The organism is Labilibaculum filiforme (genome assembly GCF_002843315.1).
GTDB classification, from domain to species: Bacteria; Bacteroidota; Bacteroidia; order Bacteroidales; family Marinifilaceae; genus Labilibaculum; species Labilibaculum filiforme.
The window spans coordinates 1-57,671 of the sequence record NZ_MVDD01000013.1 but is presented as its reverse complement, the minus strand read 5'-3'; the positions used below and the strand labels follow the sequence as shown (position 1 = coordinate 57,671).

39 protein-coding genes (1 of these 39 running past the window's edge) are annotated in these 57,671 nt (G+C 36.5%); 12 read left to right on the top strand and 27 right to left on the bottom strand.

What is annotated here, in order from left to right; translation table 11 throughout:
• The 4 genes from BZG02_RS15395 to BZG02_RS15380 all read right to left on the bottom strand — a co-directional run.
• On the bottom strand, positions 1-558 hold the 5' end (the start) of the coding sequence (locus BZG02_RS15395) for a thiolase C-terminal domain-containing protein (RefSeq protein ID WP_101262336.1). The gene continues 687 nt to the left of window position 1, outside the view; only the first 558 of its 1,245 coding nucleotides appear in the window; the start codon lies at positions 556-558; its stop codon lies off the left edge, out of view.
• 173 nt (positions 559-731) lie between these two features.
• Positions 732-2,060, bottom strand: coding sequence for a 3-hydroxyacyl-CoA dehydrogenase family protein (locus BZG02_RS15390; RefSeq protein WP_101262335.1), 1,329 nt, complete (start codon positions 2,058-2,060; stop codon positions 732-734).
• A 138-nt stretch (positions 2,061-2,198) separates the two neighbouring features.
• Positions 2,199-2,975: an enoyl-CoA hydratase/isomerase family protein gene (locus tag BZG02_RS15385; RefSeq protein ID WP_101262334.1), complete on the bottom strand. Its 777-nt coding sequence runs from the start codon at positions 2,973-2,975 to the stop codon at positions 2,199-2,201.
• Between the two features lie 352 nt (positions 2,976-3,327).
• Positions 3,328-4,035: a YebC/PmpR family DNA-binding transcriptional regulator gene (locus tag BZG02_RS15380; RefSeq protein ID WP_101262333.1), complete on the bottom strand. Its 708-nt coding sequence runs from the start codon at positions 4,033-4,035 to the stop codon at positions 3,328-3,330.
• A gap of 270 nt (positions 4,036-4,305) precedes the next feature.
• On the opposite strand from BZG02_RS15380, the gene BZG02_RS15375 reads away from it, so the two are divergent.
• From BZG02_RS15375 to BZG02_RS15365, 3 genes are all read left to right on the top strand, one after another.
• A complete protein-coding gene (locus tag BZG02_RS15375) occupies positions 4,306-6,354 on the top strand; it encodes a membrane lipoprotein lipid attachment site-containing protein (protein WP_101262332.1) in 2,049 nt (682 codons plus the stop codon).
• 217 nt (positions 6,355-6,571) lie between these two features.
• On the top strand, positions 6,572-6,946 hold the full coding sequence (locus BZG02_RS15370; RefSeq protein WP_143470491.1) for a hypothetical protein: 375 nt from the start codon (positions 6,572-6,574) through the stop codon (positions 6,944-6,946).
• A gap of 422 nt (positions 6,947-7,368) precedes the next feature.
• A complete protein-coding gene (locus BZG02_RS15365) occupies positions 7,369-8,310 on the top strand; it encodes a mechanosensitive ion channel family protein (protein WP_101262330.1) in 942 nt (313 codons plus the stop codon).
• A gap of 76 nt (positions 8,311-8,386) precedes the next feature.
• Here BZG02_RS15365 and BZG02_RS15360 read toward each other — a convergent pair whose 3' ends face one another.
• Entirely contained in the window at positions 8,387-8,758 is a 372-nt protein-coding gene (locus tag BZG02_RS15360; protein ID WP_101262329.1) for a DUF1801 domain-containing protein, read from the bottom strand.
• Between the two features lie 297 nt (positions 8,759-9,055).
• Between BZG02_RS15360 and BZG02_RS15355 the strand changes: the two genes are divergently transcribed.
• Positions 9,056-10,852: an ABC transporter ATP-binding protein gene (locus tag BZG02_RS15355; protein WP_101262328.1), complete on the top strand. Its 1,797-nt coding sequence runs from the start codon at positions 9,056-9,058 to the stop codon at positions 10,850-10,852.
• A 225-nt stretch (positions 10,853-11,077) separates the two neighbouring features.
• The gene (locus tag BZG02_RS15350) at positions 11,078-12,628 is read left to right on the top strand and encodes a phospholipase D family protein (protein WP_101262327.1); all 1,551 of its coding nucleotides are present in this window, start codon (positions 11,078-11,080) and stop codon (positions 12,626-12,628) included.
• Positions 12,629-13,026: 398 nt separating this feature from the next.
• On the opposite strand, the gene BZG02_RS15345 is transcribed toward BZG02_RS15350, so the two are convergent.
• Positions 13,027-13,680, bottom strand: coding sequence for a PQLLE family protein (locus BZG02_RS15345; RefSeq protein WP_101262326.1), 654 nt, complete (start codon positions 13,678-13,680; stop codon positions 13,027-13,029).
• A 1,016-nt stretch (positions 13,681-14,696) separates the two neighbouring features.
• Here BZG02_RS15345 and BZG02_RS15335 point away from each other — a divergent pair.
• The 3 genes from BZG02_RS15335 (at position 14,697) to BZG02_RS15325 (ending at position 20,441) form a co-directional block, all read left to right on the top strand.
• The gene (locus BZG02_RS15335; protein WP_101262324.1) at positions 14,697-17,915 is read left to right on the top strand and encodes a protein NO VEIN domain-containing protein; all 3,219 of its coding nucleotides are present in this window, start codon (positions 14,697-14,699) and stop codon (positions 17,913-17,915) included.
• A 153-nt stretch (positions 17,916-18,068) separates the two neighbouring features.
• A complete protein-coding gene (locus tag BZG02_RS15330; RefSeq protein WP_101262323.1) occupies positions 18,069-18,551 on the top strand; it encodes a hypothetical protein in 483 nt (160 codons plus the stop codon).
• A 990-nt stretch (positions 18,552-19,541) separates the two neighbouring features.
• Complete coding sequence (locus BZG02_RS15325) at positions 19,542-20,441, top strand: YkgJ family cysteine cluster protein (RefSeq protein WP_218972258.1); 900 nt, start codon at positions 19,542-19,544, stop codon at positions 20,439-20,441.
• Positions 20,442-20,651: 210 nt separating this feature from the next.
• Here the strand turns inward: BZG02_RS15325 and BZG02_RS15320 are convergent, their stop codons facing one another.
• Positions 20,652-21,953 (bottom strand): M18 family aminopeptidase, encoded by a 1,302-nt coding sequence (locus BZG02_RS15320; protein ID WP_101262322.1) that lies wholly within the window; start codon positions 21,951-21,953, stop codon positions 20,652-20,654.
• A gap of 310 nt (positions 21,954-22,263) precedes the next feature.
• On the opposite strand from BZG02_RS15320, the gene BZG02_RS15315 reads away from it, so the two are divergent.
• Complete coding sequence (locus tag BZG02_RS15315) at positions 22,264-23,574, top strand: exonuclease domain-containing protein (protein WP_101262321.1); 1,311 nt, start codon at positions 22,264-22,266, stop codon at positions 23,572-23,574.
• 530 nt (positions 23,575-24,104) lie between these two features.
• Here BZG02_RS15315 and BZG02_RS15305 read toward each other — a convergent pair.
• From BZG02_RS15305 to BZG02_RS15215, 19 genes are all read right to left on the bottom strand, one after another.
• A complete protein-coding gene (locus tag BZG02_RS15305) occupies positions 24,105-25,904 on the bottom strand; it encodes a prenyltransferase/squalene oxidase repeat-containing protein (RefSeq protein WP_101262319.1) in 1,800 nt (599 codons plus the stop codon).
• Positions 25,905-26,132: 228 nt separating this feature from the next.
• Positions 26,133-27,116, bottom strand: a complete 984-nt coding sequence (locus BZG02_RS15300; protein WP_101262318.1) for a prenyltransferase/squalene oxidase repeat-containing protein — start codon at positions 27,114-27,116, stop codon at positions 26,133-26,135.
• A gap of 1,444 nt (positions 27,117-28,560) precedes the next feature.
• On the bottom strand, positions 28,561-30,171 hold the full coding sequence (locus tag BZG02_RS15295) for a polyprenyl synthetase family protein (protein WP_101262317.1): 1,611 nt from the start codon (positions 30,169-30,171) through the stop codon (positions 28,561-28,563).
• Positions 30,172-30,310: 139 nt separating this feature from the next.
• Positions 30,311-31,504: a radical SAM protein gene (locus tag BZG02_RS15290; protein WP_101262316.1), complete on the bottom strand. Its 1,194-nt coding sequence runs from the start codon at positions 31,502-31,504 to the stop codon at positions 30,311-30,313.
• A gap of 468 nt (positions 31,505-31,972) precedes the next feature.
• Positions 31,973-32,797: an ATP-binding protein gene (locus tag BZG02_RS15285; RefSeq protein ID WP_101262315.1), complete on the bottom strand. Its 825-nt coding sequence runs from the start codon at positions 32,795-32,797 to the stop codon at positions 31,973-31,975.
• Between the two features lie 112 nt (positions 32,798-32,909).
• Positions 32,910-34,130: a PQQ-binding-like beta-propeller repeat protein gene (locus BZG02_RS15280; protein ID WP_101262314.1), complete on the bottom strand. Its 1,221-nt coding sequence runs from the start codon at positions 34,128-34,130 to the stop codon at positions 32,910-32,912.
• Positions 34,131-34,153: 23 nt separating this feature from the next.
• Positions 34,154-37,438, bottom strand: a complete 3,285-nt coding sequence (locus BZG02_RS15275; RefSeq protein WP_101262313.1) for an ABC transporter permease — start codon at positions 37,436-37,438, stop codon at positions 34,154-34,156.
• Between the two features lie 67 nt (positions 37,439-37,505).
• Positions 37,506-38,204: an ABC transporter ATP-binding protein gene (locus BZG02_RS15270; RefSeq protein ID WP_101262312.1), complete on the bottom strand. Its 699-nt coding sequence runs from the start codon at positions 38,202-38,204 to the stop codon at positions 37,506-37,508.
• Positions 38,205-38,418: 214 nt separating this feature from the next.
• The gene (locus tag BZG02_RS15265) at positions 38,419-39,513 is read right to left on the bottom strand and encodes an outer membrane protein assembly factor BamB family protein (protein ID WP_180335748.1); all 1,095 of its coding nucleotides are present in this window, start codon (positions 39,511-39,513) and stop codon (positions 38,419-38,421) included.
• Positions 39,514-39,853: 340 nt separating this feature from the next.
• Positions 39,854-41,401 carry a 2Fe-2S iron-sulfur cluster-binding protein gene (locus BZG02_RS15260; RefSeq protein ID WP_101262310.1) on the bottom strand — a complete coding sequence of 516 codons (1,548 nt, stop codon included), beginning with the start codon at positions 41,399-41,401 and terminating at the stop codon, positions 39,854-39,856.
• Positions 41,402-41,476: 75 nt separating this feature from the next.
• On the bottom strand, positions 41,477-43,819 hold the full coding sequence (locus BZG02_RS15255; RefSeq protein WP_218972257.1) for an NAD(P)H-dependent oxidoreductase subunit E: 2,343 nt from the start codon (positions 43,817-43,819) through the stop codon (positions 41,477-41,479).
• Positions 43,820-43,821: 2 nt separating this feature from the next.
• Entirely contained in the window at positions 43,822-45,711 is a 1,890-nt protein-coding gene (locus BZG02_RS15250; RefSeq protein ID WP_101262309.1) for an outer membrane protein assembly factor BamB, read from the bottom strand.
• 194 nt (positions 45,712-45,905) lie between these two features.
• The gene (locus BZG02_RS15245) at positions 45,906-47,171 is read right to left on the bottom strand and encodes a 4Fe-4S binding protein (protein ID WP_101262308.1); all 1,266 of its coding nucleotides are present in this window, start codon (positions 47,169-47,171) and stop codon (positions 45,906-45,908) included.
• Positions 47,172-47,180: 9 nt separating this feature from the next.
• On the bottom strand, positions 47,181-47,741 hold the full coding sequence (locus tag BZG02_RS15240; protein WP_101262307.1) for a 4Fe-4S binding protein: 561 nt from the start codon (positions 47,739-47,741) through the stop codon (positions 47,181-47,183).
• Between the two features lie 81 nt (positions 47,742-47,822).
• Positions 47,823-48,017 (bottom strand): hypothetical protein, encoded by a 195-nt coding sequence (locus BZG02_RS15235; protein ID WP_101262306.1) that lies wholly within the window; start codon positions 48,015-48,017, stop codon positions 47,823-47,825.
• Between the two features lies 1 nt (position 48,018).
• The gene (locus BZG02_RS15230) at positions 48,019-48,981 is read right to left on the bottom strand and encodes an NHL repeat-containing protein (protein ID WP_101262305.1); all 963 of its coding nucleotides are present in this window, start codon (positions 48,979-48,981) and stop codon (positions 48,019-48,021) included.
• A 12-nt stretch (positions 48,982-48,993) separates the two neighbouring features.
• Entirely contained in the window at positions 48,994-50,418 is a 1,425-nt protein-coding gene (locus tag BZG02_RS15225; RefSeq protein WP_101262304.1) for an outer membrane protein assembly factor BamB family protein, read from the bottom strand.
• Positions 50,419-50,493: 75 nt separating this feature from the next.
• A complete protein-coding gene (locus tag BZG02_RS15220; RefSeq protein ID WP_101262303.1) occupies positions 50,494-51,744 on the bottom strand; it encodes an outer membrane protein assembly factor BamB family protein in 1,251 nt (416 codons plus the stop codon).
• A 24-nt stretch (positions 51,745-51,768) separates the two neighbouring features.
• Positions 51,769-52,983 carry an outer membrane protein assembly factor BamB family protein gene (locus BZG02_RS15215; protein ID WP_101262302.1) on the bottom strand — a complete coding sequence of 405 codons (1,215 nt, stop codon included), beginning with the start codon at positions 52,981-52,983 and terminating at the stop codon, positions 51,769-51,771.
• 491 nt (positions 52,984-53,474) lie between these two features.
• On the opposite strand from BZG02_RS15215, the gene BZG02_RS15210 reads away from it, so the two are divergent.
• Entirely contained in the window at positions 53,475-54,179 is a 705-nt protein-coding gene (locus BZG02_RS15210) for a hypothetical protein (protein ID WP_101262301.1), read from the top strand.
• A 186-nt stretch (positions 54,180-54,365) separates the two neighbouring features.
• Here BZG02_RS15210 and BZG02_RS20870 read toward each other — a convergent pair whose 3' ends face one another.
• On the bottom strand, positions 54,366-54,530 hold the full coding sequence (locus BZG02_RS20870; RefSeq protein WP_180335747.1) for a hypothetical protein: 165 nt from the start codon (positions 54,528-54,530) through the stop codon (positions 54,366-54,368).
• Here BZG02_RS20870 and BZG02_RS15205 point away from each other — a divergent pair.
• The gene (locus BZG02_RS15205) at positions 54,511-56,736 is read left to right on the top strand and encodes an alpha-L-rhamnosidase-related protein (RefSeq protein WP_101262300.1); all 2,226 of its coding nucleotides are present in this window, start codon (positions 54,511-54,513) and stop codon (positions 56,734-56,736) included. The genes BZG02_RS20870 and BZG02_RS15205 overlap by 20 nt on opposite strands.
• Before the next feature lie 350 nt (positions 56,737-57,086).
• On the top strand, positions 57,087-57,557 hold the full coding sequence (locus BZG02_RS15200) for a tetratricopeptide repeat protein (RefSeq protein WP_101262299.1): 471 nt from the start codon (positions 57,087-57,089) through the stop codon (positions 57,555-57,557).
• Positions 57,558-57,671 lie beyond the last annotated feature (114 nt).

Sequence of the window (57,671 nt, the reverse complement as noted above, 5' to 3'; positions counted from 1 at the left end):
GCAATACCATTTCGCCATGGCTTTCCGAGTAATTTCGCGACCAAATTTTTCATAGTAAACACCAGCCCGATCGCTAAATACTCCTGGAAAAAAATACGCATGCCCCTCTTTACGAGTTTTTTGCCATCCGGCACCAGACAAAACATCCGCTCCGTAAACTGCTTTCATGGTATTCTGAACTTCAAAACCAAGCACAAGCACCACATCAGCTGTTTCGGCAAGAATAGATTTCATCCCTGTAGTAAGTGCTAAACCTCCTGATGCACAAGCCCCTTCGACTCTAACTGCAGGCTTATATTTTAAATCTGCATCTATTAAAGGAAAAAAAGCAGGCAAATTGGCTTGTCTATTAAAACGCGAAGCCATAAAATTCCCAATTACCCCTTCGTCAACATTTTTCGCCCCGCCAATCATCTTTAAAGTGGCTCGACCAGCTTCCTGAATGTAATGCTCCATATCGGGACGAGGCTTTTTAGGATGAAATTCATTTCTACCGGTTCCCATCGAAATGGTATTATAACCAGCTAACATGTATATTTTTTTACGTAGAGCGTTCATTGTTTTAGATATGAGATAATAGATGTGAGCAATGAGAATAATTTCAGAACATCAAACAATCACCTAGTATCGGTTATAAATAAAATATCTACAAATCAGTATCCTAATCAATGATTTAGAGCCAAAAGCAAGATATACTTTAATAATCTTGCTTTCAGCGCCTAAAACCTATTTTAGAAATACTCGTTAATGGGTCCGTATGCATGGAAAAAACCTGTTTCCATAACGGTATTCACATCTTCTTTTGAGGCTGCAACTTTCGTGCTTACCAACATTTGACCTATTGCTTTGGAGTTTTTACCGTAAGCAATTGCCAAATTGGCTCCCACACTATCCATTTGATGCAATTCATTAAAAAATTTCTTTAAATGATCGGCTTTCTTTACGTCGCGAACTATGGATTTCCAATAAAGTTTAAGTGTTGGAAGTTCTCCTAATAAAGCCGCACAATCCATCTCAATGCTTTCGGTTACCATATATTTTGCCTGCTTTAAATCGTAAACTTCTGTAATTCGGCCTTTTTGATATTTAAAAATACCGTTCTTTTGAGAACCATCCGCAAATTGACCACCTTTCACTTCATTATCAAACAATTCATTTAAAGTAGTATGCGATAATTTTTCATTGGGAAATGAAGGTTGCATGCTCTCTAAAATAAATCGGGCAACGTCGATTCCCACATAATCTAACAATTGGAAAATTCCCATTGGTCGCACTAACAAATCTCTACTTATGGTATCGATCAAGAAAAAGGCTTTTGCCCAGCCTTCGGTTTTTGCCAATTCTTCCGCCAAATTAAGAGCATATAGTGCGTCACGCATAAAGTGACCGTTACCTATAAATCCTGCAATGTCTCTCGACTGAACAATAATTTTCCGCATCGATTTGGCTAAATCTATCGAAAAAGCAGCTAAATCGTCGTTCGTATTATCCGTTTTAATAATCTCCAATAATTTTTGAATTACTGGAGGGTTGTAAAAATGATAACCAATAATATCCCCATTTAATCCAGCTTCTTTTTCGATTCCACCAATTGGAATAGACGAAGTATTGGTTAAAAACCAAGCATCTGGATTATTCTGTTTAATTTGAGAGAATAATTTCACTTTTAACGCCTTATCCTCTTTAATAGCTTCGAATATTAATTGAGAGCTATAAGCAGTCTCGATACGAGTGGATGTTTGTATCATTTCCATCACATCATACACAAACTGACTAATGATCTCTTCATTATCAATTAAATCTTCACGATCCTCGTACCAATTGCGTAATTCGACAATATTCTTTTCGCCGTGCTTTACCAATTGCGATTTTACGTAACCCGATAAACTATTTAAAGCCGATTGAGATACATCAATAGCGTTTAAAACAAATTCTTTATCTTCTTTTTTGCCAATTTTCAGTTTGGCCATTTCTAATGATAACAGAACCAGAATGCCACTTCCCATTTTTCCTGCGGCACCTAAAACACTTACATTTTCCATTTTTCGGATCAAATCCATATTACTTATTGTTTAAATTTTGATTTTTATACTATATTAATTGATACAATTTTCCCATTTGAGTCAAAAAACAACACCCATCTTCACTTCCTACTTACTGATACAAGTTACAATAAGTCTCCCTACATTTTTTGATTATTACCAGTTTGGTTTGCGTTTTTCTAAAAAAGCATCTATCCCTTCTTTTCGCTCTTTCTGATCTTCTTTAAATAAGCGTCCAAACTCTTTAGATTCCATTTTGCCGGCATCTTCACTCGATAATTCCAGTCCCTCTCGAACCATAAGTTTTATTAAGCGCAAAGCATTAGGACTTTTAGAAGCCATTTTTTCGGCCAGCTCCAGACTTATCTCGAGAACCGATTCTGGTGGCGCCAATTTCTGAACCACTCCTAATTGATATGCTTCGGCAGCAGTTACTCCCTCGCCAAGCATCATTAAATACATTGCGTTTCCAGCTCCAACCAAACGTGGTAATCTTTGCGTACCATTAAATCCTGGGATCAAACCTAAGTTTACTTCGGGTAAGCCCAACCTGGCTTTTTCACTGGCCACACGTATATCGCATGACAATGCCAATTCCAGACCTCCACCAAGAGCAAAACCATTAATGGCTGCAATCACAGGTATTTCCAGATTCGCAATTTGATCGAATACCACTTTCCCTATTTCAGAAAAATCGTAAGCCATTTGAGGAGAATACTCCTGCATCGCTTTTATATCAGCGCCAGCGACAAAAGCTTTTCCTTCTCCGGTAACTACTAATACTCGAATACTTTGAATGGTTTCCCTGTCCTCTAAGAAACAGGATAGCTCCTTAAAAACATCCTTATTCAAGGCATTTAAGGCTTCAGGACGGTTAAGAGTCAAAATTCCAATTTTGCCTCTTTTTTCAAATTTTAAATAATTAAAGTGCATGTGTATATAAATCAATTATAATTGCCACATGGAACTTATCATACTTTGAATACTCTAATTTTAGAATAAAATTCCTTACGATTCAAAGATGAAGGTTTCATAGGTGTGTTAGGAGATGCTTTTTCATCTACATATCTAAATATAATAAAAACTCTTAACTTACAAAAGCTAAGTTTTCTGACTCACACACCTTTAGAACCCACCTCCAACATTTACAATGCTTTAAGAAATTGAAAAAAGCAAAAAAAAAGACCTTGCGTTCTTTTTTTAAGACATTGCATAATAAAAAAGCCTGATCCGTTAAACGAATCAGGCTCTGTATCATCAAAATATAAATTAAGCAATGCTGTTCTTATGCCATGTTGTGATAAACATTTTGAACATCATCGTTATCTTCTAGTTTCTCTAACAGTTTCTCAACGTCTGCGACTTGTTCCTCTGTTAATTCTTTTGTATCCATTGGTATTCTTTCGAATCCAGATGAAATAACCTCGATTTGGTTTTCTTCCAAATAAGCTTGGATTTTACCGAAATCAGGAAAATTACCATAAAGCATGATTCCTTCGTCTTCAGCAAATACTTCTTCAACGCCAAGATCGATTAATTCGAATTCTAATTCTTCAATATCCTGACCTTTGTTTTCGATTTGAAAATGACATTTATGCTCGAACATAAACTCAACACTACCAGCAGTACCTAAACTACCTTTGCATTTTGAAAAATAAGAGCGAACATCAGCAACTGTTCTAGTATGGTTATCGGTTGCAGTTTCAACTAATACGGCAATACCATGTGGAGCATATCCCTCATAAATAATTTCCTTATAGTCTTTCTGATCTTTGGAAGTTGCTTTTTTAATTGCTCTTTCCACATTATCCTTAGGCATATTTACTGCCTTTGCATTTTGAATAACTGCGCGTAAACGAGAATTAGTAGCGGGATCGGGACCACTTTCTTTAATTGCCATTACGATATCTTTACCAATTCTCGTAAAAGCTTTAGCCATCTTGTCCCAACGCTTCATTTTTCGCGCTTTTCTAAATTCAAATGCTCTTCCCATAATTTATGTATATATTTTGCGCAAAAATAGTACATGTAATCCAATCCATAAAGAGAAAACACAATTTTTTTACTATAATAAACGAGCTTTTACTTTGTACAAGCCTTATAACTATTGTTTTTCAATGCTTTATTTTGAATTCGAAATGCCTTTCATTTTTTATTCTCAACTAGTAATGCAACCCAAAAGCATGAAAAAGCTCATTGTTTAAAAGCACTCAAATTTGTATTTTTAGCGACACTTAGTCAAACAAATAACAACTCTAATTAAATGAAAAAGATTATCATTCTATTTGTTGCAGTGCTACTTTTAGCCTCCTGCGAAAATCAAGAAAAAGTGAATAAAAAAGCAGATATCTCTACGATTACCGCCGAAAGTATAACTCAGGTAATTAATGAGCTGAACGCTTCCAATTCAGGCATAGACAAATTTCTTATGGAAAAAGGCGTAAAACATGTGGCAAACCTATGGCGCGATAGTGATGGTTCGGAAGAAGAATTTAAAGCTTTCTGTAAAAAAAACTATATCGCTGATGTAACAGAAAGAGAACTTGTTTTTCAAAAAATCTCTAGAAACATCGAAATAATTACTGGTAATTTTAACAAAATTACTCTTGAATTGTTGGAACCAGTGCACTTGAATACCTTCGAGCAACATGCTATCGACAATGAATTTGGCGCTTACAGTGTAGATTCTCATTGGATGAATGATTTCTACCAAAATAAAATTGCTTTTATTATTGCCTTAAACTTCCCTCCCTTTAGTTTAGAAGAAAAAGAAGCAAACGCAAAAGAATGGACACGTAAGCAATGGGCTTATGCTCGTTTAGGAGATTATTTTACAGCCAGAGTTCCTGCAGAGCTTTTACAGGAAGCGGGTAAAGCTGCTGCAAATTCGGATGTGTATATTATGGACTACAACATTCATGTTGGTCATTTAACCGATGCTGCAGGAAATCGTTTCTTTCCGGAAGATAAAGTTCTTTTATCGCACTGGAACTTACGCGATGAGATTAAAGCCAACTATGCCAACACAAATGATGGTTTAGAAAAGCAAAAGATGATTTACCAAGTGATGCAACGCATTATTTCTCAGGAAATCCCTGAAAAGGTAATTAACAATGGAAAATTGGAATGGGATCCTTACACCAATATGGTTTATGAGAATGGAAAAACGATTGAAGCCACTCCGGAACCAAACGAAAGATACCAGCAAATTCTAAATAATTTCCATGCCAACAAGGCAATCGATGCCTACTATCCAGATCAAAACACCTTCATTAAAAGACAATATGACGGAGCAAAAGAAATATCTGCGGAAGCAACTGAAAAGATCTTTACCGATTTCTTACGTTCTGATGAAACCAAAAAAGTTGGAGCTTTAATTAAACAACGATTAGGTCGCGATTTAGAACCATTTGATATTTGGTACGATGGCTTTAAAGCCCGAAGTGGCATGGATGAATCGAAACTAGATGCTCAGACTCGTAAATTGTATCCAAATGCAGTTGCTTTAGAGGCTGATTTACCAAATTTATTGGTAAAACTGGGTTACGATAAGGAAAGAGCTCAATGGTTAGGCGATCATATTGCTGTAGATCCAGCAAGAGGTTCGGGACATGCTTGGGGTGGTGCTGCAAAAGGACAAAAAGCACATTTGCGTACCCGAATTAGTGAAAAGGGAATGGATTACAAAGGATACAATATTGCGGTTCATGAATTCGGACACAATGTTGAGCAAACCATATCGCTTTATGATGTGGACAACTTTGTTATGAATGGAGTTCCAAACACTGCATTTACCGAAGCTTTGGCTTTTATTTTCCAGAAAAGAGATATGCTTTTATTAGGTATTACTGACGATTCTCCGCAAAAAGAAGCCTTAAAAAAATTAGATTTATTCTGGAGTGCCTACGAAATTATGGGAGTATCGGTATTGGACATTCGCATGTGGAAATGGTTGTATGAAAATCCTGAAGCGGATGCGACACAGTTACGCGATGCCACGATGCAAATTGCCAAAGAAGTTTGGAATGAATTCTACGCTCCTGTTTATGGTGTGAAAGATCAGACCATTTTGGCAGTTTACTCGCACATGTTGAACAGTCCTTTGTATTTATCCAACTATGCTTTTGGAAATGTAATTGAATTTCAATTGGAGCAACAATTAAAGGGAAAGAGTTTCCCAACAGAAGTTGATCGTATTTTTAAACAAGGACGATTAACTCCAAATCAATGGATGGTAGAAGCAACTGGTAATGATTTATCGGCGACTCCTTTATTGAATGCGGCAAAAGAGGCTTTGGAAGAATTGAAGTAGAAAAATTAGATTTTAAATATTTTAAGACCAACGATTTGTTACATCTTCGTTGGTTTTTTTTAATTTATATTTCCAATTATCAATAGCAATTAACAAAGACTGTCTTTAAAAAGATGGTCTTTTTTAGCTTTTAAATAGGACTTATCATAAAAAACCTATAAATTCGTGAGTGCAATTAATTATTGTACGGGCAACTGCAAAAACTAAGAATATAAATATGAATATAATTATTAACGGCTTTCAGATTGACAAAGCTTATTTACTCCAATTGTTAGCGGATGATCAAAAATTGCTTGCAATAAAAATTTTAAAAGAAACTACCGACTTAAGCTTACAAGATAGTAAAGCTGTAATTGACCAATTACAAGACGACCCAAATTATTACGACGGAGAAGAACATATCATAGGATATTCCGCTGATGAGTCCTGGGAAGAAGCAGAGGAAACAGAAAAACCAATTGCTTCATCCCCTACCACATCTGCAAGAAAAAGTCACTACCTAAAAGATGACAACAAATCAAGCAACGTATACATTATTTTATTTATACTGATTTGTATAGCAGGTTCTATCTACTTTTATTTGAACAAATAATTAGAAGTATTCTAATTGCAGAATAAGTTGAGCTACTATTTTCTCTGCAATAGTTCGTTAGTATTTAAAAGTAAAATTTCACTCCTACTTGTCCTACTTGTCAAGCATGAAACCGCAGTTATTACACAAGGAAAGTTTCTTCGTCCCGATACATCAAGATCAATAATGACAAGGAGAATAGGCTTTTTGGACACATTTTTCATTTTCACTATCGATCGATAAAACAAGAAGAGACAGCCATTTTTATTTGATGAGTGCTCCCCCCTATTTTTCCATTGGAAACATCGTAAAAATTGCATAAATTCACTGCTTATTCTTGGCAAAACAGATAAAGCTCCTTATTTCCCAATGCCGAAATGATTCGCATTCTTTTCCATTCACAATTCGTGCAAAAAGGAAAAATAAATCAATAACTTTAAGAAATGAAAAAGTATTACAAACTCATTATAAGCACTTTAATTATATTGGTATTACTAGCAATAGAACCCATATTACGTTCTATTTCGAGTATTTCCGGATTGGAAGAATCGCTGTTAATTACGCAAAAACACAACCTATTAATTGTTGCCTTTTCCTGGCTAATAATAGAGGTAATTAGAAGAATTAAAAGTGTATTTTTAGGAAGATTTGACATCTCGCAAGAGGATAATCTTAAATCTCGAAAATTACATACACAATTTAATATTCTGGAAAAGGTACTCCAATTCATTATTGTACTTTCTGCCATTGGATTGATACTCCTTTCGTTTGAGAATATCCGAAAAATTGGAATTGGAATTTTTGCATCGGCAGGATTAGCCGGTATTATAATAGGGATATCGGCACAAAAAGCTGTTGGTACTTTACTAGCAGGAATACAGATTGCAATTACCCAACCATTCCGGATCGACGATGCTGTTCTTGTTGAAAATGAATGGGGATGGATAGAAGAAATCAACTTAACCTATGTAGTAGTTAAAATATGGGATCAAAGGCGTTTGGTATTGCCATCCACCTATTTTTTAGAGAAACCGTTCCAGAATTGGACTAGAAATAATGCTGATATTATTGGCACTGTATTTTTGTATACCGACTATTCTATTTCGTTTGATGAGCTAAGAAAAGAACTAACTCGTCTGCTAAATAAAAGCGAACTATGGGATAAAAAAGTAAATGTACTTCAGGTAACCGACTCGAAAGAAACAAATGTTGAAATCAGGATACTTGTTAGTGCCAAAAACTCGCCAACCGCATGGGATTTAAGAGTTTATATTCGCGAAAAAATGATCGAATTTATTCAAAATAACTATCCTGATAGTTTACCAAAAACAAGAATAACGATTAATGACAACACTCAAAAGCAGGAGCGGAATAGCAATTATTAATAGCATCGAAAACTTTAGGAATTAAAGAAGCGCTTCGTTTTTTATTTGTTATTTAAAGAACAGATTAAAAAAACGCCTACTGCTTATTTGTTTTAATTATTCCCTTTCGGTACAATTCCAAAGCTTTATTCAAGAGCAATTCAATGGTTTGTAGTTGTAAATCAAAATTCGGATTCACCTTAAAAATCTTCATCCTCACTCTATCGCCCTGCTCCAGCATTGGATGATTTAAACGATTCCCCTCCACAAACAGAATATATGGCTGCTTGCTTTGTTTCTCTACATTTAAAAAACAGAACATTTTCGCTTGATAACAAAAACAGGGCAAATTCCACTTTATTGTTTCGCAAATATTATCATCTTGTTTGGTAATAATATCTCGCAAAGCAAGAAAACAAGACCTATTTGGTTCATCGTGCTGTAAATAAAAGTTATGAAGCTGCTCCATCCTGTATGCCGGTTTATTTTAATATTCGAAAAAAGAATTACAATTAATAATACTCCAAATTAAAATAAAAAGCTGTAAGAATAGATAGATAATTCGCCCAACCCACCGTACTCTTCAAATAAAAAAGCTTAGAATAGAAATAAAACATTCTTAAACCGACAGCTTGATTGATAGGATGTAAGTAAAACTTGCATGCTTACCTTTATAGTAAAACACAGTAAAAACAAGTTACAGAGAAGCAATATCTCGACTAATTTGTCTATTATTAGGAATTAAACTAAATAGTGATCGTACAAAATGGCAAGAACACATAGCGCAGACACCTCCGATGTTCCGAAAGGAAAAATTAATAAAAGTGGCTTTATTAGTGCCATTCGCCTCTACAAATACATTAAGCCTTACCGAGGACAATACTTTTTAGGCATTTTTTTCTTATTGGGTTCCAGTTTAGCCAGTTTGGCTTTTCCGAAACTCCTTGGCGACCTAGTAAACTCTGGGCATAACACAAGCCTTGGTCAAAGTTTGAATCAAACGGCCATTTTAATTGCTTGCGTTTTAGTTCTTCAGGCGAGCTTTTCGTATTTCCGAATTGTTTTATTTGTGAACGTAACGGAACGATCGCTTGCTGCACTCCGACAGGCTACCTATCGTCATTTAATAAAACTTCCCTTGCATTTTTTCGAACGAAGAAGAGTTGGAGAACTAAACAGCAGAATATCAGCAGATGTGATTTTGCTTCAGGAAACCATGACCAGTACACTTGCCGAATTCATCCGACAAATTATTGTAATTACTGGTGGAATTACTCTTTTGGCTATTATCAGCATAAAACTTACCGCCTTTATGCTAATTACTCTACCTCCAACCATGATTGCAGCAAGATTTTTTGGTCGATTTATTCGAAAATTCTCTAAGGATGTACAAACCGAGCTAGCAGATTCGAATACAATTATAGAAGAAACCCTGCAAGGCATACAAAGTGTGAAAGCATTCACCAACGAATTTATTGAAATTGCCCGTTACAAAAAGAAAACTATTGAAATTGCCAATTTAGGAATGACAAGAGGCAAATACCGAGGTGCATTTTCCTCTTTTATTATTCTCGGTCTTTTTGGTGCCATTGCTGCAATGGTGTGGCAAGGTGCACGTTTATTGCAAGCCGGAGAAATGCTGGCCGGAGACTTATTTTCTTTTGTTATTTATTCTGTTTTTGTAGGCGGTACCATTAGCGGATTGGCAAATGTTTATACCAATATTCAGAAATTTATTGGTGCTACCGAAGACTTGTTCAAAATTTACGATGAAGAACCAGAGGACATTCAGGATTTAAAAGAAATAGCTCCGAAATATAAAATGCATGGAGAAATCAGCCTAAAGAATTTGAATTTTGCTTATCCATCACGAAAAGAGCAAATGGTGCTGAACGATATTAATTTAGAAATTGGACACAATAAAATGATCGCATTGGTAGGACACAGTGGTGCGGGAAAAAGTACCATGGCCTCCCTCCTGCTAATGCTGCATCAAGCCCCCAAAAACACTTTATTTTTTGATCAAGTAGATAGTCACGATTTTCCCTTATCAGCCATTAGAAATCAGATATCTTTGGTACCGCAAGATATTTTTCTATTTGGAGGAAGTATCAGTGAAAATATTGCCTACGGAAACACGAATGCCAGCACCCAAGAAATTTACGAAGCTGCACAAAAAGCCAATGCCTTGGAATTTATTGAGCGCTTTCCCGAAAAATTCGACACCATTGTTGGCGAACGTGGCACACAACTTTCCGGTGGTCAGCGGCAGAGAATAGCCATTGCCCGGGCTATTTTAAAAAATCCAAAAATTTTAATTTTAGATGAAGCCACCTCTTCATTAGATTCCGAATCGGAAATGTTGGTTCAGGAAGCCCTTGAAACACTCATGAAAGGAAGAACCTCCATTGTTATTGCTCACCGCCTGTCGACCATTCGAAATGCCGATGAAATTCTTGTTATGGAGGCAGGTAAGATTGTAGAACAGGGAACACACGAAGAATTGATGCAAATTTCGGAAGGAAAATACAACAAGTTAATTCAATTACAATATTCGAATTAAAAAACAGACGCTGCTCTTTATGATTTTATATGATCTACATCAATTATAAGACTTGATAATACAAACTACTAATAAGTGATTAAAGACACTGTCAATGATTTTTGAATTGGAAACAATACCTGCTCTTTCTCCCAAAACATAGCGTGTGGGAATAAGATAACAGTGTAAGAAGTAAAAATCAATTTTAGTACCTTTACCAACTTTTAAAATAAAAGGCAGTATTCTATGGAAAAACAAATCAATTCCCTTCTGCACGCTAAAATTTACTATTTCGTTGCCTTGATTTTACTGGCATCTTGTGCTAAAAAGAAAAACGAGGAACAGGAAAGCGATTTTTGTTCGAAAATTCATCGAAACGATAGCTTAACACTCTCTCAGGAATTGAAAGACATTGCTCCGTTGATGGCAACAAAAACAGGAGTATATGTGCTTGAAGATGGCAGTGGTTCCCTGGTAGCCCGAGCCTGGTTAAGCGAGTATGCCGAAAAAACCATCGACATTCAATATTTTATTTTCTCGACCGATAATGTGGGATTGATTGCTTGTGATTACTTAATAAGAGCAGCCGACCGAGGTGTTAAAATTAGAATTATTGTTGATGATATTATGCTCGATGCCGACATTGAAGACCTTTTGATTTTTGCCTCGCACAAAAACATTAGCGTTAAAATATACAACCCCGGAGTTAATTTGGGCAAGAATCTCTTTCAAAAAATAAAGAAGTTTGCCAGCGATTTTAGAGGTGGAAATCAGCGAATGCATAATAAAACCCTTATTGTAGATGGAAAGGTAGTGATTACAGGTGGCCGTAATATTGCCGATGAATATTTCGATTACGATCATGAATATAATTTTAGAGATCGGGATATTTTATTGTTGGGAAAAGAAACTGCGAAAGTAAATGAATCATTCAATCAATTTTGGAACTGTTCCTTAACAAGCAATATTGAAAATTTAATTGAAGATGAAGCTATTGATATTTATTCAGAGAACAGATTTGATAAGCTTCATGAGTATGCTTGCAATCCGGTTAATTTTTGGCCTCAGGTAAGAAAAAGAATAGAAAATTTACCCGCTACGTTTCAAACCATTAAAAATTCGGGCGATTTGGTTTGGGTCGACAATGTTCATTTTATTTCTGATATTCCCGGTAAAAATAATGGCGAAAATGGCTTAGGCGGTGGTGGAATCTCTACCAGTAGTTTAATTAGTTTGGTGAAAAAAGCCAAAACCTCCATCTCCATTCAAAGTCCCTACCTCATCACCTCCGAATTAAGTCAGAATTTATTTCGAGAAGCAACAAAGCGCGGTGTGAAAATTAGAATACTAACCAATAGTTTAGCATCTACCGATAATGTGGAAGCATTTAGCAGCTACCAAAGCGATCGCGAAAAACTATTAAAAACCGGGGTGCGGATTTTCGAATTTCGTCCTGATGCCGCCGAGCGCACCAAAATAATGACCGGCGAATTGCAGGAGAAACTAAATCACAAGCCCATATTTGGCCTTCATGCCAAATCGATGGTTATCGATGAAAAAATAACGGTGGTTGGATCGTTTAATTTAGACCCGCGAAGTGCCAATTTAAATACCGAATGCGTTGTTGTAGTTCATTCCCACAAAATAGCCAGAGGCGTGTTAAATGGTATGGAAATAGAATTTGAACCAGAAAATTCCTGGGAAACAACATTGGAATACAACCCCGATTCCGAAGTAACTCAGTACAAACGTTTAAAAACCTGGACAAGAAAAATTCTTCCCAAATCAATTTTGTAAAAAAAAATTAAACGCTGATTTTTTATGATTTTAAAAGATCAACACTGATAATTATTTTACTTGCATCACCTCAACCTAGCCCTATCCTTAATGAGAGGAAATTAAATAATAGAAGTTTGTCGATATGTATTCACCCTTCCCCTTCGGAACTTTCCCTGCAAGAGAAAGGTACTTTCAATAAGCTTTTAACAAAAATTTTTAGCTTGGCAAAACATCAATAACTACAATCTCCCCTTTTAAGGAAGAAACCCTACAAAGAGAAGGGTACGTAAGTAAAACCATCGCTATACTAAACGTGAGCAAAAATTATTACGCACAATTAAGTTTATAAAAAAAGCACAGGCTAAAAGTTGAATACAACAATTGGGCTGTGCTTTCTATTTTTATACTATTGGAACTTAGCTTTTCACCAAAACACCTAACACTTCGAGGCGTTGCGGCGTGTCGTAAAAGGCAAGTTTTGCAAGGATATCAAAATCATCCATCCAATCGCTCAATTCGTTTAAAGCTGCATTCTTTAATTCGGTTGTCGCCTGCGACTCTCCCATTTCTTTGTCGAAATTAGATCGAAGAACCAGCAGCGTATCGAGTGCTGCCAGACAGTCTGCAGCAAGCTCAGGAGTCAACTTAATTACTGCAAGTTTTGCTTGAATAACTGCATTGCCTGCAATTGTCGTATAAAACAATTTCATCAGGTCGAAATACTCGTTGTATTGACCCGGCAAATGCCCTTTTATACCCAATTCTATTAAGACATCAGGATCTTTTGTGCAAAGAATGCGGGTTAAATCGCGGTGCCTTTTAAACTTCGCAGTCACCTCATTATACTTTCTGCTGTAGGTGTTCGAAGCAAGACTTGTTTCTGCCCCTTCTTTTGCATTTAATTCCCAAATGCTTTTGGCTTTGTTATACACCGCCCAACCTTCGGCAAATTTTGCATCATCGATACCAAAAGCGAGCAAAGCAGCTTTAATATCGGGGTGAGATTCGGCATTGCTTAAGGCAATACGCGTGCGTTCTAAAAATTTAGATTCAGATCTAATAAAAGTCATTACTTTATCAATTTAAATTTGTTTACGTTTAATTAATTTCCCGATGAAACTACATATTTATAATTAAATAAGAAAGTATTTAAACAACATAAAATTAAATTATTTCTTCAGTACAAAATAGATCAATCTATACTATTATAGTAAAAGCAAGGGGTGCCGACTAAAATTAACCTTATAACTAGCAGGGAGATTCTTTAAAATCGGAATGCCCTCATTAGCAGTCGAAATAAATATTGAAAAGACAAGAATGGCTTCTGTGAATCAAAAATGGATGCTGCAAGTGTAAAAATGCATTCTGCAGACCAGAAATGAGTTCTGCAGACCAAAAAATGGACATTGCAAGTATAAAAATAGGCTCTGCAGATCAAAAATGGACGTTGCAAGTGCAGAAATGTGCTCTGCAGATCAAAAATGGGCTCTGCAGACCAAAAATAGGCTCTGCAGCAGTAAAAACGGGCATTTTTAGTCCGGAAATAATTATGTATAAATATTCTTCTGCTATAAATTACCCCTACTTCTGCTTTTTTTACCTCAACTTATGTAGAGCAGTTCTTTTTTAGTTCTGCAAATTTATTTCCCTGTACAATTACTACTATTTAGTACATTTATTACTTACATTTAGTACACTTTAGTAAAAAGTAGTACTTCCTTATTGGCATTGGAGTATTTTACAGCTTAAAATAGGAAGTTATGGAGTAATGGCTATTGGTTGTAGCACAAGAGAAATAAGAAATGCCCCTCCCCTTTTTTGTACTGCGCCACCAATTCAAAAAGCCATATTTTAAAGCATTAGGTGTAAAGCTGCAAGTTGGCACATTTGACAGCTTGAATCTTTGTTTCGATTTACTACTTTAGTAAGGCTTTTACCGATGCTGTTTTATAAACTTATTGTAATAGGTGTACATTACCACCCAATATGGGTCGGTAAATACACTTTTTTAAAAAATATAAACGAAATAAAGCCCATTGCTTTATTTAGGAGTTATGCCCAATGTTAAAAAACCGAAGAAACAAAAATGACAGAATCCAGAAATAGAGAATTAGCAATATCTGCAACGAGCAAAATATATGAAAAAGTAAATGATGCTCTTCGAAAACGAGATACAGACAAAAGGTGGTTTTGGGAGCTTCTTCAAAACGCAAAAGACACTGTTGTATTCAAAAAAGGTGAAGTAACAAACCTTAATCATCCCGACAAAAAGGTTGATGTTAAATTGACTTTTTCAAGTAATGGAAATGGTGAGAAATATTTAAAATTTGAACACAATGGGAATCCATTCAAATACAGTAATCATATGTACAAATATGATGACCCAAAATGTCTATTGCTTTCCGATTCTGGGAAAATTGAAGAAGACGAAACACAGCGTGAAGATATAACGGGTCAATTTGGAACAGGATTTTTATCAACACACATATTATCCCTTAGAATTTTGGTTGAAGGGATTTTTCTTGACAAGCAACATAATTATAATAGTTTTAAATTTGAGTTAGACAGGCAATTTCAATCCAAATTACAATTGGCTGAGAAAGTTGAGAAATCCTTAGACCAATATGAGCAAAACTTTTCTTCAATCAATCCAGCCAATGAATTTAAAACATCTTTCACCTACTTTTTAAATGACAACAAAGATGGTTTAGAAGAAGGAATAAAAACTGTCAATAAGGGAATTGCCGAAATTGAAAAATATATTCCTTATGTTTTGTCCTTTTCAAAGGAAATAAGGTCAGTTGAAATATTCATTGGAAACATAACAATAGTGTTTAGTCGAGAACACGATTTACAAAGGCAAGACAAAGTTGTATCAATAGTCAAAATATTAAGAACTGAATCAATTGTAGGAAGTGCTGAAAATTTTGAAAAACCTGAAAACATATTTATTGCTACTATTTCCGATATAGAAAACCACATTGATTTAGCGACTAGGCTTTATCAAACAGATAAAGGCTATGAAATAGCTGAAATAAACAAAGAGTCAGCTATCCTATTTAGCACTTTCCCATTAATTGGTAGTGAAAATTGGCGATTCCCTATTATGTTTAATTGTTCAAAATTTTATCCCGAAACAGAACGAAATGGAATTACTTTATTAGCGGAAAAAGATAATGGAAATAGAAATAGAGTAGAACAAGCAATTCAATTATTTAAGACCCTCACAAAAGACTTTATTGAAAAGAAGTATCTGAATTTAATGTTTCTCGCTGATACTCGATATGATAATTGTCCAATTTGGTGTGATGAAGATTGGTATAAAAAATCTTTAAATGAAATAAGAAATTTCTTATTATCACAAGCAATTGTTTTAAACCACAATAATCAACCTCTTGTACTACAAGATGCTTTATTTCCTAATATAAGGGGAACAGAGAAATTAGATGACTTTTGGGATATATGCTATGGCTTTATTGGTGAAAATATTCCAGACCAAAAAAGTAATCATATATGGAATAAACTATTAAATGTTGAACATAAGCCCTGGACTTCACTAAAATTTGATTTAAAAAGTTTGCTTGAAGAAATCCAAAATTTAGAGAATCTTCAAAATTTAGCAAGAATAAAATTTGAAGAGAATATCGACAAAGCGATTGATTGGCTAAAAAGTGTTTATGAATTTATTATAGTTAAAGCCGAACAAAAAGAACTATTTGATGACTTTGCAATAATCCCAAATCAAGCAGAAACAGGAATTTTCAAAAAGCTGGAACCACTAAGATTTGATGTTAATATTCCAGAAGAATTAAAGGATACTTTAAATCTATTTCAGCAAGACAAAAGAGATGTATTAATACATAAATCACTTGCAATTTTTAAAGAGCATAAACCTTTAAGTGTGGAAGATGTTTCATATTCTATTAATAAGCACATAGTCAATAAAGAAAAAATTGAAACGGAATCTTATAGAAAGGCTATGTTTCTCTTATGCTCTTATTTCACTTCTGAATCTTCTGAAAAGAGAAATAAAATTTATGAATTTGCATTAGACTTTTTCCCTGAAAATACACCATCAGAAAAGAAAACGCTTCAAAATACTTCAGACTTTTCTTGGGATAATGTAAACAAGTGGATAATAAAATCAATTATAACTAAAATTCAAAAATTAGAATCAATTAAAAATCTTCAAGCTCATTTTGAGCATAATAATTTTGATAAAACAGTTATTTGGATTGATTCTTTTATTTCTTTCATTGCCAATTCTGACTTTAAAGACTTGTTAGAGAAAAGTAAAATTATACCAAATCAATATGATGAGTTTTGCTCAACTGAACATCCTCTATTTAATGATATTGATTATATACCTAAAAAACTTAAAGACATATTATATGATTTAAGCAACAAAAAAGAAGACTGGCAATCAATTCTGATAAGAGACGGGATTAGTTTAGATTTAAATAACCCAAAAACACTTAAAGACATTTCAGGAATAATTGATGACTATGTAAAAGAAAATCGTGAAAACCTTGAAAATCCAACAATCAGAAATGCAATTTTATCTTTAGTAAAATGGGTTTCAGATAATAAAGAATCTTTTAAGATGGAAGACCTATTTAAATGGTTTGATGGTAACAAAGCAAAACTTGTTTTAGAAACATTAGATAATGGAAATGATAGAGATAATATTTTTGAAATAATTCAAAGTGGCAAATCAGAAGCATTAGTAAAATTAGCAAAAAACGAAAACTTCACTACTGAAATGATAGTACAAGTTTCAGAGAATATTGAAGAAATAAATGAATACCTAAAATATCAAGATGAATTCAGGTTTTGGCTTAATTCAGTAGAATATCAAAATGATTATCAAGCAAAATCCGAAGAAGAAAGAGAATATAATTTTGAAACAGGTTATATGGGTGAATATTTTGTATTTAAAGAATTAGAAAAAAGCATAAACCAAAATGCTGAAAATATAAAAATAGAGTGGTTAAATAAATCAGATGAAAACAATTATGAAAGAATTTATAATTGGAATGGCTCTAGCATATACATAAACGATTCGGGGCAACAGTATGACATTAAAGTAACAATAGAAGAAACTAAAGAAATATTTATTGAAGTAAAATCAACTGTAACAGACATCTCAAGAAGTGATGAAATTAAATTTCCAATCTCAAAGCGCGAATGGGATTTTATTCGACTAAAAAAATCAAGTGACAAATACTATTTAGCAAGAGTATTTTCAACAAGAGAAAAACCATATTTGCATTTGTTGAGATTTGAAGAAAATATTGATATGTAAAGAAACACAGGGCATAACATCGTATATAAAACATTTGGCAGACAGTGGGTTATGGAGCATTTCAGCTCGTATCAAAATTTGTTATAATTTGACAGGAAAGTGCTTCGAAATGCCAAACGTTTCATATACGTAACCGTTAGCGGTAATTATTCTATGACGCGAAATAACTATAAGAAGGAAGCAAAGAAATCTCTCAAGAAGTCAATAGTAACTTTTGCTCCTATTGCAGGAACTATTGCTATTCTTTTGGGTTTTATAATATTTAAATCCGTTACAGTTTATAATAATTCAAAACTTGTAAATTACGACACTGAATTAAATGGAAAGATTGTGAAAATTTCAGAATATAAAGGTCAGACATTTATTCTATTTAATGGAGAAAGTAAATATTGGAGTATTGATAATAGCTCAAACCATAACTTTGATCCCTCATTTCTCGGGGATTTTTTAATTCTGAATGATACTATCTTAAAAACAACTTGCTCTGATACAATAAGGGTTATTCGAAATAATACAGAATATATTTTTCTAATTGGTGATCGTTTATTGAATAGTAAAGAACATTCCGACACATGGATTAAATTATGGAGAGAACGACGACGGATAGTCAATGAGAAAGGCAGTTGTAAAGAATAACAACCGCTAACAACTAAGCGTTCGTGTGGCAGGAACTGCCCAATAGGTACGGTGGGTTGACGTAACCGGTGACAGAATTCTGACTCTTATGGGGAATGGTGTAAGTGAAAACCTTTTTAGAAAGGGAATTTAATATGGGAAGTTTTTTAAATGCAGTAATTTCAAAGAATAATAGAAAGTTGTAGATCCGTCTACAGCTTTTTTTGTGTTTTAGATTTAGAATAGTTGACAATAAAACATAACTATTCCCTTAAGGTTCTTTAAAGTCGATAACATATCGCCAACAAAATTCTATCTGCAACCCGAACCAATAATCCCGATGGAATAAAATACCAGTCATAGCCTGATAGGTACGGCTTGCTTATAGTCAGGGAATGACGAAATACCGATTCGGATTAAAAAAGCTTCGTGCGTTGCACCTTTTTTTATAATTCAACTTTCAGTCTGTTGTTTTGGGTGAATTCGACATGGAGTTTAGTGATCGGGGGCCTACTTGGCGTAAATTCCCTAAAAGATATTCCTTCTCATTTTATGAAACTTCCATGTATAAAACTTTCTACACACAAGGAAATGATTATTCCGGCATGGTAATCCCGAAAGCTTTCGGGACCATATGGCAACTAAAAAACAATTAATAATCATATGAAACGTCCATGTCAAAGGTGTTTTGACACACAAGGAAATGATTATTCCAGCATGGTAAGTTCCATATGGCAACTAAAAAACAAATAATAATCATATGAAACGTCCATGTCAAAGGTGTTTTGACACACAAGGAAATGATTATTCCAGCATGGTAAGTTCCATATGGCAACTAAAAAACAAATAATAATCATATGAAACGTCCATGTCAAAGGTGTTTTGACACACAAGGAAATGATTATTCCAGCATGGTAAGTTCCATATGGCAACTAAAAAACAAATAATAATCATATGAATTTTAATAGCTTTGTGCTTTCAAAAGCTGTTTTACTACTTATTTAATTAGAAATGGGAAAGCAGGTATCCAATCAAAAATCAAACAAAAGCATGCAAACCAAGCTAGTAAACCTTCAAAATAAATTGTATTTAACTTGCTCACGAACCGGAAATTGTTGCTTTGGAAAAGTGATTTACTTGAATCCATGGGAGTTGTTTCATTTGGCCAAAGAGAAAAAAATTACGCCCAGAGAGTTTCGTGATTTGTACAGCGATTTTGGAGGAATCCGTTTAAAGTTCGACGGGAAAGTAGGTTATAAAGGTTTGCAGGCATGTTCACAATATGTGCCTAATTTTGGTTGCGATGTTCATATGGGGCGTCCGTTGGCCTGTCGTTTGTATCCATTGGGTCGTCAAATACAAAACGAAAAAGTAGAATACATGTATCAGGGAGATAATTTTCCTTGCTTAGATCTTTGTCCCGAAGTAGTTAATTTAGAGCAATTACCAGTTGGCGATTATCTTAATGATCAAAAAACAGCATCTTTTGAAAAAGCTCAGGATGCCTATTTGGAACTAATGCAAAATATTGCTGATATCGCATTTGAATTACTTCTTGAAACAGGCTTGGCTGCATCGGGCGATAAAAAAACATTGCGGATTTGGAGAAAAATGGGAAGTGAACTACCCGAAATGTTGGCGAAACGAATTGGTCAAGAGTGGCTAGATTGTTTGATGATTCCAGATATTTCGGAGGAGAGTCCTATTGCATTTGTTAGCGAGCACAATAATTTAATTTTAACAAAAGCACAAGAAGCGTTTGGAGCAATTCAAACGCATCAGGAATTGCACGAAGCTTCTGTTTTAATGATGGGAGTTGCCTTGCATCTGGCTCGTGGTTTGGGTGCTAATCCAAAAGAGTTATCAGAACTTTGGATTGATATTGCTAAAAACAACGGAGCTAAGGAATAAAATAAGAACCCTAATTAATTATTTGTTAGGTTTATTTCATCTGTGAAAAGCTCATCAGCCATACCAATGCCAATTGGCGCTGGCAATAAAAATTTAACTGTTATTCATCCTCTGAATAATTCATTTTGCCAACAGCCAGAACATGATCGAACAAAAAAAAAGGATGTTACAAATTGGCAACATCCTTTCTATTTATTAATTCGTAAATGCTTACAATCCAAAAAAGTAAGTAAATACTTTACGGATATACACATTATCTTTAACGCCACCCATTTCGCGAACTGAATGCATTGCAAACATTGGATTTCCGATATCTACTGTGCGGATATCAACCTGACCGGTAGAAACATTACCAAGCGTGCTCCCTCCCACTAAATCGGAACGATTCACAAATTTTTGATAAGGAACATCTGCATTCTTACACAAGGTTTCGAATACGGTTCCCGAATCGCCGTCGGTAGTATATTTTTGGTTGGCATGAATTTTAATTGCCGGTCCTTTGTTAATGTACGGACGATTGCTTGGGTCGTGCTTTTCAGGAACATTAGGATGCACGGCATGAGCCATATCTGCCGATATCATAAAGGAATTATAAATTGCTCTGTGAAATGCTTCCATATCTTTTCCCAACTTAAAAACAATACGTTGCAACAAATGACGCAATACGGGCGATCCTGCACCCTGTTTGGTTCCACTTCCAACCTCTTCGTTATCGAAAATAGCCAGTAATTGTGTTTTTTTGCTTCCGCTATTGGCCAGCAATGCTTTTAAACCTGCATGAGCCATTGCTAAATCGTCTAGCTTCGCCGATGAAATAAATTCCTCATTTAATCCCACAATGCATCCTTTTTCCACTTCGAATAAATTAATATCAAAATCGATAATCGCCTCCGCATCAATCTTCAATTCCTCGGCTATTACATTCACCAAACAATTGTCCTTCTCCATCTCATCGGTAATCATGGCCAATAATGGCAACATATCTACCTGTTTGTTTAATGCTACCCCATCGTTCACCGCGCGATTCATGTGAATCGCCAAATTTGGAATCACCATTAAAGGTCGATCAATCTTCACATACAAATGTTCTGGATTCAACGGATCGTTTGATTTTACAGACACTCTACCCGCAATGGAAAGCGGACGATCCATCCAGGTATTCAATATCGGGCCACCATACACTTCGGTGTTTAATTTCAGGTAATTTCCCTCTACTTCGATCTCAGGATTTGGCTTGATCTTAAATCCGGGAGCATCGCTATGCGCGCAGATTAATTGGAAACCTTCCTCCTCAATTTCGCCCGCACCAATTACGAAAGCAAATAATGCCGAACCATTTTTAGTAGTAAAATACTTCCCTCCTTTTTCAAGTCTCCACTCTTCCCGAAGATCTAATTCCTGAAATCCTGCTTCGTTTAATTCTTCACGGATATTATTTACAGCATGGTAAGTACTCGGACTCATCTCAATAAAATCGATTAGTTCCTGTGCTTGTTGTTTGTCGTTATTCATTTTTTTGATATTAGATAGGAGAAACAAGATATTAGATGGATTGACATATCATTAAATTACATTCTTATTTACAGTAATCGCATGAACCATATCAACACCTATCTCCCATTGTTTGCCTTTATTTTTTTAATACGAAATTCAAAACTACATTAATTTTAAGAATTAGGAATAATAAATTAGGAGTTATTAGCGCATTTAAAATAGAACTTCAATTCATAATTAATCATTCACAACTCATAATTCTCTTCATAATTTCTTCAATAATCTTATATTTGTTACCAATCCTAAAAAAACTAAGCAAAATCTACCTATGATAAGCGATTCGATACTGGAACTTTACAAACATCAATTTGCCGTTATTTCACTCGAGACTACGGGTATTTCCCCTCAACATGGCGATCATTTAATCGAATTAGCCATACAAACTGTAAATTGGAACGGCGAACTTCTCGATAGTTATGAAACATTGGTTCATCCGGGAAAGGATATTGAAGGATTTCATATTCATGGAATTACCGATGAAATGGTAAAAAATGCTCCTTCTATTTCCGAAATTGCATCCGATATCTTATCTCGTTTAAATGGAAAAACGCTAGTTGCTCACGATCTCGACTTTGCGATCCGTTTTTTAAAACCAGCACTCGATGGTGCTATTACCGATTTTAAAGGTATCTGCACCTTAAAACTGGCCAATATAGTCGCTCCAGACTCTGGCTTGCGCCGATTAGAGCAAATCTGCTCCTACTACGACATTGATATTGCTGCCCGACATACCGCCAAAGCTGATTCTTTAGCAACTGCAAAGCTTTTCTCTATTCTTAAAAACTTATACAATCAGCAATTTAAGATAGAAGATTTTGTAAGAGATTTTCTTTCTGTAATTCATATCAACGATTGTCCGAAGGAACGGAATTTATTTATTAAGCGAAAAGAGGCAATAAATATTGCCAACATTCAAAAAACCCGACTCTACGATTTAATCAACCGATTAACATCTAATGCCGGCGATTCGGTTCCGGTTCGTCAATATTTAAATGTGCTCGATCGTGCTCTTGCCGACCGTATTCTTAGCGAAAAAGAGATTGTGTCGTTGGTAGAACTAGCTTCCGATTATAGTCTTTCCAAAAATCAGGTAATGGAGATTCATGAGGAATATCTGCGAAAGCTAATTCGTATTTACCTGCTCGATGAGATTTTGACCAATTCCGAAATGGAAGATATTAATTTGGTTTCTGAATTATTGTGTATTCTTCCAAAAGACCTGGAATTGTTAATAGAATACGAGCGAACTAAGATACAGATTACCACTCCCAGCCAACAAAAACAACTAAAATCCTTAAAAGGCAAAAGCGTTTGCTTTTCGGGACATTTAAACTGTAAAATAAACGGGGAACGAATTAATCGAGAATTGGCGCAACAATTAATAAAAGAGCGCGGTTTAATTGTAAAACGAGTTGTTTCTAAAAATGTAGATTACCTAATTACTGCCCAAGTGGATTCTTTCTCGGGGAAAGGCCGCAAAAATCAAAAAGCCATGGAATATCATGTAAATGTGATGGAAGAAAAAATATTTTGGGAAATGATTGGAGTAACTGTGGATTGTAATGAGGAGAAAGGTTAAAGGAGAAAGGAAAAAGGAGAAAGGGGAAAGTCAAAAAAAAATGTTCTCTCATAAAGATTCTCAGGAAAATAATTGCTCCTGCAAATTTGTAATTTGCAGGTTTCGAGGACAGGGATTTGTAATCCCGACAAGAGCAATATCCAAACCGAAATTAAAAATTCCATTCTCGATTACCCCAGATTACAAATCTGGGACAGCTTATCTAATTTAGATTAGAAAATATCTTATAACAGTATACCCTTCCGCATGTCGGCTCCGCGAAAACTTTCAGGATTCCCTCTAAAGTAAAGATTTCAGTTTAAAGTAGAATATCAAAGAATTAGCTGCAAATAAGGATCTCCCTTTTCAGGGGAGATGTCCGAAGGACAGAGGGGTGAGTTCTACGAAAACTTCTAGATACCAAATAGTATTTCCAAACAAATCAGACCTTGACAGGTTGAAAAAACGCTGTCTTTTCAACCATGCTCCTGCAAATTTGTAATTTGCAGGTTTCGAGGACAGGGATTAAAAATCTGGGACAGCATTGCAAATTAATTAGTCATTACTAATTCCGGATTCTTAACTGTTTTCAACACTTCTTTTAGTGCTGAGCTGGCAAATACCAATGGATACATATCTTCGTAATACCAAAGCGATGCGAAGTACAATCCAATTGGTGTGGCTTTAATTTCTGATAAATCTTTGGGTAAGTTTTGCTGCAGCCAATTTATTCCCGCACTTATTTGTTCCCAATTATCGGTACCACTCAAGGCTCTAATTGCCAGTGAAGTTTCTTCAATTGTAGAGATTAAAGAAGCATTTCCACCCCATCCACCATCTTGATTCTGAGTAGATAGAAGAAAATCTACCGCTTTAACTTTCACTTCTCCTAAGCCGAAGATACACATTGACTCAATGCACGTTAAGGAATACAAAACAATGGAAGTTCCATATACCGGATTGTGATGTTTTGCATCATCTTCGTTCCCAAACCACAGTGGTAACCAAGAACCATCCTCTTGCTGTGTTGATTTGATGTATCTCCAAGATTTCCGGAACCAAGAATGAACTTTTGCTCTTAATTCCAGATTCATTTCCTTTCCCCAAAGGCTCAATGCTTTCATGGCATGAGCAGTAATATCCGGACAAGAGCAATCGAAAGGTAATTTTCCCCAGCCTTTGCAGAATGTAGGCATTCCGCCATCGGAATTTTGCAATTTCAGCAACCAATTAATTCCATTTTCTGCCACTTTCGTTGGTATCTCGCGATAGTTCTTAAGGCGATGCAAAGCAATTAATGCACCAGAAGTATCATCTGCATCAGGCACTCCTCCTTGCAAATGAGTCCAAGCCCAACCTCCTGGCTGTGCTTTGGTAAAAGGATGTACTATTTTTAATTGCTGATCGAGTAAACTATTCACCGTTTTCTCTATTCCCGGCAAGTCTGCTACATTCTCATCACCTAAGGCATTTACCGACAAGGAAGTCACCCAAGTGGCCAAATGCGTATCTATCGGCCAGCTTCCATCCTCACGAATCGATTCACTTATGAAATTAGATGCTTTAGAGCAAACCTCCAAGTCTTTCTCGCCAGATCCTACCAAACTCATGAGAACGAATCCGGTGAGCGGTGTTGCCTCTAAAAAGCCACCATTGTCAGGTTGTTTTTCTGCCAGCACCTTCAGTACTTTTGCTTTTACCGATTTATTTAATCGTGCTATTGGCTTGCTGTTTTTTGTATTTACTGATTTTACCAAACCAATGGCTATTAAAGCCGGAATGGCATAACTCACCACCGAAAGATTTAGTAATTTGAACAAACGATCCGGAAAAACTGCCATCTGAAAAGGCAGTTGTGGCACTAAATCCCAGCCTTTATCTCCCAATCTGCCCGATAGAGCACACATGGCCAAAATAGGAACCGAAAAAGTCTGGTCTTTCTGATAATGATTTAAAATCGCAGTACTTATGGATACCGGATCCAATTTTTTTAATTGATCAGTCAGCCAATTTTCGGCATGACGAATGCAATCGACGTAGTTAGAGTCCTCTTTTACAATCGATAAGCAAGCCCAAGTAAGAAGCGTTGTACTTAAATTACTTTTACTGCGAATGGTATCGCCCCAAGCTCCATCCAAATTGGAATTATTCACCAACCATTTTAATCCGCTCTTAATTTGAGTATCGTATTTTTTAGAGTCATATTTCCACAAGGCAAAAACTGCAATTGCTGTTGATAAGGCACTACTAGACAGTCTGCCATCCCAATATCCTTCCTCATTCCGAAGGGAGATGATGTGATCATCTAATTTCTGTTTAAGGGATTGTATGTTGTCGTAGTTTGGTGTCATTTTTCAAATAAATATCAAGTAATAAGAACCTCTTCAAATTCAACAGATTCCTCGGGATGATAATGAAATCCGCAACTCATAACTCATAACTCATAACTCATAACTCATAACTCATAACTCATAACTCATAAGTGTATCATCCTGAACGAAGTGAAGGATCTCTTCTATTTAAACAGATCCCTCGGTTCCTCGGGATGACAATGAAATCCGCAACTCATAACTCATAACTTAAGAAAGTACTCCCAAGCCTAAAAGCGCATAGTAGGTATATTCTACATCGCAGGTCATATCGGCAATACTGCCAAAAAATCCTCCAGACGTATCCCAGTGCAGATTGATGAAATTTACGGAATTTTCAGCAAAACTCTGCATATTTTCTCCAGAGAGCTGCAAGGCAAGCAATGCTGTAGCAGTAGATAACAGGTCCGCAATAGGAACACCTTCAGCCGCTTTAAAACCTCCGCGTTTGGTGTGCATTTGCTTCAGCCACGCTACTGTTTTCTCATTTTCATTTACATCTCCAGCAACACTCATAATTAATCCTGCTGCTGTTGAAGAAATCACGCCATCTATGCTATTTTCCACATTCGCGAATGATCCGTTAGTAGCTTGTAATGATCTATTTGCATCAGCAATCTCATCCAAAACTTCTTGCTCGGTTTCTAAGTCCTGATAAAGTGTCCACATCAAGTAATTGGCATAAATAGTAGAATTTACAGCACCTTTTTGGTTGTGATTGTAACCTCCATCTTGCGCTACAAATTCTTCTACCTCCCACAATAATTCGGAGCAATTCATTTTTACCGTTTTTACCACTTTCCCAAGTACAATATCTTTTGCAAAACTGATACTTAGAAATTTAGATGCTGGCAATCTAGATTTTTGCCTCCAATCGATTAATTGCAACAAAAAATCGCATCGCACCAAACATATGGAATGCACGAAATCCAATTTTTCGCTCTGTTTTAAATTTTTCAGGTATTTCTGCTCCTTGACTACATCTAGTTTAAGATTTAAAATTAAAGCGAGCGTATATCCAAAAACAGAATAATACAGATCTGTATTTCCTGCGCGATCGATAAAACCACCGTATTCACTTTTCTGGGAGCTTAAAAATGATTTAATATGATTTAATGCGTCCTCACTTAGTACTTCTGTTGATTTTAAAAGTGCGTTGAGTATGGATTGATTACAATTGATATTTTTCTTCAAGATAAATAGTTCGTTTTAAATTATAAACTTTCAGCATTTTTTCTAATTCTTATAAACAGACTGATAATTATTTAGATTTTCGCCTCTCTTTTTCATTATCCTCAAGCCGGACGGGCTTTTACTTTTTATTGCCAAAAAGTAAACAAAAGGCCACGGAGGGCATCCTCGACTACCCTTTACGAGTTAAAAATCGAAATAAAAGAAACTCGCTACGCTCTAACAGTCTTTTATTCTTAACGATTTTTTCCTCTAAGGGACCCAGTCTCCGGACTAAATTCCGAAACTCTACTAATTAATCATTTGCCTTCAAGATAAATAGTTCGTTTTAAATTATAAACTTTCAGCATTCTTTCTAATTCTTATAAACAGACTGATAACCATTTAGATTTTCGCCTCTCTTTTTTATTATCCTCAAGCCGGACGGGCTTTTACTTTTTATTGCCAAAAAGTTAACAAAAGGCCACGGAGAGCGTCCTCGACTACCCTTTACGAGTTAAAAATCGAAATAAAAGAAACTCGCTACGCTCTAACAGTCTTTTATTCTTAACGATTTTTTCCTCTAAGGGACCCAGTCTCCGGACTAAATTCCGAAACTCTACTAATTAATCATTTGCCTTCAAGATAAATAGTTCGTTTTAAATTATAAACTTTCAGCATTCTTTCTAATTCTTATAAACAGACTGATAATTATTTAGATTTTCGCCTCTCTTTTTCATTATCCTCAAGCCGGACAGGCTTTTACTTTTTATTGCCAAAAAGTAAACAAAAGGCCACGGAGGACGTCCTCGACTACCCTTTACGAGTTAAAACTCGAAATAAAAGAAACTCGCTACGCTCTAACAGTCTTTTATTCTTAACGATTTTTTCCTCTAAGGGACCCAGTCTCCGGACTTAATTCCGAAACTCTGCAAATAAATCATTTGCCTTCAAGATAAATAGTTCGTTTTAAATTATAAACTTTTCAGCATTCTTTCTAAATCTTATAAACAGACTGATAATCATTTAGATGTTAGCTCCCCTTTTTTATTATCCTCAAGCCGGACGGGCTTTTACTTTTTATTGCCAAAAAGTAAACAAAAGGCCACGGAGAGCGTCCTCGACTACCCTTTACGAGTTAAAACTCGAAATAAAAGAAACTCGCTACGCTCTAACAGTCTTTTATTCTTAACGATTTTTTCCTCTAAGGGACCCAGTCTCCGGACTAAATTCCGAAACTATACAAATAAATCATTTGCCTTCAAGAGAACAGTTCGTTTTAAATTATAAACTTTCAGCATTCTTTCTAATTCTTATAAACAGACTGATAATTATTTAGATGTTAGCTCCTCTTTTTTATTATCCTCAAGCCGGACAGGCTTTTACTATTCTTGTTTGCCCCCTTATCCCGAAAGTGACTTTTAAAAAATACGATTTGTAAGTCAGTAGGCCTTCAGTGGGTTGAGGTTTATGAATTTTCTGGAACTATACGATTTAGTAAACGAGTTAAAAGAATTTTCAATGTCGTATTCGTCAATGGTTTCAGAGATTTTAAAGCAGTACGCTTATAACTATGCAACATTTCCTCCGCTTCTTTCATTGCTTGTTTGGTCTCCGGCCATTGTAAAAATTCGGTAGATATGCTTTCATCCTTATTCTTACTTCTTTCGAACCATTCCTGCATTTTTTCAGGATGCTTTTGATTTAAAAGAGTAGAAACTAAAGACGGCTGAATGGTGTTAAAGCCACTAGCAATACTTTCCTGTTTAAAGTCATCCAAATCATCATTAATCTGGTAAGCTATTCCTAAGGCATTGCTGTATTTCGATATGATATTTAAAATAGCTTCATCGGCATCGGCCAAAATAGCGCCAAACTGCAGTGCCACTTCAAAAGCTGGAGATGTTTTATTACTAAATATTCGCAAAATTTCTTCCTGCGAAAGTAATTTTTCATTACTTCTCCATAAGAGTTCCTCGCCTTGTCCCAGAGACAAATCTCGATGTCCGTAGGCCGCAACTTTTAGTAATTTACGCATGTGTTTCGCTCCCGATTCAGCAATCATCTGATAGCCATATCCAAGCAATAAATCCCCAATATTTAGAGCCACAGGAATATCATATTGCTTATGGAGTGTTGGTTTTCCGTATCGCTCGTCATCTTCATCAACAATATCATCGTGCACTAAAGAAGCTTTATGAAAACATTCTATGGAAACTGCTAATTTTTGAATCGTGTCATCGTACGCTCCTGATTCTCCGAGTAAGGCATCGTAAACTGCGACCATAATCATCGGACGCCAGCGTTTCCCATCCGTTTCCATCCAGCGAACTGCAATATTCACAGTATCCTCTTCAGACCCAAAGAATACCTTTAACCTATCTGCAGTAAACCACTCTCTTACAAGAGATTGAAGAGTATCTAAATTAAGCCAGCCTCTCCATGTCGTTTCGCTTCTCATGGATAACACTTCATCCAACCAGATTTGATCCACTTTAGAATCTTTACAATCATTATTGTACAAGGGAATTGCGAGGGATGGAACCGCCTCTTTTACTGCCAAAGGAAACGAGCGTTCGAAGGAATGTAAACAGCCAACCCCAATCACACATTCTACCTGACCCGAAGACAACAGCAAACTTGCCGAAGTAGTTCCTTCACTCACTATTGTGTGATATCCCAACTCATCGGCTTGACCGATAATGCTTGCTAAATCGCAACGTCCACACTGCTCGCATAGTAATCCGAGCTCATCGTACTTTGCCGGACATAAGCTAGAGTGGCTGATACACTTGGGCAATAATAAAATTCGACGATTAAAAGGAATTCCCGCCACAATACTGCTCCATGCATAATTGTTAATCATTACAGCCAACAGCTTTTGATACAAAAACAAGTCAGGATGCTTCCTAATTAATTCACCAGAATGAAAAATGACTTCTTCTTCCTGTAAAGGCGGTATTAATTCGCATGTTGCTGCGTAGTCGCGAATCAAATCGCGAATCTGCTTCAACTTTTCAGGATGCTGAGGCAAATCATTTCCGAAGCTTATATTTGGCTGGTTGTTTCTTACAATCATTTTCTTCAATTAACAGTGATCAGTTAACAATTAACAGGTTTTAGAACCTCACCCTAAATCCCTCTCCTGAAGGAGAAGGACTTCAAAAACTTACAATATTTTATAATTCCTAATTGTTAATTATTCATTCAGAATTATACTATCCGTATGCTCCAAAACCAAAGAAGGAATACTTTTTGGCAAAGCGATACAGCCAACTTTTCTCGGGAATCTCTTTTCCGGGAATATGATGACCTGCACAAGGCTTCATTTGTTGTAATTCTTTATATGAAGTGCTTCTTTTCGATGAATCATAAGCATTTACATCTTTTAAAAGACGATGCAACTGTTCTGGATTATCCAATAAAATACATCCTTGAGTACACTCATTAATGCCTTTTCGCAAACCGCCTATAAATTTCGATTTCTCGATGATGTTGGCAATATCAGAGCCATCACCAACCGTTTCGCCTGCAAATTGTATTGGCGGACAAAATTCGATATCCCCGTAAGGGTTAATATGATGTGACAAGCCCAGAGCACCAGGACATATAGCTTGTCCTTTCTCATCCCAATAAGTATCGATAATCATTAAAGGAGCTTTCACTCGAATATCGACCATGAATTGTCGCAACTCCAAAATCTCTGCCTCCGACAAAGCCAAATCTGTATTGGGACGCTCGCCTACCGGACGATAAATGTAAAACCACAGGTAGTGAATGCCTTTTTTAATGCATGAATTCACGAATTCCTCATTCACCAAATCCTTAAAGTTTGATTTACAAACACTTGTTGCAACACCGGTGAACAATTTATTTTTGGTAGCAGCCTCAATTCCGGCCATACTTCTGCTATACACATTGTTGGCACCTCTGCGAATATCACTCACATCTTGCAAGCCTTCCACACTAATAAGTGGTGATACATTCCCAAACTTTCGAAGCTTTTTCGCAACTTCATCAGTCAGTAAGGTTCCGTTGGTAAACATCTGAAAATAACAATCGGGATGTCGTTCAATCACCTCCATTAAATGAGGATACATCAATGGTTCACCGCCTAACAAACCAAAGAAATAGGACCCTTTATTTTTGCTGGAAACAATGATGTTCTCCAAAGTTTCCATGTTCATTCCCTTGGATTGATTATTGATCGTTACCCAACATCCCTGGCAATTCAGATTACAGTTGTCTGTAATCGAAATCATCATAAAAGCAGGAAACAACTCCCCATTTTTAAGTCGTTTCTTGTGTTTTGCAACCGCTTTCATTCCCTTCCAGCCCAAATTATAGCCAAGTTTCCAAAGCAATCGGGCATCTACCTGTTTTAGTATTCTTGTTCCTAACGAAAAAATCATTTATTCTATTTCTTAATTCTATTTCCTCTACAGAGCTAAACTTTATATCTCAAATGTCTTTATACTATCCAAAAAACAACAATCAAATGTGCTATTGTCAAATTTCGGAATTCTCCCTTTTAAGGGGAGATAGCGACAGCCAGAGGGGTGCTTTTAATAAAAAAAACAAAAATTCACCCTTTTGCCTATCGGCATTTTCCCTAAAAGGGAAAAATTCATCTAGAAAATAAGTAGCCCAAATTGGTCTTTTCATAATAACTAAAATTAATATCTCCCTGAATCCCCATTGTAAGGAGGACTTTTAATAAAAAAGCAAAAATTCACCCTTTTACCTATCGGCATTTTCCCTAAAAGGGAAAAATTCATCTAGAAAATAAGTAGCCCAAATTGGTCTTTTCATAAAAGACACACTATTACTTTATAAAACTCTGACAGGTCTTTCGACTCTGTCAGGTTTAATCATTTATTTTAACAACAGCTCGAATTAGTTTCTCCATTTTTGCAATCACAGGCCCTTTTTTCGGCTTTTTTCTCTTCCTCCTTCTTGTCGGCTCCACTACAACAAGTACGTCGCTCTTCTTCAGCCATTTTAAACTGATCTTTCTTCAGTAAAGAAACCTGAAAGTTCTTTCTGCGAGCACTTAAAACAGAATAAACATCGTCGTTCTGAATTTGCTCTAGAATATCTGTCTTTTCATTTTCGGTACCATCGCCTTCTCCGCCATCAATAGGACTTTCGGCATGTTTAGGGAAAATGATTGCATTTTGAGGACAAACCCGGGCACAGGCAGGACACATATCCTTACAGTTTGCCGAGGCTGAAACAACAACAGTTCCGTCATCTTCGACAGAATAAACACTGAACAAACAAAAATTTAGACACTTGCGACATCCGTTGCAACGATCGTAATCAATTACCGGATACCAGGGCTTCCAAGAATCGGAATATTTGATTTTTAAAGGCGCTCCGGTATTGGCTTCCAAAGTAGAAAACCATTCATTCTGACTTTCTTCATCCACATGATGGTACTCTGTACTATTTTCGTTTGCTTTTCGTCCCGAATTAGCCACCAAATGTTGCATAGCGCGAGCCTGACAGCCAAAAACGATGGCATCCTTTGCATTGTACAAGCTCTCCAAATCGTCGGGATTTTTCAAAATTGTACCACACATATCCTCTATATAGGTGTAAGCTATATTTTTCTCCTCCAAGGTGTTCCTCAACTTCTGAACCGAAGCTTTTTCGATTTTTCCATCCTTCTCGCACCCGCAAATAAATATTTGTTTGCTCATGTTTTCAGTTTAAAGTACAAAGTATCAAGATTTAAGTATCAGGAAATGCTTCTCTTACTATCAATAACACTTTAAAATCAATACTAATTCAACAATTATTAATTAATCATTGTTAATTCTTAATTGCTTTGATATCATATGCCAACAGCGCGTTGCCATGACGGATGTATAAAACTCCTTTGTTGATTACAGGCTGTGCAAAATGCTCTTTAGTTCCTTTGCTTACTTTAAATTTGCTTACCAACTCCATGCTTTCAGGAGTTACTTTTACCAAACCTACCTGACCTCTTTCATTGTAACAATACAACATGCCATCGGCAGCAATGGTAGCACCACGGCCAAATTTCAGACTATCTCTGGTCTCACCCGTCTCAGCATCTATACTTCTCCAAACTTTTTTGCGATGCCCTGAAGCGACAATTTTTCCATTTAATTTCACAGCACCTCCCATAATGTTGTCTAAATCTTTATTTCGCCACACTTCCGTGATTTGACTTCCATCTTCAGAAACCTTCATTTTTACCGTTCCATTCCCACAACCAGCAACATAGTATAAGTAGCCATCTTCAAAAATTGGTGTATTCCCATTAATATCGCAAAGCGTGTCCTGCAGTTCCGTCCATAATAGTTTTCCAGTTTGCGATTCGATGCCCATTAAAGCATTGTCTGAGAAAGTTACCAAAACTTTTCGAGAAGGAAAATTCAATAACAAAGGAGAACAATAAGCAGGAATTTCACCCACTCCAGGATTTGTCCAAACCATTTCGCCGGTAAATCGATTTAAAGCAATAATGTTATTTTCCGCTCCACCAGGTGCAGCAAACACTAAATCGCCGTCAACCAATAAAGATTGTGAATAGCCGAAACGAGTATTTTTGCCTTCAAATTTCTCCAACATGTTAATGTTCCACTTCATTTCACCAGAATTGGCATCAACACAAGCAATATCGCCCATTCCCGAAGCTACGTAAACTAAATCGTCAACTACTGTTGGAGTAGATCGGCTACCAATAAAATTTTCCATCCAATCGGTTCCAAATTCTGTTTTCCAAAGAATTTTCCCTTGCAAATCAAGCGCCAATAAATAGGCAATACTATCTATTTCACCATTTAAATACATGGTATTGTCACTAATTACCGGAGAACCATAACCATTACCAATTCCTTCCATATCCCAAAGAAGAGCAGGACCATCTTCCGGCCATTCTTGTAATAAATTGGTTTCATTATAAATTCCAGAACGGTTCTCACCTCTCCACTCACTTATTTTTTTCTGCTTACTATTACAGGCAAACAACAATACGGCAATAACTAAAATGCTTAAATTTTTCATTGGGTTAGTTTAGTAGTTTAGTTTTATTCATTCTTTAAAGTTTCCACAATATTGAATTTTTTCATGTAGCTTGCAGGAATCCAAATCCAGATCAATCCGCTGATGAGAATACCGAAAAGCAATGTAAAAATATATACCACTGGCATTTGGAAGGATGGTGATAGTAAAGAAGGTAGCACTCCAATAATAGCAGCTACTAATCCACACGCCAAACCTACCAACAGTAAAAATAAATTTTCGTAAAACAGTAGTTTAAACAAGCTATTTTGCTGATAACCTATTGCAGAAAGCAAAGCCAATTCTTTTTTCCGTTCCATAATGTTGCGCATCAATACAATTCCCAGGCCAATGGTACCGATGATTACGCCCAAACCTCCCAGAAACATAAACATGCTTAAATAAGTGTTTTCAACCGAATAAAAAGCCGTCAAACGCTCGGATGTTTTCATGCTTGAAACGCCCAAATCCTGCAAGTTATTTTCAAACTTTTGCACGAATTGATCACCATTAGTTCCCTGTGAATCAACTAGTAATATTTTAGATCCGCTTATAGACGGGAAATGCTTTTGAAACTGATTATCAGAAATCAAGACATTGCCTTGAAAAATAGAATTATTCAAACCACCCATAAGTACCAATTTGATATCTTTTCCGAACTCATTTTGATAAAGCAAAGTATCGCCTACCGCTTTTTTTAATCCCCAAACAATAACGGTCTGATCTGCGAAAGCAGGAATAATATCTGTTCCAAGATCCTGATTCAAAGCTAGCCATGGGTGCTCTGCATTCACCTCTACTGTAAGTTTTGCGAATGAGAATGCATTCTTCTTATCAAGCAACAAGGGATTAAATCCTAGTATTCTTGGTTTTTGCACCTGATTTAGATTCAGACAACTGGCATCATCGCCTTCCAAAGCCCTAAACTGCACAAACTGAGTATTGGTATCGAGATCACCTTCCCAAAATCCAAGTTTTTCTTGTCCTTCAGTGGTATTTAAATCGAATAAAACAGGCATTGTGGTTTCCATCCAATAGTAAAAGCCACCTGTACCCGATTTGTTCGCATTTTCGGCATCGTAAAAAGTCTTGCGATTGGCTCCGGTAATTAAAACAGAGAAAGTACCAAGTGCCAGCAAAGCAACACTTGCCAGACTTCTTTTACGATTACGCGCACTGTTTTTCAAGGCCAATTGAAACAATGATGGTGTTTTAAGGCTTCTGGTTATACTCAATTTTTGTAGATATCTATGAACTAAGGCAAGAGCTCCAATCATAAAAAGACCTCCTGCAGACAGCAATAGCTCCGCATTTTGTTCCAAGGAAGAGACAAATGCATAAACAATTAGAACTAAGCTTCCCAAAATAGTGATGATAGCGATCCAAAGCGAAATATGATTTCTTTTATCGCCTAGAGTATCATCAGCTATATTCTGAATTTGCTTGCTCGCTGTTTTATTTAACTTGTTTCGCGTTACGCCCCAAATACAAAGCACCGCAACAAAAAGACCAATTGCAAAACCGGTAAACAGAGTAGTTTCGCGCAAATGTACCTCTAGCATATTGGTACGAACCACATCGGTCCACACCGAATTTAGCGCTTTTAAAAGCAATTTATTATACAAAATGCCACCCAAAACACCAACAAATCCGCCAACAACTACAGTAACTAACGATTCATAAATACGAATGCGAAGAATGTTTACTCGATTAAAACCTAAACCTAAAAGAATCCCATTTTCCTGACTTCTGCTATCGAGGTTTAAAGAATAAATTAAGATCGTTAAAAGGATTCCCGCAAAAATAATAAAGAAGCTAAGGCTTAAGAATAACTGACCGAAATCAACCATATTATTGGCCGCAGAAACTCCTGCACTGCGAACCGATACAAAACTCATATTAAGTAAGTTAGGATTCACTACCGAAAGTAAGTCTTTCTCTAAGTTCTTCTGATTCAATTCTTTTTGGTTAAATCGAAAAGCGGTATGTTTTCCATATTTATTGCTCCACAATGCCATTGCTTTAGTGGATGAAATAAATGCTTTTGGAGTTCCTTTGTACTGCTTCCAGTAAGCTTCGTCTTTCGGACGGATTTTGGAGAAATCAACCGGAACACCAGCTTCCCATTCGTTGCAACTTCCCGCATCCGATAATCCCGGAAAGGAAGGCATCATAGATGGATCGAGAAGATCACTCTCCAGAGACAGTATTTCTTTCACCACAAAACTTTGTTTCTTCTCTTCAAGAGCTCGTAAAGCGCCAATTACAAAATAATTCAATGAAATGGTATCGCCTATATTTGCCTGAAGATCATCGGCCAACCACTGATTAATACTAATTTCCTGATTTGAAAGATTTGATAAAGAAGAATCTCCATTTACAGAAGATACAAAGGAATAAGGTGTTTCCCTAGCACCAAAACTAATTCGATTCACAAAATAAGTGAGAAGAGATTGTTGCTCCATGTTGAGTTTCTCTATTTCATCTGAAATTGGAGTATCGATAAACACCCGATCCGAAATCAATTCCAACTGATTTTTCCCCTTTATATCCCGAACGTTCAGACCAGCATCTTGCAGTTGCCAATGTTTTTTCAGACATTCCTGAATCTGCTCTTGTGTTTGATCCGTTTTTCCTAAAAGAAGAAGATTGACTCGTCCGTCCAGCTCCATTTCTTTGGCCAGATAATCTCTGGAAAGAAAAACGTTGTATGGCGCTACCTGATTGTTTTTTAAGCTAAAACGACCCATTTCATGATCTCCTGCTATGGCTTTCACTTTTACTCGCAATGCCACGTTCTGCTCCTCATCGGAAACAAAAGGAGCATTGGCAGGAATCAAGCTGCCTTTTTCCATTCGCAATAAAAATACGTCGCCAATTTTCAAGCTCATTTTAGTTGCCAAATTAGCACTAACAGCGACCTCGGCATTTTTTAAATCGATTTCCTGAGCAGAAGAGAATTTCCAAAAATCCGAATCGACACCATACGCCTGAATGTTATTAATACGGATTTGTTTTTCGGCTTGCACAGCCATTCCATTCACTCGTAAAACTGCATTTATATTCCCATTTATATCTTCCTGAATCTCCTTTGCTAAATCGGCACGAACGTAACGATCGCCTGTTGCCATGGCATATTCCACCTTTCCCAAACGAAGGTTCACCAAATCGTGCAAACTGTATTTTACCGAATCACCAATAATTAGCGCACCAGTAAGAACGGCTGTACTCACAATGGTTCCCAAAAAAACTGCGAAATGCTGTTTTCTGAAAAACCAAAGGCTTTTGATGATGTATGTAAAGAGATTCATGTAATATCAATTAGTAATTAAGAATGAATAATTCTGGCTTGCAATAGACTTCAACTTCTTTTATTAATTATTCATTACCAATTGCTATTTGTTTTAATCTTCCATCTTCCAACTGGTAAATCTTCTTCATTTTTTTAGCTAAATCCATCGAATGGGTTACCACTACCACCGAAACTCCTTGTTTTTCGTTTATTCTGACCAATAAATCGCCCAATTTATTAGCTGCTTTTTTATCCAACGAACCCGTTGGTTCATCGGCAAGAATTAGGTTTGGCTGATGAATTAAGGCTCGCACTAGTGCTGCACGCTGACATTCTCCTCCCGACATTTGTCCTGGACGTTGCAGAATCAAATCCAACAAGCCAACAAAATCTAATAACTCCAAAGCTCTTTTTTCAGCTTCCTGTCTTTTCTTTTTATCCTTTACAGGAATAAAAGGCAAGAGTACATTCTCAATCAGATTCAATTGTGGCAATAAGTGATGCAACTGGAAGACAAAACCCAAATTCTGATTGCGGAAATTAGCTAATTCCTTCTCGTTTTTCTGCGACAAATCTTCTCCATCGAAAATTATACTGCCCGAATTGGCTGTATCTAAAGAACTAATTACATTTAGCAAGGTACTTTTCCCCGATCCGGATGGACCAACAATAGCAATACTATCCCCTTTTTCAATCGCCAAAGAAATATCATCCAATATGATTCTCTTTTTATCGCTTGCGGCGTTTTGGTAGTATTTGGTGATGTTCTTTAGTTCTACAATCATATTATTTTCCTTAATTTAGTTCCAGACCTGACAGGTTTTAAAAACCTGTCAGGTCTCAAAATATCAATCTTTGCACTACTATTCTGCATTTTTTCGTTCTATGCAATTACTTTTTCGTTGAAATCAGTTTGTCCTTCGATGTATTTCATTGCCATTGAGGTGAAATTGCTTTCCTTCACTATTTTATGCGCTTCTCTACCTATTTCTTGTACTTCTATTTCTCACCAAAGGCATAAACACTTCCATCCATACATGCAACAACAATCATTCCTTCTACAACCGCAGGCGTTCCTACAATGGCTCTGCCAATTTCGTAGGACCAAATTTTTGTTCCTGTTTTTCGATCCAACACATATATTCTGCCATCTCCAGCACCAATCACTACTGAATTACCAGCAATTACAGAAGATGCCTCTATTTTATTTTTGGTTTTAAATTGCCATTGAATTTTCCCACTAGCTTTATCAAAACAGTACACCTGTCGATTTTCTGCCCCAATAATTACCTGATCGGCAGAAACTGCAGGAGAAGCCAAATAAGAAATTGCTCCCTCCTTTTTCCATTTCACCTGATTTTGTACGAAATCGACACAGAAAAATTCGCCATCGTGATTTCCAAAATAAGCCTGATTGCCATCTAAAGCAACCGATGAGGCAATGTAGGTTGCGATATCTAACTTATTTTTTAATTTTCCTGTTTTCACATCCACCTGATGAAGAAAACCATCGCAACCGCCAAATACAGCAATTTCTCCATTGCAAGATGCGGCTCCGTTAATGTAATTATCCGATTCGTATTTCCATTGCCGTTTGCCTGATTTTGCATCAATGCAATGTAAGTTAAAGTCGTAGCTCCCTATTAAAATCTTCTTCTGCTTGCTCGTTTTATCGTAAAACCAACTTGCGGCTCCTGAAATCTGACCATCGGTGGTATATTTCCATTTCACCTCTCCGCTTGTTGCATTCAAACAGTAAAATTCGCCATCTAAAGCTCCAAAATACACACAACCATCTAAATACAATGGCGATGCTTCCACCGATATTTTAGCATCGAAGGTCCATTTTAATTCGCCTTTTGTTGAAATTGCGTACAATTTTCCATCGTTCGAACCTACAAATATGTTTCCATTGCTGATAATGGGTGATGATTTAATAGCATCACCGGTTTTAAAACTCCACAATAATTTTGGCGCCTTTGGAACATTAGCATCGGTAATTCCCGTAAGGCTTGAATTGCCTCGGAACGATAGCCAATTGTGCTTGTTTTGGGCATAAGACGAAACGGATGCACAAATAATCAAAGTCAGCAATAATACTATCCTTTTAGCTCGTCGATTGACAAGATGTGAGATTTGAGATATGAGATGTGAGAATTTCATAATTTCTAATTCATAATTTCTAATTGTAATCACCTGACTCTGACAGGTTAAAGAACGCTGTCAGGTCATTCCTTTTTAATTATTAATTCGTAATTAATAATTTCTTTTAACCTCATCCCCCAGCCCCTTCTCCTAAAGGCGAAGGGGAGCTATGCATCGATTTAGGTCTTCACAATTTTTTTATATTTCTGCTCCTATTTATTAGACTCTGACAGGTTCAAGAACGCTGTCAGGTCTTTCTTTTTAATTTCTAATTCATAATTATTAATTCCTAATTAGAGCGAAGCGATAAAGCTCCTGTAGGACAAGCCGCGGCACACTCTTTTGCTGCAATAGTCAATGCTTTATTTATGCTTTGATGAAAAGGAACTGCTACTTTAACCGTAAATCCTCGTCCGATATTGGTTAAGCCAGTTTTCTCCTGATGCCTTTCTGCAATTTCGATGCACAATCCGCATTTAATACACTTTTCAGGTTCGTAAACAATACTTTCGTGATCGAAATACTTTACTGCACTATTTCTTTCACCAAAAACAAACCTTCTGCGATCGGCATTGTGTGTATCTGCGCAAATGCGAAGCTTACAATTATCCACTTTACGACAATCACAATGCAAACATCTGGCAGCTTCTTGCATGGCCTCCTCTTTCGTAAATCCCTTAACCGATTTTGCCTCCACTCGAACGTCTGAAACAGACTCTTTCAAATACTCACTGAGCTCCTCTTTTCGTAGGGTTCCAAATCGCGAATTGAAAGCACGCCTTGTTGCTTTTCCTTCTCCATTTCGCAAAAATTCATCTACCGACCAAGCACATTCTTTGCCCATTGCCACCGCTTTCACAGCCATTTTTTGAACTCGAATAGCACTACCAGTTGCAAATATTCCTGTCTGTTCGGTAGCGAATGTGTCGGAATTTATCCATACGCCCGCATTCGCCGTCTTTAATCCCAATTCTTCCCCAATTTCAGTCACCGAGCCCGTAGCGATAATTACAGCATTAAAATCAGATTTAATCTGTTCCCAGTTCTCTTTGTCAATTTTTTTATCGGTGTGAAAAACAAGGCCAAATTGTTTCAATATTTCTATTTCCTTTGTCAGGATATTTTCAGGTAATTCTCCATTCTTTAGAGATTCAATTAAACTTCCACCCAAACGATTTTCTTGCTCGAAAACTTCACATGCATGTCCATCTTTTACCAGATGATAAGCTGCTGCTAATCCGGCCGGACCGGAACCAATCACAGCTACTTTTTTTCCACTATTTTTTTTCTTGATTGGTAAATAGAAAAACTCTTCTTCATCAGCCGAAATTCGTTTTAATAAACAAATCGATACCGCCTGATCGACATCCTTACGACGACAAACCTTTTCGCACGGAGCAGAACAAATGTGTCCTAAAATCCCCGGAAGGGCAATTTCCTCTTTCACTACTTTTAGCGCCTCGTCGAATTCTCCTTTGGCAATAAAACGATTCATTTTCGGAATATCCATATAGGCAGGACAAGCTACGCGACAAGGTGCCTCACAATCGCCAACATGATCGCTCAATAACAATTCAATTGCTTCTTTTCGTGCTTCAAAAACCTCAGGATCATTGCTCGCCAAATCCATTCCTTCGGTTGCCAGCGTAGCACAAGAAGGTAACATTTGCTGGTTACTATTGTTCCGCACCATACAAACCATGCAGGTAGGATGATTACTGCATCCCTCCAAATAGCACATACTTGGAATCTGAATGCCCATCGAAAGAGCCGCTTTTAGAACAGTAGTTCCTTCTGGAACATCAATAGCTATATTGTCAATTTTTAGTCTTGGCATTTTATTTTTAGATTTGAGATATTAGATTTGAGAAATGAGATTCATTCACTCCATCCTTATTCACTCATTTACTAATTATTTAATTTCCACAGCATCTACCGGACAAATCTGTTTGCAGATATCGCATTTAATGCACAATTCATTATCCACTTTATGCAATTCGTATGGTTTTGCTTCAATTGCATTTACCGGACAACGTTGTGCACATTTGGTGCAACCAGTACAATTATCGTTTATTTCGTAACGAATTAACTGCTCGCATTTGCCAGAAGGACATTTACCATTAATATGTGCTTCGTATTCGTGTCGGAAATATTTTAAAGTAGATAACACTGGGTTTGGAGCTGTTTTCCCTAAACCGCAAATACTCCCTTTTTGAGTATTAATTGCCAATTTCTCTAACAAATCCAAATCGCTTAATTTTCCTTTCCCTGTCTTAATTTTCTCCAGAATTTCCAACATCCGTTGCGTACCAATTCTACAGAATGTGCATCGTCCGCAAGATTCTTCCTGAGTAAAGGATAAAAAATAGTGTGCAATATCCACCATACAATCCGATTCATCCAAAACAATTAAGCCTCCTGAACCCATCATGGCTCCCACTTCTTTTAAAGAATCAAAGTCGATTGCTGTATCGGACATGGAAGCTGGTATGCATCCTCCCGAAGGACCACCGATCTGAACTGCTTTAAACTGCTTTCCATTGGCAATACCACCGCCAATTTCTTCTACAATTTGCTTGATGGTAATTCCCATAGGAACTTCGATCAAACCACCTCTATTAATTTTTCCCGCTAAGGCAAATACTTTTGTTCCTTTACTTTTCTCGGTTCCAATTTTACTAAATGCTTCCGCACCATTTCGAATGATATAAGGAATTAATGAAAAGGTTTCTGTATTATTGATCAATGTAGGCTTGTCCCACAATCCTTTTTCTGCCGGATATGGCGGACGCAACTGTGGAATTCCACGTTTTCCCTCGATGGATGCGATTAATGCAGTTTCTTCACCACATACAAAAGCTCCCGCTCCTTCGAACACCTTTAAATCGAAAGCAAAATCGGAACCCAATATGTTTTTGCCCAACAAACCTTTTTCCTTGCAAATTTGTAACGCTTCGCGAATTCGTTTTACTGCCAAAGGATATTCTGCACGAATGTACAAACGACCTTCGGTAGCTCCCACTGCATAAGCACCAATTAGTATTCCTTCAATAATTCGAAACGGATAAGATTCCAATAACATTCGATCCATAAAAGCACCCGGATCTCCCTCGTCGCCATTACAAATAATATATTTTTGATCGGATTTGGCCTTCTGAACCATTTTCCACTTGATCGCCGAAGGAAAACCTGCTCCACCACGACCTTTCAATCCACTTTTTTCAATCTGCGAAATAATCTCATCTGCAGAAAGCTCTTTCAAACACTTCTCCAAAGCCACAAAACCATTTTTTGCTTTGTATTCCTCAAAATCGGAAGGCATCATTTCCCCACGATATTCAGTGGCAATATTAACCTGACCTTTCAAGAACTCTGCAATTGGTGTATGTTCTTCATTAATATTGTATCCATTCGTACTTTTAGGAATATCAGAAAAAGTTATGTTTTCGGCATAGTTATAGAAACGGTTTTTGAAACGACTCATCCAACTCTTAGATCGAAAATGCTTTTCAATAATTTCACCAACCTCATTTGCATTGATTTTGGTATATATAGTTGGTTCTTCCCCCTTTTTCTGGATTTCCATCATCGGAACCTGATTACAGATTCCAACACAACCTACCTGTTTCACATCCACCTTTATCTTATTCTCAAACAAAGTCTTTTCGAGCTCCTCTTTTACTCCGGAACTACCGCTGGCAATGCAACAAGAACCTAATCCTATTCTAATTTCTCCTTGCGAAATTCCTTCCTCAGTCACCTCTCTCACAATCTTCTCTGTGCTTGGCGCCAGATTTTTAAAATCTTCAATGATTTCAGCTACTTTACCTGTTTCAACATGTCCGTAAGTAACACCATCAATCTGAACCACCGGAGCAAGCGTACAACAACCTAAACAAGCAACCTCTTCAAGCGTAAAAAGCTTTTGAGCATCCGTATCGACACCTTTTTCCAAGCCTAATTCGCGTCGGAAACCATCGTATACCTGTTTAGCTCCTTTTACATGGCAAGCAGTACCTACACAAACCCGAATGATGTGTTTCCCCACCGGCTGATGACGAAACTGAGAATAAAAAGTTGAAATTCCTGTTATTTGAGCTTCCGTAATAGGAGTTATTTCACAAACTCTTTTCAAAGCAGGCTCGGGCAAATAGTTATATTTCCCTTGAATTGCTTGCAAAATAGGGATTACCTTATCTGGTTCTTTCCCAATCTCACCAAGCACTTCATCTACAAAATCAATCATCTTCTCCATAACTATTTCCCTATGCAATAAAGATTTTTCGCCCCACGAATATATACTCTACCATCGGCAAATGCCGGCGATGCATCCGATTTTTCGCCCAAGGCCGATGTTGCAACTGCTACATATTCCTTCTCAGCCTTAAAAATGTGCATCACACCATCTCTGTCCATCAAATATATTTTGCCATCTACCAATATAGGAGAAGCATAAAATCCTGCGTCAAATTCCTTTTCCCAAAGTATTTCTCCCGCTTTTGCATTGTAACAAGCAACAGCACCATAACTGGTCACCACAAATAGTAAATCTTTGTAAGCAATGGGACTAGGTACATCGGAAAGGTAATCGTAAGCCTCCCATAAAATTTCCGGATTAACTCCCGGTTTTATCGCCACCAAACTAGCATATTCATTTAAAGCAAAAACAATTCCATTTGCATAGGCAACCGAAGGACCAACCTCCCCAGTTATGCAATCCAACTTCCACAATTCCTTACCCGTTTGCACATCGTAAGAAGCCACGCAGGGATCAGCAGCTAATAATACCTCCACCTGATCGCCATTTTGAACGATCACAGGCGATGCCCACGATACTCTAACTTTACGTGGGGTACTCCAAAGCTCATCACCACTTGATGTTGCTAAAGCCATTACTTTCGAATTCTTTTTTTGATCGTACTGAACAATCAACTTATCTTCGAAAACCAGTAAGGATGATGAATGACCGTAATGATTATCAGGGACACCTAAATTCTTCTCCCATTTTGTTTTGCCGCTCATATCTACAGCTAACACATCGCCATTGGAGAAAATTGCGAACACCGAATTTCCATCTGTTGCTACAGTAGATGCGGCATGCCCAGTATCGGCAGTTACCTCTGGTGATTTTACAGGCGTTCCTCCTATTTGATTTGCTTTGGCAGTCCAAAGTAATTTTCCATTGTTTCTATCGTAGCAATAAACTTCCCGATTGGTTGCACTAGCTCCCGAAAGAAATAATTTATCTCCCCAAATTACCGGAGAATTATAAGCATGAATAGGAACCGGCTGTTTCCACAGGATATTTTTCCCGCTAGCTCCATCCCATTCATTGGGAATGTTCTTTTGGTAAGCGATTCCATTTCCTGCTGGTCCACGAAAAGATGGAAAGTTTGCCATCATCTCTTTCGTAGGATACATTCCCTTGTAGGAATTTTTTTTAGTCTCCGATTTTTCAGCGACTACTGTGGCTTCCTCCTTAGCTTGCGGACTTGCACTTTCCTCTTCTAAGGCTTGTTCTTTTTCAACGGCAACATTCTCTTCCTCAATAACAATCTCTGCTATGTCTTCTTTTACACCTACTTCAACAAGCGGAATAGCCTCTGAGTTATTATCTACTTGCCCTATTATTGCAATTGAAGCTGCTTCAGAAAATTGATTCCCTAACTCTTTATGGGTAAGAAATGCAAATAGTAAAGTAAGTCCAACCATTCCAAATCCACCAACTATAATCCATTTTCTGGCATTTTCGCGAAACAGAATAATATTCTCTTCCTCCTTATCGGATATTTGTGGTAGCTGTTGCTTGCCAGCGTAATATAATTGTAACGCAATAGCTGTAACTATAATTCCAAACAGGAATAAATATCCTCCGGCTTTTATCTGCCACTGATTGGTAAAATATGCTTTGCGCACCAATAAATCCATCTCGCGAATTTGTTCTCTTAACGCTTCATCGTTAGAATTATCATTTAAACGATCCACCAAACTGTTAATCACTTCTGTATTCACAGGATCAACTCTGTTAATCTGAATGTAATTCACCAAAACCAACATGCAGATTACGAAGGAAAAAGTTCCTGCAACCATTGCAATGCCTTTCCATAGGGATAGGTTGGTACGTTTTATTTTAAATTTGTTAGTCATAGATCAATTTTTTACTACCAAAAAGTTTTACCACTAAGAAAGCTCCAAGTACTTCACTAAGAGACACAAGGTATTTTATAACTTTCTATTCATACTTTGTGTTATTCAATCTTTAAATTCTTTTTTTATTCCTTTGTGCTACTTTGTGCTATCCTTATTTTCCCTTCGTGGTTAAGCTTCTTTTTTATTTGAGGTTAATCCTTTTCTACCGGACAATATTTTAAACAACGGGCACAACTCACACAATTGCCTTTATCGGGTGTATAATCTTCCCGATAACGGTAAGTGGATAATCCAGATAAAGCCAAGCCAATTACTAAGCCTATAAAAGCTCCCAATATCCAACCGCCATAATAAAATTGCTTCACAATTTCAGAGGCTTCCAAATACAATTCCTTCGCAGGTTTGCCTGAAGTTCTGAATCCCTCAATTTCTAAACTCTCTTTCATGGTTTTTGAATCGAAATGAAGCAATTCATCCGCCAAACGTACTTTAGAGTTCACTTTTGCAAGATTTTCGTGAAAATTAGCTCCTGTCCAACCTCCAACAATCATTAAAGCAGGAATAATTAAACTCAGCAAAATAAAACGCCGCGTTGCAGCTCTCTTATCCTCCATTTGTTTCACTGCAACAGGTTTATTAATAGCATCTAATGGACAAGAACTCTCACAAAGTTTGCACTGAATACAGTTAGAAGGTGTTATGGTCAGGTGATTTTTCGATACTCGGCTCACTAGGTTCAAAATAACTCCATACGGACAAAAGAATCGACAATAAGGTCTTGCTATAAAAATGCTGATTAGTAAAAATGCCGCTCCAATGGCAAACATGAAAAATGTTGCATTAAACCTAAATATCCCTACAAAAGGATCGTAACGACAAATGATAAAATCGCTTGCCGTTGCAGCATATAACACAGATAAGCCCAAATAGATATACGGAATCAGACCCAATACCTTTTGCAACCATTTTTTGAGAGTTACAGGGCGCATTAAAAACACATCTTGCACGGCTCCCAAAGGACAAACACCTGCACAAAAGGTTCTTCCGAAAAATAAGGTATACACTAAGGGAATTACAAAAAATGCTAAGGCAGATAAAGGAATATGATATCCTGGATTGAACAATGCTAAAACCACATTCTGTAAGGATCCCACGGAGCAAACACAACCTTCCCGAAAAAAACCAAAATATAAAATGGAGAAAATAGATACTGCCACCACTCCGCTTCTTGATCTTCTTTTTAAGATGAACCAAGTAATCAGACTAAGAGCTGCAATTAATACCATAACATCCAAAATTGCGAACATTCCATCGCGAGGAGCTGGCATTGATGTAACTGGCTGTGTGTAACCAGATTCAAATTCTGGTTTAGGAAAACGTTGTTGCTGTGAAAAGGCTACAAATTCCATTCCTACAAAAACGATCAGTAAAGAGATAAATGCGAAGCTTTTCTTCATTGTGATGAATTATATTTTTTTATTTGATTTAAAGCCGGCAAATTTATATGCCTGATCGATTGGTACTCTTGAAAATGCATCAGAAGGACAATCGCTAGCAATAGCACACTGATTGCAATTCACGCAAAGATCATGACTCACCTGAAGTTGCAACGAACCATTTCCGAATGCTCCGCACCCCTTCACACATTTACCGCAACCAATGCACAGCTCATCAATAATTTCATATTTAAAAAACGGATCTTCCACATAAGATCGTTTGATTGCTCCGGTTGGACAAAGCTGATTTTCGGCACCTGTGGATAGATTTTTTACATTTGGTCGGAAATAGCCACCACACAAATCGCAATATCCACACATATCGTAAACATGAATGCATTTTACTGCCGATGGAGTTACTACACAACTAGTGGCACAACGACCGCATTGCGTACATTTACTTGGATCCAATTGCCAAAGAAAGTCGCCTTTTTGGCTTTTTACTGCCAAAACTCCTGCTATACCAACAATACCAGCTCCCGCCGCAAAACGAAAACAAGTATTGATAAAGTCTCTTCTGTCTTTTTTCATCTTTTAATCTAAATCAAGTAGCAAAAACGTAACAATTTTCTTACAAAAAGACTCTTACAGGTTTTTCAAACCCTATCAAGTCTACTTTAGCTTTTTATATTTCACCCCTTCAGGTAGTGAGCATTTCTCCAAACTATTACAATCCTTGCACATATTCTTAAAAGTGCATGTCTCTTCGGTAGTATAGTTTCGGTAAACAAAAACGCCACTCATAATTCCTAATCCTGCAACAATAAGTGTTCTAGCTCCGTTTCGCAAAAATTCTCTTCTATCCATTCTATTTTGCTTCAAATATTCGTATCATTTTTTGTACCGGATCTAAAACCAAAATTCGATCCTGAGAATCAACTGCCAAGTCGATACCAACTGTTCCTTCTTCGAACAATTCCGGCGCAGCCACCACTGATTTCAAATCGCCCGAAGGCAAATGAATCTTAACACGTTCCAAACCTTTTTCTACTGTAACAAAAGAGCCATCCGAAAGCATTGCTATATTTGCGGGATTACAACATCCGCTAAATCCCTCAATACTCATGGCGGTTCTTGCCCAGCTTGAAATTTGCTCGCCATTATAATTATAGGCTTCAAAAGCGTGTCTTCCTGGATTTACTACCCAAAGCTCGCCCTGTCGCCCCATCAATAAATCAAAAAATGGACTTGGAATTACAAATCCCTTAATTCCTGCATCGAGGTTTTTCCCACCAATTTCTTTTATTTTCTCTCCATTGATATTATAATGGTGTACAATTTTTTGCCCTGCATCGGCTACGTAAACATTGTCTCCATCAATGGCAATTGAAGTGATAAATGCTTTTTCTCCAGGAATTACAAAACTGTTTCGTAAACTTCCGTCCGGCTTGCGAACATCTATACGATTACTTAATCCAACAAAAATGTTTCCATCCTCGGCAACACTTACGCAACGCGCTCTACCTCTAACCCTTAAGGAGTTAATTTGTTTACCAGCAGTATCTAAAACCAATATATTTTCATCGGTACTTACATAAATTTGATCTTTATTATCCGTTGCGATTCCAAGCAACTCATTCGCTTGAATTCGTATTTGTTTTACCTCTTTATGACTAATTTTTGAAGCATCTACTTTACGCAATTCCTTCAAATCGTATTCGTAAACATTTTCTTGAATCTTATTTTGATTCACAAACAAATCCTTCGCCATAAAAGCAACAACTACCACTAATAAAATCACCGAAAGCCATAAAATCAATTTATTTTTCATTTGTGAATTATTTTAATTAGCTCTAACATCAATACAAAGCAGGTGTTTTGCATCGCGCATTAATAATCTTCCATCAACAATAACCAAAGGTCCCCAAGCATCATGTCCATCCAAAACCTTTGTTTTATCCAACAGCTCAAACTTTTCGGTACTTGCCTTTGCAATGGTCAAAGTTCCATCATCCTTCAGAATAAAGAATTTACCATCCGCAATTATATATGGTCCCAAACCAAAACGATCGTTTGTTCCGCTTGTCCATACTATTTTAGTACAATCATTAGGATCACAGCAAACAAAACGATTTCTCATTCCGCCGGCATCCTTAGGTAAAATAGCGAACATTCGATCTTTATAAACAATAGGAGTCTGTTGTTCTGATGCAACTCCATCTTTCGGTTTAAACTGCTGAATTGTTTCAACTTCATAAGCATTTCCTTTCTTTTTCACCTGAAACAGAATAGAACCAGCACCATAACCAGCGGTCATAAATATTTTTCCATTTTTCAATACAACAGGCGATGGAGCAACCACAGAAGGAGAAAACTCTTTGGTCTTCCAAAGAATTTGTCCTGCATCATCGCCTTCGGCAGCAACACCAACAATACCACCAACGGCAGCATATACCCACATCTTTTTTCCATCTAAAGTCATTGGCATTACCGATGAATGAGACATTTGCCAATTATCGGGATTCGGTGTTTCCCAAAGTACCTTTCCGGTAGTGCAATCAACAGCAATCAATAAAGATTTTCCACCCGGAGCAAGAATAACAACATTATTATCGAGGATAGGACACTGACCAGTATACCAAAACGGAATCTCAGACATGTAATCTTTTACCAGATCGAGTCCCCAAAGAAATTCTCCGGTAGTAGGATCGGTGCACATAACATGGCATCGTGGTCCCATTGTTACTAAATATTTATCGTTAATTGCGGGAACCGTTCTCGACATTCCATGATTTCGCTTGATATGAACTCGATACCATCTGCGCCAAAGTTCTTCCCCTGTTTCCAGAGAAAAACAACGCAATGCATCAGCTTTTTTCACTTCATCGTAATCGAGAACATACACCTTTCCGTTGTAAACAACAGGAGCAGCATGCCCTTCCCCCAATTCTACCTGCCAGTCGATTTTCGGAGCCGCTCCCCAACTACTAATTAGCTTTGTATTGTCTTTGGAAATATTATCGGAATTTGCTCCTCGAAACTGTGTCCATTTTCCTGTTAAGCTTGAAGTGAATTCGGAAAAAAAGTCAAAACCTTCCCCAATAAGAATTTTCTCGGTAGATTCGCTCTGTTCGGGTCTATTATCCATGCCGGGAACGCTAGCGTGAATATCTTTCACAGGGTTATATACCAACCAATACACAAACAGCATGCTTGCAATAACAACAGATGATAGAATTAATCCTTTTTCGCTTCTTTTCGATAGCATATTTAGCAACTTAAGCTCGGTTCAATATTATTTTTTACAAGAAGATTCTACAAGCCTTGGACTTGAATAAGTATATTAAGATTCCTTTATTGAATACGCCATTAAAGCATTTCCATGACGAACATACAGAACAGCATCCTGAATAACCATATGTGACCAATAAGGTCCCTTTCCATAGGGAATTTTAAACTGACCAATTAGCTTAAACTCTTTAGGGTCAGCCTTTACCAAAGCAACATTCCCATTTTTCTCATCATAACAATAAAGCATGCCTTCGGCCGAAATAATAGATCCTTTATTTTCCCATTCGGTCTCGTACATTTTCTTTCCCGTTTCCCATTCCAAACAAACCCAACGTCCCATTCTATTATGTTCCCAATTCGAACCATAAATATAACCATCTACAAGAACAGCACCACCATGATGAACATCCAGCAATGAATCTACATATGAAAGTTCAACAACAGAAGCATCGTCATTCAAATTCAGCATTACAGAATGATGATCGTAGCCATTGGTTAAAAATATTTTCCCATTTTGATACAAAGGAGTATTCGTATTGATATTTGCTTTCGATTTTCCACCAGCATGACTGCCATAATCAAAGCGCCAATCGATATTGCCATTTTCGGGATTCACCCCAATTGCATTATTTTCAGTTACCGTAACAATCTGTTTTTTCCCTCTCCAATCAATCAACAAAGGAGAAACATAGGCAGGTTTGTCATCAATACTTTTCGATTCCCAAACTGTTTCTCCGGTTAATTTATTCAGCGCCACCATGCATGTTCTCTTACCGCAAGGAGTATAAAAAACCATATTATTCCATAAAAGAAGTGATTCTGAAATTCCCCAGCTTCCATATTCTCCTTCAAACTTCTCACTTGCTTTTACATCCCATATTATTACACCGGAATGAGCATTTACGCAAGCTACGTCTCCTCTTCCACTCGACAGATAAATTCGCTCTGCTTCGATAGTTGGCGTACAACGTGTATCGGTAAAAGATTTATCCCATCCACGCCCATAAGGAATTTGCCATTTCAGTTTTCCTTCCATATCAATGGCCATCAAATAATCCATTGAATCTTTTAATCCGGTAAGGTAAACCGTATTGTGGGCAATGGCAACCGATGAATATCCGGTTGGAACGCTATCCAAATGCCAAAGTAATTTAGGTCCTTCGGCAGGCCACTGTTTTAGCAAGCCTGTTTCGGCATAAACTCCGGTCCGATTAGGACCACGCCATTCACTTTTCTCTATTTTTGTTTTACACTGGGTAAGTGTACCTATTAATACAATACTGATAAGAAATAGTCGATTCATAAGTTTGGTAGGGCTATGTTGTTTTTAATTTGCTTTAATTGAATATACCATAAGAGAACTACCATGACGAACGTACAAGCGTTTATTCTGAATTACCAAGTGCGCCCAATTTTGTTTTTCACCATACGGAACTCTAAACGAACTCACTTTTTCGAAACTACCATTGCTTACATTCACTAGGGCAATTTCTCCATTATCGCCGTAACAATATAATTTACCATCTGCATAAATTACATTTCCATTACTTAAAACTTTTGCAGAATGTACCACTTCCCCAGTTTTCCAATCCAGACAAAACCACTCCCGGTTAGTATGACCAGAACCATAAATTTTGCCATCCACCAAAACAACTCCACCCATCTGATTATCCAACAAATTATTTCGCCAAACCTCTTTCACACTAGATCCGTCAGCAGCAAGATCGAGCATAACTCCACCTTGACCATAACCACTAACACAATACAAATAACCATCTTTATATAAAGGAGTATTTGGATGAATAGAATACTTATTAGGATGATCAAAAGACCAAAGAAAAGCACCTGTTTCAGCATCAACTCCAATAATAGAGCTATCGGTATGTGTAACTAATAAATTACGCATTGGTAACTTAATTAAGACCGGAGAACAATATGCCGAATTCTCTCCATTTCCTTTTGCCTGCCATATTAGTTTGCCTGATTTTCGGTCCAAAGCAATCATACTGGCTGTTGCACCACCAGGAGTACAATATAATTTATCACCATCGGCAAGAAGATTTTCGGTTACGCCCCAACGAGTATTTTCAGATCCAAAATCGGTAAGGATATTTTTCGACCATAAAATTGCTCCGTCCGTTGCATTCATCGCAACGACTTTTCCCACACCACTCATCACATAAACGATCCCATCATAAATCATTGGTGTGGTACGCACCCCATTATAAGAATCCATCCATTCTTTGCCATACACTTGTTTCCAAAGCTCTTTGCCAGAATGATCCATAGCAATTACAAAACCATTTTCAAGTTCAGTGCCACTAGTATAAATAACATCTTTAGTAACTGCAGCAGAAGTATGTCCTTCCCCTAAGCCTTCAATATGCCATATTAATTTTGGACCATCGACTGGCCATTCCTGCAACAATCCGGTTTCCTGATAGATACCATTGCGATGAATACCTCTCCATTGTGCATCTTCTTGAGTAAAAGAAGTTAAACCAACAAGTAGCAATACGTACAATACAAAATATTTTTTCATTATAAAAAGGCTTTATTCACTATTAAATTACATTCTAACTTTCTAAAGATACTGGCTATTCTATTGTTTTAGAAACGAACACAGCACTTCTACTTAAATCTATTTCGGGTCTAAATAAAAACAACACATAATATACCACAACTACTAATCGTATAAAATAGAATCGCTTACGAATAAAAAACTAATGCAAGCACATCTATTTAGAGAATTTAAAAGTAACAAAACTCATTTTTTATCACCTTTAAATAAACTAATTAAGGATCTTGTTGTCTTTTTCTAATTTACAATATCTGAATCTAAAAATATATCGAATGAAAAAGCCAAATCATCAGAAATTACGGAATAAATTTCGGCAAACACCACTATTAAGAAAGCATTTAACAACTTTTTAACGATCTCCCACCCCTTACTATATATTCATTCGCTGTAATGACTTATTTATTTATATGATTTCTATTATCTTTAGACATACACTAATAAAAAAAACCAACATGAAGAGATCCATTTTATTTATGATTTTAGGACTTGCAATTTTTTCATTTGCTTGTCAATCCAAAAAAGCTGAAAATAAAGAAGCCACTCTCCCACTTGGAGTTAGTAAAGTAGTAGTAAAAGAAACATTTAATGCTGGTGGTTACACTTATATAAATGGAAGTAATGATTTATGGCTTGCCGTTGGTCAACGACCAATTGAGGTAGGAAAATCCTATTATTATAAGGGGGCATTAGAAATGCGAAATTTTCACAGCAAAGAGCTAAATAGAGATTTCCCTCTTATTTATTTCCTAAATACAATTTCGGATACACCTATTGAAAACAAAATGCCAATGCAAGCCTCTGGTATGAAAAAACAAACGGCTAAAAAAATTGAAGTTTCAATTGAAAAAACGGAGGGAAATCCAAACATTGCGACTATTTTTTCGGAAAAAGAGAAGTTTTCAGGCAAACAAGTATCTATAAAAGGTAAAGTTGCCAAATTCAACCAAAACATTATGGGAAAAAACTGGATACACATTCAGGATGGATCGGACTTTGAAGGAGACTTTGATCTCACCATTACCTCTGTGGCGACTGTTGCTGTTGGGCAAATTATTGAAGTAACTGGTATTATTGCATTAAATAAGGATTTTGGAGCCGGATATTCGTACAACGTAATCATGGAAGATGCTACTATACAGAATATTAACAACAAATAAAATTCGTTAATAAATTAATATGTAAATATTTTGTTTCGCACTTAATTTTTACATAAATTTGATTGTTGACTTAATTTTAACTACATACAACTAATTTACCATGACTAAAAAAGCGACTTCGGTCGCTTTTTTATTTGCCTTAAATGAAAACCCTACACAATCCACTAGTCTCACATAATCAAATAATTACAAGCAAACAAAAGCATAATCCCCAATTATAATTTCATTTAAATTAATCTCCTCCTCCATTAAAGAAGAATAATCTTTCGAAATATTTCTTTTTAGTTTTCCATTATTTATTACTTTTAAAAACATATCTAAAACTACTCCAATGAAAAAATGGTTTTTCATTTCGCCTCTTATAATCCTAACAATTCCGCTACTTACAATACTATTAAACCGATGTAATCCCGACGATTACACCATGTATCAATCTGCAGAATTCTCGGTATTCCCAAATCGGATAGAACAAGGAGAATTTACAGCAATAGCCCACAATAACTCTCATATCAGCTCTAATTACCCCGGATTAAATAATAAAGAGTGGAAACTCGAAGCAAAGCTGAGTCACTATCCTAAATACCAATCGAATCAGGTTTTACTCGATGCAATTTATCAGCTTTCGCTTGAAGAAATACAAAAAAACATTGCTCCTGATTCTACTTTTAATACTGGAGAAAAATGGGCAGGCGTTTGGACTCGTGACATCAGCTACAGCGTAATTTTAGCTCTAGCAATTGCCGATCCTGAAATTTCTAAAAAAAGCTTGTTGAAAAAAGTAAAGCACGGAAAAATTGTTCAGGACACGGGTACAGGAGGAGCTTGGCCGGTGAGTTCGGACCGAATGATTTGGTCGACTGCAGCATGGGAAATTTACAAATCGACAGGCGACATGGAGTGGCTGAGAAAGGCATATTTTATCATTAAAAACTCTACCGAAGATGATTTAAATGTAGTTTGGGATTATCAGAAATACCTCTTTAAAGGAGAATCTTCTTTTCTAGACTGGCGAGAACAATCCTATCCTAAATGGATGGAACCAGCTGATATTTTCAGCTCCTATAGTCTGGGAACACAGGCAGTACACTACGAAAGCTTACAGGTATTAATGAAAATGGGGGGCATTTTAGGAAAAGATGTACAAAAATATCAAGATATCTCGGAAGCTTTAAAAAACAGTACCAATGAAAAACTATGGTTGCCCGAAAAGAAATATTTTGGACAATATTTATACGGACGAAAAAATCAAATGCTTTCGGACAAATCGGAAACCTTAGGCGAGGCACTAATGGTTCTTTGGGATGTTGCCGAAGACGAAAAACAAAAAGAAATAATTTCACATACTCCGGTTACTAAGTTTGGGGCTCCTTGTTTCTATCCTCAAATACCAAATGTACCAGCCTATCACAACCAGGCAATCTGGCCTTTTGTTCAAGCTTATTGGAATTGGGCTTCGAGCAAAACCAATAATGTGAAAAGTGTAGAGTTAGGAATTGCGAGTATGTTGAGAGCAAGTGCTCTTTTTCTTACCAATAAGGAAAATTTATTAATTGAAAATGGTGATTTTAAGGGAACCGAAACCAATTCCGATCGACAATTGTGGAGCGCCGCAGGTTCCTTATCTACCTTTTACCGAATTCTGATGGGAATGAATTATACCGCCGATTATTTAGAGTTTAAACCATTTATTCCGCGCGAATACAAAGGCAAACAAAGCATTAAAGGACTTCGATATCAAAATGCCATTTTAGATATTGATATTTACGGTTTCGGCGATAAAATCAGTCACTATTCATTAGATGGGAAATATTACCAACGCCCTATTGTACCAAAAGAGATGGAAGGAAAACACAAGATTGAAATTCGGATGAATAACCATATCCTCACCAAATCAAAAATAAATTTGGTAGACAATAAAGTAACGCCAGAAACCACTTCCCTCCGCTTTGTTGATAATCAACTAATTTGGGATCAGAAAGAAAATGCAGATCATTACCACATTTATCGAAACGGAGAGCTTCTTTTAGAAACTGAAGACAATTACATGTCGGAAGTACATATTACCGATCCAACCGAATTTCAAATTCAGATAGATGATAAGTTTGGAAATGTATCTTTTTTTAGCGAACCACTCTACGTGTACGATTCCAATAACGAAAGATTTTTGGAAGCTGAACATTTTGATCCTTATGCCAAAACCTCCTACGTTGAATTGAGCAAAAAACAGAATCGGGAATTCTATTTTAACATCCGAATTCCGAATGAAGGCAACTATTATATCGACTTTTTATATGCAAACGGAAATGGTCCTATAAACACAGATAACAAGTGCGCAATTCGCAGTTTTTGGGTGAATAACAGTTATACTGGCAGTTTAGTTTTTCCGCAACGAGGAGAAAATAATTGGGAGAACTATGGCTACTCCAACTCCTTTTTTGTAAAGCTTACAAACAGAAATAATTTCTTTAAAATTAGCTTTGAAGAATTCAATAAGAATATGAATCAGGAAATTAACTCTCTTCGAATCGATAAAATTAGAATCATCAGAGCAAAATAATTTTTTAATAATGTTTACCTATGCTTTTTAAAGAAACAATAACAATGCAAGAAAAATCTTACTATTTGGCTTTACCACTCTCCCCGTAGCAAATATTCATTAAATAAGAGTACTTTTTTCGTAAGTATGGATATTATTTTAATGGAAATCATTCAAAATGAAAATAATGCTCATTACTCTAATAAACTAATTAAATAAAAGCATATCATTTGCATAAAATTGAACAACAACACCTCTATTAAAATACAGGTATTTCCTACAACAAGTATAAGAATTTCCTTATATTGACCACCCTTTATTAGATAATTTACATTGATTTACAAAATCCCCAAGTACTTCAAATCACTACCATGAAATATATCTATTTACTTTTCCTAATTGTCTTATCGAAAACACTAATTGCTCAAAGTAAAATTGACAGTTTAGAGGCATTACTCCCCAGTAAAAAGGGTCTCGAAAAAGTTGAATTATTAAATGAGTTAGGGAATGCCTATTGCCATGTCTCGCCAGACAAAGGAATTGATTATGCTCAAAAGGCTTATACAATTGCTTTGAAAGAAAATAGTAAAAAAGACATTGCTAAATCGCTCAAAATTATTGGATTAAACTACTGGTTAAAAAGCGAATTGTATCTTGCCTTAGAAAATCACCAAAAATCATTAAAAATTTATCAAGAGATAAATGATATTAAAGGAATATGCTCTCTTTATGGAAATATTGGCATTGTATACAAGGAACTTTCAGAATATGAAAATGCGTTAAAATATTATCTAAAATCACTTGAAATATCCGACAAAGAAGGATTTAATATAATACCCTAAGAAAATTAGACCAGGAGCTTAATTGAAAAATAATGTAAATTAAACTCATGGAAAAAATGAAAAGAACACGTCGTAAATTTAGCTCAACATTTAAAGCAAAAGTTGCAATAGAAG

Bases quoted from the DNA above. Each gene is read 5' to 3' on its own strand.
- BZG02_RS15390 (WP_101262335.1), bottom strand. From the start codon at position 2,060: ATGGATTTGATCCGAAAAATGGAAAATGTAAGTGTTTTAGGTGCCGCA.
- BZG02_RS15385 (WP_101262334.1), bottom strand. From the start codon at position 2,975: ATGCACTTTAATTATTTAAAATTTGAAAAAAGAGGCAAAATTGGAATT.
- BZG02_RS15380 (WP_101262333.1), bottom strand. From the start codon at position 4,035: ATGGGAAGAGCATTTGAATTTAGAAAAGCGCGAAAAATGAAGCGTTGG.
- BZG02_RS15375 (WP_101262332.1), top strand. From the start codon at position 4,306: ATGAAAAAGATTATCATTCTATTTGTTGCAGTGCTACTTTTAGCCTCC.
- BZG02_RS15370 (WP_143470491.1), top strand. From the start codon at position 6,572: ATGAATATAATTATTAACGGCTTTCAGATTGACAAAGCTTATTTACTC.
- BZG02_RS15365 (WP_101262330.1), top strand. From the start codon at position 7,369: ATGAAAAAGTATTACAAACTCATTATAAGCACTTTAATTATATTGGTA.
- BZG02_RS15360 (WP_101262329.1), bottom strand. From the start codon at position 8,758: ATGGAGCAGCTTCATAACTTTTATTTACAGCACGATGAACCAAATAGG.
- BZG02_RS15355 (WP_101262328.1), top strand. From the start codon at position 9,056: ATGGCAAGAACACATAGCGCAGACACCTCCGATGTTCCGAAAGGAAAA.
- BZG02_RS15350 (WP_101262327.1), top strand. From the start codon at position 11,078: ATGGAAAAACAAATCAATTCCCTTCTGCACGCTAAAATTTACTATTTC.
- BZG02_RS15345 (WP_101262326.1), bottom strand. From the start codon at position 13,680: ATGACTTTTATTAGATCTGAATCTAAATTTTTAGAACGCACGCGTATT.
- BZG02_RS15335 (WP_101262324.1), top strand. From the start codon at position 14,697: ATGACAGAATCCAGAAATAGAGAATTAGCAATATCTGCAACGAGCAAA.
- BZG02_RS15330 (WP_101262323.1), top strand. From the start codon at position 18,069: ATGACGCGAAATAACTATAAGAAGGAAGCAAAGAAATCTCTCAAGAAG.
- BZG02_RS15325 (WP_218972258.1), top strand. From the start codon at position 19,542: ATGGGAAAGCAGGTATCCAATCAAAAATCAAACAAAAGCATGCAAACC.
- BZG02_RS15320 (WP_101262322.1), bottom strand. From the start codon at position 21,953: ATGAATAACGACAAACAACAAGCACAGGAACTAATCGATTTTATTGAG.
- BZG02_RS15315 (WP_101262321.1), top strand. From the start codon at position 22,264: ATGATAAGCGATTCGATACTGGAACTTTACAAACATCAATTTGCCGTT.
- BZG02_RS15305 (WP_101262319.1), bottom strand. From the start codon at position 25,904: ATGACACCAAACTACGACAACATACAATCCCTTAAACAGAAATTAGAT.
- BZG02_RS15295 (WP_101262317.1), bottom strand. From the start codon at position 30,171: ATGATTGTAAGAAACAACCAGCCAAATATAAGCTTCGGAAATGATTTG.
- BZG02_RS15290 (WP_101262316.1), bottom strand. From the start codon at position 31,504: ATGATTTTTTCGTTAGGAACAAGAATACTAAAACAGGTAGATGCCCGA.
- BZG02_RS15285 (WP_101262315.1), bottom strand. From the start codon at position 32,797: ATGAGCAAACAAATATTTATTTGCGGGTGCGAGAAGGATGGAAAAATC.
- BZG02_RS15280 (WP_101262314.1), bottom strand. From the start codon at position 34,130: ATGAAAAATTTAAGCATTTTAGTTATTGCCGTATTGTTGTTTGCCTGT.
- BZG02_RS15275 (WP_101262313.1), bottom strand. From the start codon at position 37,438: ATGAATCTCTTTACATACATCATCAAAAGCCTTTGGTTTTTCAGAAAA.
- BZG02_RS15270 (WP_101262312.1), bottom strand. From the start codon at position 38,204: ATGATTGTAGAACTAAAGAACATCACCAAATACTACCAAAACGCCGCA.
- BZG02_RS15260 (WP_101262310.1), bottom strand. From the start codon at position 41,401: ATGCCAAGACTAAAAATTGACAATATAGCTATTGATGTTCCAGAAGGA.
- BZG02_RS15255 (WP_218972257.1), bottom strand. From the start codon at position 43,819: ATGGAGAAGATGATTGATTTTGTAGATGAAGTGCTTGGTGAGATTGGG.
- BZG02_RS15250 (WP_101262309.1), bottom strand. From the start codon at position 45,711: ATGACTAACAAATTTAAAATAAAACGTACCAACCTATCCCTATGGAAA.
- BZG02_RS15245 (WP_101262308.1), bottom strand. From the start codon at position 47,171: ATGAAGAAAAGCTTCGCATTTATCTCTTTACTGATCGTTTTTGTAGGA.
- BZG02_RS15240 (WP_101262307.1), bottom strand. From the start codon at position 47,741: ATGAAAAAAGACAGAAGAGACTTTATCAATACTTGTTTTCGTTTTGCG.
- BZG02_RS15235 (WP_101262306.1), bottom strand. From the start codon at position 48,017: ATGGATAGAAGAGAATTTTTGCGAAACGGAGCTAGAACACTTATTGTT.
- BZG02_RS15230 (WP_101262305.1), bottom strand. From the start codon at position 48,981: ATGAAAAATAAATTGATTTTATGGCTTTCGGTGATTTTATTAGTGGTA.
- BZG02_RS15225 (WP_101262304.1), bottom strand. From the start codon at position 50,418: ATGCTATCGAAAAGAAGCGAAAAAGGATTAATTCTATCATCTGTTGTT.
- BZG02_RS15220 (WP_101262303.1), bottom strand. From the start codon at position 51,744: ATGAATCGACTATTTCTTATCAGTATTGTATTAATAGGTACACTTACC.
- BZG02_RS15215 (WP_101262302.1), bottom strand. From the start codon at position 52,983: ATGAAAAAATATTTTGTATTGTACGTATTGCTACTTGTTGGTTTAACT.
- BZG02_RS15210 (WP_101262301.1), top strand. From the start codon at position 53,475: ATGAAGAGATCCATTTTATTTATGATTTTAGGACTTGCAATTTTTTCA.
- BZG02_RS15205 (WP_101262300.1), top strand. From the start codon at position 54,511: ATGAAAAAATGGTTTTTCATTTCGCCTCTTATAATCCTAACAATTCCG.
- BZG02_RS20870 (WP_180335747.1), bottom strand. From the start codon at position 54,530: ATGAAAAACCATTTTTTCATTGGAGTAGTTTTAGATATGTTTTTAAAA.
- BZG02_RS15200 (WP_101262299.1), top strand. From the start codon at position 57,087: ATGAAATATATCTATTTACTTTTCCTAATTGTCTTATCGAAAACACTA.